Consider the following 57671-nt stretch of genomic DNA (forward strand, 5'->3'; position numbering starts at 1 on the left):
GCGGAGGGGGCGACGTCCCCGGGACGCTGCTCGGCGGCACCGGCAAGCTGGGCAAGGTCGTCCCCACCGGAAAGCTCGGTCAGGGTCTGCCCACCGGCAAGCTCCTGTCCACCGGCAAGCTCGGCCGCCGTGAGGCGGCACGGCCCGCCGTGCCGAACGGCCGTGCCGCCGAGACGCCCATCAGCCTGGCCGGGCCGGGGCCGAACTCCGGGCTGCCGAACCTCGGGTCCCTGCTCGGCGGCGCGACTCCCGGCGGCCTGCCCCTCGGCTCGGTGCTCTTCCCGCCGGCCGCCCGGTACGCCGGACCGGGCCCGGCCGGCGACCTGGTCGGGCAGGCCGACGGCACCGTGAACAAGGCCGGGAGCGGCCTCGGCAAGACCGAGGGCGACGTCGGCAACGTGGTGGACGTGCTGAAGGCGCGTGACGGCTCCCGCAGGACGGCGGACGGGCCGGCGGGCGGAGGGCCGGCGGGCGGCCCGCTGTCCATGCCGGACGCGTCCGCGCTCAGCGTGCCGAAGGTGCCGGCGCTGCCCGCGGTTCCGAGCGTCCCGGTCGTCCAGGAGCGCGGCTGACACACGACCGGTCCTCCCAGCTCACGGGGCGGTCCAGCGGAAGTGATCTTCCGCCGGACCGCCCCGTTCCGTTGTGCCGGATCCTTTGTTATCCGTCCGAGATCAGCGGTATGCGCGCAGTAAAGACGATCTTGAAATGTGGTCACCGAATGAAGTTGATCAGCTTCATGGGGCAAAAGCTGAGGTGACAAATCCCACAAACAACGGCTCCAGGGCTTGATCTATGGAGGACACAACGTACGGTCAGGGACTTGTGCGGCGCTTCAGTTATTTCGAAAAGTGAAGATGCCTTTCCAGCCGCACCTGCCGGACGCCGATCCGCGATCAAGCGGGCGCGCCTGAAAGAGCGGCGCGGGGCGGGCTGAGGAGCCCGCGGGCGGCGGGGGATCCGGGGGACGGAAGACGTCGCCTGGCCACGTCGCGAGAGAACGGCGGTGAGATCCGCCGGGCGTCCGGGGTCCTGTCCCCTAACAAAGGACTCCTCTGTGGGTAGCCCTGTCAGGCGTCTTCTTCGAGCGCGCCTACGTACCATCCTGATCGTCTCCGGCGCCGCCGTCGCCGTCCTGGCCGCGGGCGCGTTCGCCCTGGCCGGGCGCGACGGCCCCGCCGACTCGGCACAGGCGGCGCAGACCGCGCCCGAGGCCGTCGACCCGCTGGCGGACCGTCCGCACGGCGAGCCGACCCGGGCCGACCGAGGCCGGCCCCGCTCTCCGGAGCCGTCGCCTTCGAAGACTCCCAAGAAGAGCAGGAAGAAGAAGTCGTCGAAGGCCGACGACCAGGCCGCGAACCTGGCGAAGCCCAAGAAGAAGAAGCAGTACAAGGTTGTGAGGTCGGGGTCCTGCGAGGCCTCCTACTACTGGGAGGGCCAGATGACCGCCAGTGGCGAGCCCTTCGACCCGAGCGAGCTGACGGCCGCGCACAAGACGCTGCCGCTGGGCTCGAAGGTCCGGGTGACCAACAAGAACAACGACCGTTCGGTCATCGTCCGCATCAACGACCGCGGTCCGTACGCGGGCGGACGCTGCCTGGACCTGTCCAAGGCCGCCATGAAGAAGGTCGGCGGCACCGGATCGGGCGTCATCCCCGTCCGCTACGAGGTTCTGTCCAAGGGCTGATCCCGTCGGCTCTCACCCGTCCGGCGGGCGCCGCAGCGTGCCCGCCGGACGGTCAGACCCCGTGGCCCAGCCCGGCACCCGTCCGCGCGCCCGGGATGTTCCCGGCGCCGGACGACCACGAACCGTGCCGCCGCTCCATCGGCTGCGTGTCACCGGTCGCCTCGGCCGACCCGCCATCGGGCCCGGCCTGCGCGGCCTGCGCGGCCACCCCGGGTGCCGGCGTGGCGAGACGGTCGCGGAACCAGTCGGTGAGGGCGCCGTCGACCCGGACGGCCTCGGTGATCGGCGGGCGCGGCTCGGTGCCGGGCTCGGCGGCCAGCGCGTGTCCCATCCGGAACGTGGTGGACTCCGCCCGGCCGCCGTGCCTGCGCAGTTCGTCGCGGAGCGCCGTGATCTCCCGAGCGGGGACGACGCGGTCCTTGGCGCCGCCGACCAGCAGGACCGGCACGTCCCGTCCGGCGATGTCGGCGGCGAGGGTCCCGAGGTCGAGCCGGTCGGCGAGCGCGGCGGCGTGCTCGCTCCAGAGGCGTTCCGAACCGGATCGCTTCTCCACCGCCCGCGCGGCCCGCGCCGGAGCGACGACGGGCGCGACGAGCGCGGCGATGCTCACCGGCACCGCACTGTGGGCCAGGGCGAGCAGGGCGGCCGCGCCGCCCGCGCTGAAGCCCGCGAGACCGACCGGACCATCCGGGATGTCGAGGTCGCGGCGGATCTGCGCGAGCGCGTCCGGCAGCCGCCGGGCGGCGTTCTCCACGGCCGCGCAGTACGCCTCGATGCTCTCGGTCTCCAGGATCGCGCCGGAGCCGAGGCCGCCGGGCGAGCGCCCGGGCAGGTCCAGGTAGACGCGCCACACGGGCACACCCGTCATCGGGATCGCCGTCGCGAGCGCACTCGCCGTCCGGGGCGGGTCGAAGCCGGGCCAGACCACGATCAGCCGGGTCGGGCCGGACGCTGTCGCGTCGACGGCCGTCGGGGGCAGCGCGACGTAGACGTCGCCTGCCGCGGTGCCGTGGACGGGGCGGTTCGTATGGTCGCCGCTCATATCGGTACGTCAGCTCCTGCGATGCTCGACGGGCCATGCCGGTCGTGCCGGGCGGAGGCGGCGCTCCCCCCGGATCCCTCATGCTCGCAGCGGACGCCAGCCGACACGCCGTGAACCGCCGCACGTCGACCACGAGAGTGATGAACACCTCACCTTTGGTCACCCTGATCAATCGACACCGTCGGATCCGTCCGGCGATCACCCTGGCGGCGGCCGGGACGGTCCGGCTGTGACCCCCGCCTCATGATCGATCGAAGGGAACAAACCCGGCACTCGTCGCGTCCTAGTCGTACGTGGGCGTTGCGGGGGCGCGCCCTCACAGATGTCCCGGATACAAGGAGTGCTGGTGGACAGGAAGCGCAGTGCGGCCGCCGCCGGGCAGGCCTGGCATATCTACCGCGAGACGCTCGAACCCGAGGCGCCGGGATTCTGGGAGCGCGTCCGCGCCGTCCCCAGGATGCTGAAGTCGGTCCTGCGCGGGCAGTACAAGGGGATGTCCTTCGGGACGCTCGGACTGCTCGCCCTCGGGCTCGTCTACATCATCTCCCCGATCGACGCCGTTCCCGACGTCATCCCCGTCGTCGGCATCGCGGACGACACCGGCCTGGCCCTCTGGCTGGCCTCCGTCCTGGTGAAGTCCGCGGGCGACTTCGTCGCCTGGGAGCGCGGCGGGCGTCCCACCGTCATCGTCGGCGAGCCCGTCGACTGAGAACGGCAGGACGTCAGGAAGCGGTCGGGCCGAGTTCCTTGGCGAAACGGTCGGCGGCGTCGCGCATGATGGGCACGACGTTCGGGACGGTCTCGTGCGTCATGCGCCCTGAAGGCCCCGACACCGAGATGGCCGTCAGCGTCGGCGCGCCTTGCAGCGCCACCGCGACGCAGCGGACACCGACCTCCTGCTCCTCGTCGTCGAGCGCGTAGCCCTGCCGGCGGATCCGTTCGAGCTCCGTCAGCAGGGCTTCCGCGTCCGTGAAGGTGTTGGGCGTGTGCGCGTCCATGCCCGTCCTGGCGAGGATCTCGCGGACCCGCTGGTCGGGCAGCTGCGCCAGGAGCGCTTTCCCCACGCCCGTGCAGTGCGGCTGGACACGCCGTCCCACCTCGGTGAACATCCGCATCGAGTGCTTGGACGGCACCTGCGCGACGTACACGGCCTCGTCGCCCTCCAGGACCGCCATGTTGGCCGTCTCGCCGACCTCCTCCACCAGGCGGGACAGCACCGGGCGCGCCCACGTGCCGAGCAGGCGGCTCGCGCCCTCGCCGAGCCGGATGAGGCGCGGACCCAGGGCATAGCGCTTGGACGGCTCCTGCCGGACATAGCCCTGGTTGACCAGCGTCCGCATCAGCCGGTAGATCGTCGGCATCGGCAGGCCGGAGGCCTCCGTCAGCTCCGACAGCGCCATCTCGCCCCCCGCGTCCGCCAGATGCTCCAGCAGATCGAACGCGCGGACCAGCGACCGAACGCCCTCCGTCACCCGTGACTCCTCTCCCTCGCGATCACCCGATTCTACGGAGAGGCGATTTCGCTGTGCGAAAGAGGGTGGGTTGCCGGGGTGAGGCGCGTTACTCCCGCGAGTGATGTGGCAATAACTCTTTGTGTCCGACGTTGTGGGCACCGCCCCCGGGTGGCCATGAGCAGACCGCTAGGGGGAGCGTGTGCGAGGGGAGCGTCGAAGGGCCCGCTGGGGCGCGATCACCGTGAGCGGTGCGCTGGCCGCGCCGCTCACCCTGATGAGCCCCGCCGCCCAGGCGATACCGGAGGCGGCCCCGTCGAACGTCCGGTTGCATGTGGTCACGACACCCGACGTGGTCACGTCCCATGGATCCGAGTACACGTTGGCATTCACCGTCCGGGTCCGCGCCCGAGGCGGTGTCGCCCGCCAGGTCGGCCTGCGCCTCACTGCCGGCCACCCGTTGTCCTGGACCAGCCGCACGCCGGACTGCTCGCCGCTCGGCTCCGGCCAGGGCCTGCACTGCACTCTGGGTACTGTGGGTTCGGAGGGTCGTGAACGTAGGGGAACAGTCCGATTCCCGGCCTCGATGGTGAAGGGACCGTCCGCGAGACCGCTGAGCATCCTCGCCGTTGTGGACGCCTCCAACGCCCCACGCCGCTCGACCCGTACGGTCTTCGACTTCTCCAGGACCGCCCGGAACGTGCTGAACGGCGCTTCCCGTAGCCCGTCCAGCACCGGCCCGGTGCCGAGCCCCCAACTCGGGGACGAACTCACGCCCTGCACGAGCGACAAGGCGAGCTCCGGCGGGAAGTGGTGCCCGACTCCAGCCACCAGGCCCGACCCGACCAAGCCAACGAACTGCAAGAAGGCCAACACGAGCGCGGGCGCCCGCCCATGCCCGCCTAGCGGCGACCCCACGCCCGGTGCCAAGTCGAACCCGAACACGCCCCCCGGCGCAGGCGCAGCGCCGACGCACTGCGCACCGGGCAACTCCAACAGAGACGGCCGGCCGTGCACGTCGCCTTCCGGTGGCGAGCCGACGCATGGCACCAAGCCGCGGCCCAGTGCGCAGCTTGGTGCGACTGGCGCGCCGACGCATTGTGCGAGTGGCGGTCCCAACAGGGGCCGGCGGCCATGCGCGTCGTCATCTGGGGGCAAGCCGACGCACGGTGTTAAGCCGGGTCCCAGTCGGGCGCCGAGCCCGGGCAGCGCGCCGACGCATGGTGCGACGCATGGCGCTAAGCCCCACTCTGGGGCTCATCCTCGTCCGGTGGGGCCCGGGGGCCCGCCTACGCCGTGCGTAGGTAGCAGCACGACGGTGGGTGGGTGGCCGTGTCCGACGACGGTTGATGGGAAGCCGCCTCACGTCGCCGTGCCGTCCCACAGCGACAAGCCAAGACAGAGCGCCAACCCGCCTCCTGGCGGCCCGCCGACTCACAGCACCAAGCCGAGCCACAGCGCCGGGCCGAGCCACAGCGCGAAGCCGAGCCACAGCGTCAAGCCGAGCCACAGTGCCGGGGCGCACAGTGCCGGGCCGAGCCACAGCGCGAAGCCGAGCCAGAGCGCGAAGCCGTCCGAGAGTCCGAAGCCGAGCCTTGGCGCCGAGCCTTCGCACGGTGTGGAGCCTTCGCACGATGTGGAGCCGGGGGGCAGTGCCGAGCCGGGGGAGAGCGGGAAGCCGGGTCAGGACGGTAAGCCGAAGGCGGGTGCCCAGCCGGGCGGGGGCGGGCTGCCGCCCGGGGGCGGGCCTTTCGTGAGCGGGCCGGAAGCGCCGGGCGGGGTCGGGCAGCCGGGTGCCGGGGGCCCGGTCGCTCCGAATCTGCCCGGTCCCGCGGTGCCGACGCCGTCGGCACCGGTCGTCCTGCCGCCGGTGAAGCCTCCGAACCTCCCGCCGGTGGCCGAGGAGAACCACACGACCCTGATGTCCCCGGCCGGCATGGAGGAAGGGGACGGGACGGACTGGGCGGTCGTGCTCGCCGTGGCCCTGGTGGCCGAGATCGGCCTCCTGTGGGGCGCGGCCTGCATCGTGCTGACGCGGCGCCGGGCGGCGCTCAGCCGCGCCGAGTCCAGGGCAGAGCGGGACAGAACGGGCTGATGCCAACGAAGGGGGTAGGGCGACGCGAACGGATGCGTACCCCGCTCCTGCCTCCGAATCGGCGGACGAGTGTCCTGGTATCGACCCGAAAAGGATCCGGTGTCAGTAAGCTGACCGGCGACGGTAAACGCGGTCGTGACGGACAGGGGATCCGGTATGTCAGACGCGACGCTGCAGTGCCCGAAGTGCGACTCCAAGCTCGACACTCACGAACGCCACGGGGTCGTGATCGAGGAATGCCCGGGATGCAAGGGCGTCTTTCTCGACCGCGGTGAGCTGGAGCAGCTCATCGACGCGGAGAGCCGCTACCTTGCCGAGCTCCCGGACGGGGTGAACCCGGCGACGACGTACCAGGGGCGGCACCGCCGGGGCATCATGGAGCAGATCTTCTCCGCTGAACAGTAGCCCCGGGCACGGTCGGTGACCGGTCGGAAGCCCTGGTGTGAAAGGGGATTTCCTCTTGTCACGGGGATGACAAACCGCGCTTCGGCGAATGTGACCGGGAGCTAATATCGCCCGCTGACTACCATCCGGTAGCTTTGTGATCATCGCCGGTCACCGGGGCGTCCAGACAGAGTCGTCCGGCGGGCGCGGCGCACCTTGGCCGGCGGAGTGCAACCCCCTCACGGCACCGTCCACGGCCCCGTCCGGCCCGTCCCCTCGGGAGATGATCAATGGCATTGGGCTCGTTGCTTCCCGAACTCCTGCCCGGCGGCTCCGGCCGCACCCCGCTGATCGAGCGGGTCGCGCGGTGGGCGAGGGAGAAGCCGGACGCCCCGGCCTACACCTTCGTCGACTACTCGGCCGACCCGTCCGGCGCGCACCTCACGCTGAGCTGGGCCGAGACCGACCGGCGGGCGCGCGCCATGGCGGTGACGCTCCGGCAGGTCACCGGGCCCGGGGAGCGCGCCGCGCTGCTGCTGCCGCAGACGCTCGAATACATGATGACCATGCTCGGCGCCCTGTACTCGCACGTCATCGCGGTCCCGCTGTTCTCGCCCGACCTGCCGGGCCACGCCGACCGGCTGATCGGCGCCTATGCCGACGCCGAGCCCGCGGTGATCGTCACGACGCGGAACGCGCTGCCGCACGTGGAGAAGTTCCTCGCCGACCACGACGTCCCGCAGCCGAAGGAGATCGTGTTCGCCGAGGAGGTCGACCTGGCCCTGGCGGACCGCTGGCGGGACGAGACGATCGCGTTCGACGACGTCGCCTACCTGCAGTACACGTCGGGATCGACGCGCCGTCCGGCCGGAGTGGAGATCACCCACGGGAACGTGACGGCGAACGCCGCGCAGCTGTGGGCGGGGTGGGCGCCCGAGAAGCCGGACCCCGAGCTGGTGAGCTGGCTGCCGCTGTTCCACGACATGGGGTTGATCGCGACGATGGCACTGCCGCTGGTGCGCGGCGACCACGCCATCTACACCGACCCCGTCTCGTTCATCATGAACCCGATGCGGTGGCTGCAGCTCATCGCGGAGCGGCCCGGCAAGAACGTCTACACCGCCGGGCCGAACTTCGCCTACGAGTACGTCGCGTCCATGGCCGCGCCGGAGAAGATCGCCCACCTGGACCTGTCCGGGCTGACGACCTGCCTGAACGGCGCTGAGCCGATCCGCACCTCGACGCTGTCGACGTTCGCCGACGCGCTGGCGCCGGCCGGGCTGCGTCCGGGCGCGCAGGCGCCGGGGTACGGGCTGGCCGAGGCCACCGTGTTCGTCACGGCCGCCGCCGAGGACGTCCCGCCGAAGATCATCTCGGTGGACCGGGAGGCACTCACCCAGGGCGACCTGCGGCTCCGCGAGGACGACGCGGACGGGACGAGCGCGCTCGTGTCGTGCGGGCGCCCGTGCGGGCAGATCGTCGCGATCGTCGACCCCGAGGCCCGCGTCGAGCAGCCGGACGGGCGGGTCGGCGAGATCTGGGTGCACGGCCCCAACACGGCGCCCGGCTACTGGCGCAACTCCGAGCGGAGCCAGGAGACGTTCGGCGGCGAGCTGTCCGAACCCGGGGACCTGCCCTCCGGTCCGTGGATGAAGACCGGTGACTACGGAGTCGTCCACGAGGGTGAGCTTTATGTGACCGGACGTATCAAGGACCTCATCATCGTGGACGGCCGCAACCACTACCCGCAGGACATCGAGGTCACGGCGCAGGAGGCGCACCCGGCGGTCCGCCCCGACCACGTGGCAGCGTTCGCGCTCACCGGGGAGGAGACCGAGCGGCTGGTGGTCGTCGCCGAGCGCAACCGCCGGGTCCCCCTCGGGCGGCTCGACGTGGACGAGGTGGAGTCCGCGGTCCGCGCGGCCGTCAACGTCGAGCACGAGATGAGCGTCCACGCGTTCGTGTTGATAGAACCGGGTGGCGTGTCGCGCACCTCCAGCGGGAAGATCGCACGGGCCGCGACACGGCAGCGCTTCCTCGACGGCGACCTCGCGACGACTGCGGACCGCCTGGCGTCTCGCAGGTAACGACGGAAACCGGCCGCGCGGAGGCAAGGGAGCCTCCGGGTGGCCGTGGCGAAACAGGAGGATCATGCTTTCGGGGCTGGGGCGTCTCATCCACCGGCGACGCTGGACCAGCCTCGTCCTGATCCTGATCATGACCGGGGTGGCGGGCGCCTGGGGACTCGGCGTGTTCGCCAAGTTCAAGGAGGGCGGCTTCGAGGACCCCGACGCGTCCTCGACGCTCGTCGCCAAGCTGGGCGCGACCTACTTCGGCAGCACCAACCCCGACGTCCTCGTCCTGTACTCGAGCGACACGATGACGGTGGACGACCCGCGCTTCGAGGCGAGCGTCGTCACCACCATCGCGCGGCTGCCCAAGGCCCAGGTCGACGAGATCATCTCCTACTGGTCGTTCAACGGCGAGGCCGCGCGCACGTTCGCCTCCCACGACCGGCACTCGACCTTCGTCGCGGTGAAGCTGAAGGGCAAGGAGGGCGCGGACAAGACGGAGAACTACCACGCCGTCAAGGACCGCATGGCCGCGCCAGGGCTCGACGTCCGGTACGGCGGCAGCGTCCCGCTGGGCGAGGAGTTCGGCAAGCAGGTCGTGGCCGACATCGTCCGCGCGGAGACCATCACCGCACTGCCCCTGCTCATCCTGCTCGTCATCCTGTTCGGCGCCGTGATGGCCTCGGTCCTGCCCATCGTCGTGGCCGTCTTCTCGACGGTCGGCGGACTGGCCGTCCTGCACGTGGTGACGTACACGGCGGACGTGACGTCCTTCGCTCTGGAAGTCGTCACGATGATGGGCGTCGGCCTGGCGATCGACTACTCGCTGTTCATCATCAGCCGTTTCCGTGAGGAACTTCAGCGCGGCATGGCCGCGCAAGGTCTGCCACCCGGAAAACCCTGGAAGCGGGAACGCGACAAGGCAGCGCGCAAGGCCGCGAAGAAGGCGTACAGGACGGCGCTCAAACCCATCCGCGAGGCCGCCCTGGCCGCCACCATGGCGACCGCCGGCCGCACCATCATGGTCAGCGGCATCACCGTCTCGGCGGCTCTCGCGGGCCTCCTGCTCTTCCCGCAGATGTTCCTCCGGACGATCGGGCTCGCCGGCATAGCCACCGTCATGGTCGCGGTGTTCGGAGCCACCGTCCTGCTGCCGACGCTCTTGGCCCTCCTAGGCCCGCGTGTCGAAGGCGGGCAGATGTGGTGGCGGCGCCCCACGGCCAAGCGCGCGCGGCGAGACCCCGAGAGCGGCTTCTGGTACCGGCTCGGTCACAGCGTGATGAAGCACCCGCTCCCGTACTTCGCGGTCGTGCTCGTCATCCTGGGCGTGATGTTCGTGCCGTTCCTGAACGTCCAGTTCGGCAGCGTGGACGCCCGCGTCCTGCCCAAGGGCAGCCCCACCCGCGCCGTGGTCGAGACCATCAAGAAGGACTTCCCCAACGGATCCGTCGAGCCGATCGACGTGGTGGTGTCCGGAGACCTCATCCCGCGCGACTGGACGCCGTCCGGCAAGGGCGACCCCATCCCGCCCTACCTGGAGCAGTTCAGGAAGCAGCTCGCGTCCCTCCCCGGTGTCACCGAGGCCCAGTTCACCGGCTACTCCGGCTCGTACGGGGGCGTGCGCATCTCCGTCACGCACAAGTACGAGCCGATGGACCAGCACGCCCAGGACCTCGTCACCAAGATCCGCGGGTTGAGCCTGTCCAAGGACGGCTACCCGATGCACATCGACGTCGGCGGCAGCACCGCCGCCCAGATGGACCTGATGTCGAGCCTGATGAGATCCCTGCCGAAGATGGCGCTCGTCGTCGGGATCGCCACGTTCGTCCTGCTCTTCATGTTCTTCGGCTCGATCGTCCTGCCGCTGAAGGCCATCGTCATGAACGTCCTGTCGATCGGCGCCTCGTTCGGCGCGATCGTCTGGGGCTTCCAGTACGGGCACCTCGCCGGGCTGCTGGACTTCACCCCCACCGGCGGCGTCGAGGCCACCAGCATGATCCTCATCCTCGCGGTCGTGTTCGGCCTGTCCATGGACTACGAGGTCTTCCTGCTGAGCCGCATCCGCGAGGAATGGGACCTCACGCACGACAACCGCGTCGCCGTCGCGTCCGGGATGCAGCACACGGGCGGCATCATCACCAGCGCCGCGCTGCTCTTCCTCCTCGTCATCGCCGCGTTCAGCATGGCCGGGATCACCGTCGTGAAGCTGATCGGCGTCGGCATGTTCGTGGCCGTCGTCGTGGACGCCGCTCTCGTCCGCTCCCTCCTCGTCCCCGCCACGATGCGCTTCATGGGCGCGGCCAACTGGTGGCTGCCGGGCTTCCTCGCCGGCCTGCACGCCCGCATGGACCTGCGCGAGCGCAACGCCCTCGTCCCGGCCGGCGCCACCGTGGCCCCGCCCCGCCTCCCGGACGAGCAGCCCTTCCCCTACGCCATCAACTGGGCGGACGCGACCCCGCCTCCCGCGGGCGCCGCGCCGCCGAACGGGCACGCCCGCCCGGACATCGCCGACCCGACCGGGATGCGGCCCGCCATGCCGGAGCCACCTCTCGCCCGCCAAGACCCCGAACCGCCCGGCCCGAATGCTCCTTCGGCCAAGGCCCCCGTGGACGTGCCGCGCGCCCGTCGGCGACCGGCCACGAACGCCGCGTTCCAGCCCGCCCCGCAGCCGGGCGCGGGCGAGTCGCCGAAAATGGTCTTCCGGACGGCTCCGGCTGACGCGGAGTCCGGCCGGCCGCCGCAGCCCGAGGGAGCACCCTGGGCGCCGTGGGCGAACGGCCCGCCGCAACCGGCGCCGCGCACCGCCCCCCGCAGCAGACGCGTGATCGTCCCCAACCCGGACGGCTCAGGCTGGCACTGGGGCGAAGAACAGGACGCCCCAAACCCCTGAATAGGCAGGGACGCGTTTGATGCGGCCCAGTCCGTGCACCGACCGGGGGACGAGGTGTGACGACCTGGGCATGCACGGACTGGAAGCAGGTGGCAGGACGAACCTGGTGAAGCGGTCGAGTCCTGACCAGACGACTTGTCCGCCGACCGCTCCGCAAGACACGCCTTGCCTGGCCGTAAGGCATGCCGCACCCCGTCGCCCCGTCGGAGGAGGGGCCGCTCGCGCGATGTGACGATGACGTCCATCAAAGGAGCGAGTCGATGATCTCCTGTGCCCGTCCGATGCCGTCCTCGTCCCGGATGCGGCGGCCGAGCTCACTCGCCCGGTCGGCCATCCCCTGATCCCGGACCGCGCGCCGGATCTTCGAGGCGAGCCGCGGCACGGTCATCGCGCGGAACGGCAGCGGGGCGGGCCCCGCCCCCAGCGCCGCGACGCGTTCGCCCCAGTACGGCTGGTCGCCGAAGAACGGGCACACCACGGTGGGCACACCCGCCCGCAGCCCCGCCGCCGTCGTGCCGGCGCCCCCGTGGTGCACGACCGCCGCCATGCGCGGGAACAGCCACGAGTGCGGTACGTCCCGGACGGCGAACACGTCCTCGTCCGACGTCGCCGGGTCGCCCTGCACGATGCCCCGGACCCCGGCGAGCTTCAGGGCCGCCCGCACGGCCATGCCGGTCATCTCGGCGTCCTTCGGCACCATGCTCCCGAACCCGACGTACACCGGCGCGGGCCCCGCCGCCAGGAACTCTGCGAGTTCCCCGGGAGGCTCCCACTCCGGCTCGTCGAGGAACCAGTAGCCCGTCAGGTTCACGTTGGAGGCCCAGTCCCCGGGGCGCGGAACCACCACCGGACTGAAGCACGCCAGCACCGGGGCACCGTCGGTCCGCCGGCCCCGCAACGGCAGCCGCGGCAACCCGAGCGACCTGTCCCGCCACGGGTTGATGAACGGGCGCGAGAGCTGCCACGCGATCTGGTCGACCGCGAGGAAGCTCGCCCGATTCGCCCAAGGCCCGAGCACGCGCGCCTGCGGGACGAACGGGTGCGGGAACGCCCCGGTCGGCTCGCTCGGCTGGAAATGAATCAACGCCCACGGAACACCGAGATGTTCGCCCAGATGCCGAGGAAGGAATCCCAGTGTGGGGCCCAGGATCAGATCCGCGCCCTTACAGGCGTCCGAACACTCCGCCAGCAGCCGCTCGGCCATCGGCCCGAGGATCCGCCGGAAGCCGCCGAGGAACTTCACCGGATTCCGCCCCCCGGCCAGCAACTCCTGCCCGGCGTCCGATTCGAGGATCTCCGTCGGATCCGCCGTCAGCGGCGCGAGCTCCAGCCCCGCCGCGACGACCATCGGCGAGTACCGCGCACTCGCCACCAGCCGCACGTCGTCTCCCCGCGCCCGCAGCGCCCGCCCCAGCGCCACGCAGGGCTGGATGTCCCCCCGCGACCCCGCCGCAAAGATCACAATCCGGCTCACGCTACCTCCTACCAGGCATCACTGCGCGGGACGATGTGAGGGCCCTCTGCCGGCTCCTCCTCGGGCACATAAGGCTCGTACCACCCCTCCGGCGGCGCCGGCCGCCCCCCGTCCTCGGCTTCGTCGCCCCCCATCGAACCCCCGTCCGCCGGACCGGCACCCGCCCCCTCCGCCGCCGAAGCGGCGCCGCCCCCGGCGCCGCCCTCCGAGCCGTCCGCAAGCCCCTCGCCACTCTCCGCAGGTTCCCCGGCGTCCACCGGACGCCCGTGCAGCGCCGCTGCGCCCTCGGAAGACGGCGTCCCGGCCTCGCGGACGATGGCCGCCGGACCGTGGACCCGCCCCCCGCCACTCTCGCCGAGTTCGGTGTGCGCATCGGGTTTCATCGGGTGTTCGTACGGCAGAGTGGTCGCGCTCTCGGCCGGGAGTTCCCCAGGGCCCTCGGCGGCGGCTCCCAGGTCGTCTCCCCAGCGGCCCTCAGCACCTTCGCCAAGCTCGACATGCTCCCGAAGGCCTGTTGGATTTTCGTACGGCGGTGCGCTCGTGTTCTTTGCCTTTTCGGTATCCCTGGGGGCGGCTCCCGAGATGGCTGCGGGCGGAATCTCGACCGGCTCTTCGGGGTCGGCGTGTTCTGCGAAGGGCATCGGACTTTCGTGCGGTGGCGCGCTGATCGCCGGCGGGTCATCGGCGACCTCGGCGTCAGCTCCCGAGCGGCTCTCCAATGGGAGCTCGGCCCCCAGTTCAGGACGCTCTCGGGAGTCTGCCGCAGGTCCGCGCGGTGGCTCGCTCATGGCCTCGGGCGTCCCGGCGGGCTCCAGGCCGCCGCCGGGTGGGGCCTCTTCGCCCTCGACGGTCTCCCCGTGGTCGACCTCCACGAGGGCGGGCGCCTCCTCCGAGGCAGCACGCAGGCCCGCCTCGTCCCACTGGGAGTCGGGCGCTCCGGCGATATCGCGTTCGTCCTGTGAGCCTGGGCTCCGCAGGGCTTTCGCGTCTTGGGACGGTGCCGTGTCCCGGTGCGGGGGGCTCCCCGGGGTGGCGGAGTGAGGGAGCGTTCCGGGGGGCTCGGGCAATGGTCCGGTCGGTGAGGGGCCGGAGGTGCCGGAGGGGCCGGGGGGCGGCTCAGGGGTGGGCCAGTCTTTCCAAGGGTTGGGGGTGGGCGGAGGCGGGGGCCAGGGGGTTTCGGTGGTCCAGGTGTGGGTGTCGTCTTGGGGCTTCGGGTCGGAGTCGGTCCACCAGTGGGGGCCCGGAGTGGGGTCGGGCATGGGGTCTTCCTCCCAGGTGAGGGGGAGTGGGAGGGGCTCGCCCGGCGGGGTGGCGACGGCGATGGGGGCGGTCAGGGCGGGGACGGGGTCGCGGGGTGGCGAGGCGGGGCGGCGGGGTGCGGGTTCGACGAGGGGGGAGGACTTGCCGTGCTTGGGGCCCAGCCAGCCGCGGCGGCTCGGGAGGGTGAGGCCGCTGATCAGGCCGCCGATGAGGACGAGAGCGGCGCCGAGGATGAGGCCGGAGGCGGTGCCGCTGCGGAACGTCTCCAGCTCGGCGGCGCTCGCGCCCTCCTCCGGGACGTGGTGGATGAGCAGGCCGACGATGGCGATGCCGAAGGCGCCCGAGGCCTCGCGGATGACGTTGATGATGCCGCTCGCGACGCCCGCCTGCTGCTCCGGGACGGCCTTCAGGACGTACATGACGAGCGGCATGCCCATCGCGGCGCCGACGCCGACGATCATGACGCCGGGCATGAGGTCGGCGTAGCCGTCGCCCTGCTGGATGGTGGAGAACAGGAACATGCCGAAGGCCATGAGGGCGAGGCCGCCGCCGATGGCGGGGCGGGGGCCGAGCTTGGCGGCCAGCCAGAACGCGACGGGCGTCATGACCATGATGGCGATGGACGGCGGCAGCATCACCAGGCCCGCCTGGGGCGGGGAGAAGCCGAGGAAGCGCTGCAGGAACGTCGCCGAATAGAAGATCATCCCGTTGAAGCCGATGCCGTAGAGCATCTGGGAGAGCAGGCCGCCGGCGAAGACCCGGTTGCGGAAGAACCGCAGATTGATCATCGGGTCGGGAGCCCAGCTCTCCACCAGGACGAAGCAGGCCAGGGCGATGAACGCGAGCGCGAACACGCTGAGGACGGACGGGTCGGCCCAGCCGTGCTTGTTCCCGGACTCCAGCCCGTAGGTGAAGGCGAACAGCATCGTGGCGGAGATGAGCACGCCGGGCAGGTCGACGCGGGCGTCGCGGTTCTCGCCCTTGCCGGTGAGGACGACCAGGCCGAGCAGGATGACCAGGATGCCGGGGACGATGTTGATCAGGAAGATCCAGCCCCAGCTCCACTGCTGGACGATGAGGCCGCCGATGGTGGGGCCGAGGGCGGTGGCGCTGGAGCCGGCGCCGACCCAGACGATCGTGCCGAGGGAGCGCTGCTTGTCGGTGCGTCCGACGGTGACCATGACCTGCGTGGCGGGGAGGGCCAGGGCGGCGCCGGCGCCCTGCGCGACGCGGGCGAGGATGAGGGTCGCCGAGTCGGGGGCGAGGCCGCAGACGGCGGACGCGGCGGTGAAGACGACCATCCCGGACACGAAGGTGACGCGGCAGCCGAAGACGTCGGTGAGGCGCCCGCCCGCCACCATCAGGCACGAGAACATCAGGATGTAGCCGGTGGCGACCCAGTCCTTGGCCGAGTTGGACATGTCGAGGTCGCTCATGATGGTGGGCAGCGCGTTCGCGACCACCGTGTTGTCCATGGTGATCATGAATGCGCTGACGGCCACCACCGCCAGCGCCCATCGATATCGGCCGCGGGTCAACAGTCCGTACGGCGTGAACTCCCGCACCGGCCGCGGAAATCCGCCGCTTCCCCCTAAAAACAGTCGTCGCTATTGTTACTATTGGTTTGCACTTCGTTACTCAGCCCTGACTCCAGGCCGTGGTACCACAACTATCCCATCAGGCCACATTGGTTACTGCCGAGTCTTGTCATCGCCGTGACAAGACATGGGGGAGAAAAGTGGTCTGGGTGCGCATCGTGAGTCGGTCATCGTAAGACAAAGTGGTCCCTCCGCTTCGCCGAACGATCCCGGTTTCATGGGGGGAACCCACCGCATGCAGAGCAACGATCGTTCCGGAGCCGCGCGGGAGAACGCGCAGGACGAGACACGGATCAGCGAGGATTCGGTCCGCCGGCACCTGATCGAGCAGATCGCGCGCCGCTCCAGGACCACCGCCGCCGAAGTCGACCCCGACCGGCCGCTGGAGGAGTTCGGTCTGGCCTCCAGGGACGCGGTCGCGATCGCCGGCGAGCTTGAGCAGATGCTCGGGCGGGCCCTCCCCGCCACCCTCGTCTGGGAACATCCGACGATCAACAAGCTCTCCGTCGCGCTGGCCGGCGGGACCCCTGAGGAGACCCCGGCGCCGGAGCCGGCCGTGAGGCGGGCCGCGAGCGACGAGCCGATCGCCGTCGTCGGCGCCGGGCTGCGCTTCCCCGGCGGCGGCCGCGACCTGACCGGCCCGGACGACTACTGGCGCTTCCTGACCGGGCGCGGCGACGCGATCCGCGAGGTGCCGGACGGCCGGTGGGACGCGTTCGACGACGGCTCCCCCGAGGTCGGCGACCTGCTCGCCAGTACGACGCGGCTCGGCGGCTTCCTCCGGGACGTCGCCGAGTTCGACGCGCAGTTCTTCGGCATCACCCCGCGCGAGGCCGCGGTCATGGACCCGCAGCAGCGGCTCGTCCTCGAGGTCGCGTGGGAGGCGTTCGAGCACGCCGGCATCGGCCCGGCGTCGCTGCGCGGCAGCCGCACGGGCGTCTTCGTCGGCGTGTCCGCGCCGGAGTACGCCGCGTTCACGGCGTCCGACCTGGCGTCCCTCGAACCGTTCACGGCGACGGGCGCGGCGCTCAGCATCATCGCGGGCCGGCTGTCGTACCTGCTCGACCTGCGCGGCCCCAGCATGATCGTCGACACGGCGTGCTCGTCGTCGCTGGTCTCGGCGCATCTCGCCGTGCAGGCGCTGCGCAGCGGCGAGGCCGACGTGGCGCTGGCCGGGGGCGTGAACCTGCTGCTGTCGCCGACCGTCACGATGACGTTCGACCTCGCCGGCGGGACGGCGGCGGACGGGCACTGCAAGGCGTTCGACGCGTCCGCCGACGGCATGGTCCGCGCGGAGGGCTGCGGCGCCGTCGTCCTGAAGCGGCTGTCGGACGCGGAACGGGACGGCGACCGCGTCCTCGCCGTGATCCGCGGCTCCGGCGTCAACTCCGACGGGCGCTCGAACGGCCTCGTCGCCCCGAACTCCGACGCGCAGCGCGCCCTGCTGCGGGACGTGTACGCGAGCGCGGGCATCGACACGCGAGAGGTCGACTACGTCGAGGCCCACGGGACGGGGACGTTCCTCGGCGACCCCATCGAGGCCAAGGCCGTCGGCGACGTCCTGGGCGCGGGCCGCGACCCCGAGGAGCCGCTGCTGCTCGGCTCCGCGAAGTCCAATCTCGGGCACATGGAGTCCGCGGCGGGCATCGCGGGCCTCATCAAGACGGTCCTCGCGCTGCACCACCGGGTCATTCCGCCGAGCGCGCACTACAAGGAGCCCAACCCGCACATCCCGTTCGACGAGCTGCGCCTCGCGGTCGTCGCGGAGGAGACGCCGTGGCCTGACCGGGGGCGTCCCGCACGGGCCGGCGTGTCCGGATTCGGCTTCGGCGGGACGAACGCGCACGTCGTCCTGGAAGAGGCGCCCGCGCAGGAGACGACCGTCCATCCGGCCGTGGTCAGGACGTTCCCGCTGTCCGACACCAGCGACGACCGTGTCCGCGACCATGCGGCCCTCCTGGCCGAGTGGCTCCCGAACCAGGACGTGAGTCTCGCCGACGTCGCCCGCACCCTGCACCGCCGTGCCGGCCGTGGACGGGCCCGCGCCGCCGTCGCCGCCAGAGACCGCGCAGGGCTCGTCGAAGGGCTGACCGCCCTCGCCGAAGGCCGTCCCCACCCGGGATCGGTGACGGGCACGGCGCTGGGCGCGCCCGGCCGTCCCGTGTGGGTGTTCTCCGGCTACGGGGCGCAGCGCGCGGGCATGGCGCAGCGGCTCCTGGAGGAGGAGCCCGCGTTCGCCGAGGCCATCGACGACCTGGACGGCCTGTTCGCCGAGGAGGGCGGCCCGGACCTGTGGACGCTCCTCGAAGAGGGCCGCAGACCGGACGGCCCGGCCGACACGATGCCGGTGCTGTTCGCGATCCAGGTCGCCCTCGCCCGCATGTGGCGGGCGTACGGCGTCACGCCCGGCGCGGTGGTCGGCCACTCGATGGGCGAGGTCGCGGCGGCCGTCGTCGCGGGCGCGCTCACCGTGGAGGACGGCGTCCGCGTCATCTGCCGCCGGTCCCGCCTGCTGACGCGGCTCGTCGGCGGCGGTGCGATGGCGGTCCTCGGCGCGTCCGCCGCGGAGGTCGCACGGCTCGGCGCGGGCCTGCCCGAGGTCTACGCGGCCGTGCACTCCTCGCCGAGGCAGACCGTGGTGACCGGAGACGCCGACCAGATCGCGGAGATCGTCAAGCGGGCCGAGGCCGAGGGCCGGCTCGCCCGGCTGGTGCAGGCCGAGGGCGCAGGCCACTCGCCCCAGGTCGACCCTCTCCTTCCCGAGCTGCGCGAACTCCTCGCCGACGTGGGCGCCGAGCGGGGCGCCCCGCTCGCCGAAGGCATCAGGCTCTACACCACCGCCCTGGACGACCCCCGCGCCTACCTCGACTCCGCGTCCGCCCTCGGCGTCGACCACTGGGCGGCGAACCTGCGGAACGCGGTGCGGCTCACGGACGCCGTCGCGGCCGCCGCGGACGACGGGTTCCGGACGTTCGTCGAGGTCAACGCGCACCCGATCCTGGCGCACGCGGTCGGCGAGACCCTGGAGGGGACGGGCGCGCTCGTCACCCACACGCTCAAGCGGGCGCCGAAGGGCCAGGAGACCGACGACACGCTGACGTTCCACGCGCAGCTCGCCACCCTGGCCGCGCACGGCCACGCGACCGGCAGGCCCGTGGACGGAGGGATCGTCGACGTCCCGCAGTCGCCGTGGCGGCACGAGCGGCACTGGGTCGACCTGTCGGCGCGCACGCCCGGCAAGAACGACGAACATCCTCTCCTCGGCGCGTATGTGGAGCTTCCCGGCGAAGACCGGCACGCCTGGCGCGCCGACGTGGGGCTCGCGGCCCGGCCGTGGCCGGCCGCGGCGGCCGTCCACGGGCTGCACGCCCTGCCGGTCGCGGCGTTCGCGGAGATGGCGCTCGCCGCCGGGGCGGCCGCGCTCGGCGGCGAGGACGTCCGTGTCAACAGCCTGTGGATGGAGCGGCCGCTCGCGCTCGCCGACCACACGACCGTGACGACGACGTTCACCGAGGCCGAGCAGCGGGTGGAGATCCACGCGCTGACCCCGGCGGGCACGTGGGCGCGGCTGGCCAGCGCGGACGTCGGCGAGGACCACCGTCCCCCCGCCGCGACCGGACCGGGCGCGGCCACCGAGGTCGCCGCCGCCGAGCGCGGCAGCCGCCACTACCGGCTGCACCCCGAGGTCTTCGACCGCTGCCTGTCCGTCCTGTCGGACGAGGCGGCGGGGGGCGACGGCGGCGTGTGGCGGGCCGAGACGATCGGCAGCCTCCGCGTGTTCGGCCCGACGCATCGCGGCGGGCACGTGCGGGCGAAGGTCGTCCGGAACGAGGAGGACGTGACGGGCTCGGTCGCGCTTCTGGCGGCGGACGGCCAGGTCCTCGCCGAGGCGACCGGCATCGTGCTCCGACGGGTCGAGCGCCACGACGTCCCCGTCCCGCTCGCCGACAAGCTGGTCGAACTCGTCTGGGACGAGACGCCCCTTCCGGAGGGCGCCGAGCCCTCCGAAGGCGGCACCTGGCTGGTGCTGGCCGAGGAGGACGACGCGCTGGGCAACGCGACGGCCGCCGGCCTGGAGGAACGCGGGAAGCGCGTCGTCCGGCACCGCCCGACGAACCGGCCGCCGGACGACCACCCGGCCATGGACGAGCCGGTCGAGGGCGTCGTGCTCGTCCCGTCGGCCGATCTCGTGGACGAGGAGCTCGTCCTCGCCGTCGCCGGGGTGAGCCGCTCGCTGCCCGACGGCCCCCGCCTCTATGTCGCGACCCGCTCCGCCTTGCCCCTGGCAGGCGAGGGCGTGCCCGGCCACGGGTTCGTCAGCGCGCTCACCAGGGTTCTGGCATTCGAACGCACCGTCCAGCGCGCCACCCATGTGGACGTCGACCGACCCGCGGATCTCGTCGCGGAACTCCTGGCGGGCGACGACGCGCGGGAGGTCGCCTGGCGCGCCGGCACCCGGCATGTGGCGCGCCTCGCGCAAGCCGTCCTGCCCGAGGCGCCGGCCAAGAAGAAGCGCGTCGTCCGGCGCGGCGGTGCCTACGTCATCACCGGCGGGTACGGCGGGATCGGCCTGGTCACCGCACGGCTGCTGGCCGAGCGGGGTGCCGGGCGCATCGTCCTGTCCGGACGCGGCGGCCCCGACGCCGACGCCGAGAAGGTGATCGCCCGCCTGCGCGAGGACGGCGTGGACGTGGGCATCGTGCTCGGCGACATCGCCCTGCCCGGCACGGCCGAGCGCCTCGTCAGGGTCGCCCAGGAGGGCGGAACCAGGCTGTGCGGCGTGGTCCACGGCGCCGGAGCGATCGACGACCGGCTGATCGCCGAACTCGGCCCGGAAGATCTCCACAGGGTGTGGACGGCGAAGGTCGAGGGCGCGCGGCGGCTCAGCGAGGCCACCTGGGACCTCGACCTCGACTGGCTCGTCATGCACTCCTCGGCGGCCGCGCTGCTCGGCTCGCCGGGGCAGGCCGCCTACGCCGCCGCGAATGCCGCGATCGACGCGCTCATGGCGTACCGGCGCGCGAACGGGCGCCCCGGGACGACCATCAACTGGGGCACGTGGTCGCAGGTCGGCGGGGCCGCCGAGACGTCGGTCACCGTGATCGACCCGATCAGCCCGGCGGAGGGCGCGGAGGCGCTGGAGGCGCTCCTCGTGCACGGCAGGGCGGCGACGGGCGTGCTGCGCTTCGATCCCGCCACCGCGGTCGGGCTGTTCCCCGAGATCCGGAACATGCCGTACTTCGCCGCGCTCACCGAGGCGGCCGACGAACTGGGCGCCGACGACGTCGGCGACTGGCCCGGCGTGGAGGCGCTCAGGGAGCTCGACCCGGCCACCGCCCGCAGGATGATCGCCGCGCAGGTCAGGCACCGGATCGCGGCCGTGCTCGGCTTCGATCCGCAGCGCCTGGACCCGTCCGTCCCGCTCACCGACCTCGGCCTGGACTCCCTCGTCGCGGTCCGGATCAAGAGCGGCGTCGAGCACGATCTCGGGCTGACCGTCCCGGCGTCGGTGCTGCTCCAGGGCGCCAGCGTGAACGTGTTCGAGGAGTGGGCGGCCGGCGAGCTCGGTCTGGCCGACGCCCCCGCTCCCGCGGCGGTCTCGAACGCCGAGTCCGGGTACGTGATGCCGCGCGACGCCGCCGAGCGCCTCGCCGTCCGCATCTTCGAGGACGTCCTCGGCCTCGACCGCGTCGGCGTCACCGCCGACTTCTTCTCCGACCTCGGCGGGCGGGACGACCAGGCCGACCGGGTCGTCGCGCTCGTCGCCCAGGAGCTCGGCGCCGAGGTCAGCCGCGCGGAGCTGTTCGAGCCGCCGACGGCGCAGAACGTCGCCGAGTACCTCAGGGCGGCCGACGAGGAGGCGGCGCGGCAGACCGTCCGCCCGCTGAACCGGAGCCGTTCCGGGGGGCGTGGGGGGCCGTCCCCCCACGACGACAAGTCCGGCGACCGGCGGCCGATCTTCATCGCGCACCCGGCCGGCGGCACCACCGCCTGCTACCGCCAGCTCATCGACCTGCTCGGCGACGACCAGCCGGTGTACGGGCTGGAGCGGTTCGAGGACGCGCCGCCGGTCGAGGAGCGCGCCGCCCGCTACGTCCGGCACCTGCTGGAGGCGCAGCCCGAGGGCGCGTTCCGGCTCGGCGGCTGGTCGTTCGGCGGCGTCCTCGCCTACGAGACGGCCCGGCAGCTGACGGCGGCGGGGCGCGAGGTCGAGTTCGTCGCGCTGTTCGACGCGGGCCTACCGCTGGCCGTGGACGACGAGTCCGACACGCTCGCCCGCCGCTTCTCCGCGTTCGCCGACTACATCAACGAGACCTACGGCCTGGAGGTCGCCCTCACCTACGAGGAGCTGTCCGGGCTGGACGAGGAGTCACAGTTCGCGCTGGTCATGGAGCGTGCGGCGCCGCTGGTGGACCACATCCCCCCGGCGGCGCTCACCCACCAGCTCACGTCCCACCAGGACACCCGTTCCCTGGAGGCGTACAAGCCGGAGCCCTACGACGGGCACGTCGTCCTCTACTACGCGCCCGAGGAGACCCCCTGGGCGGTGCGGGACGCACGCTACGTGCTCGACGGGACCAACGGGTTCGGCGGGCTCTGCGCCGACCTGGAGATCGTCACGATCCCCGGTGCGCACCATCTCAACCTGCTCGATCCGCCCGGTGTGGGCGTTCTCGCCGCGCACCTGGAGGCCCGGCTCGCGGGACGGCGGGAGAGCGACGCCGTCCCCACGCCGATCACGGCCCGCTGAGGGCCGCCCCCCGAACCCCGTTCCACGGAGGACACCCCCATGGCCCACTCCGGCCCGTCCCACGCCCTGCTCGACGCCGTCCGGTCCGGCGCGAGCGGTCCCGAGCTGCAGGAGATCGACCTGCCGACCCGCTTCCGCGCGGCGTTCACCCGCAAGGACGAGGTCGGGATCTTCGAGGGCCAGACCGACAAGGACGTGCGCCGCTCCCTGCACGTCGGCGAGGTCGAGATGCCCGAGCTCGCGCCCGACGAGTGCGTCGTGGCGGTGATGTCCGCCGCGATCAACTTCAACACCGTCTGGTCGGCGATCTTCGAGCCGGTCCCGACGTTCGCGTTCCTGGAGAAGTTCGGCCGGCAGGGCTGGCACGGCGCCCGGCACGACCTGCCGTACCACATCCTCGGCTCGGACGGCTCGGGCGTCGTCGTGCGCACCGGCAGCGGCGTGAAGAGCTGGAAGGTCGGCGACAAGGTCGTGCTGTCCCCGTCCTACGTGGACGAGGAGGACCACGGCTCCTACGACGACGGCATGATGTCGGAGAGCCAGCTCGCGTGGGGCTTCGAGACGAACTTCGGGTCGCTCGGCGAGTACTGCATCGTCAAGGCGAACCAGCTGATCCGCAAGCCCGCCCACCTGACGTGGGAGGAGGCCGGCTCGAACACGCTGTGCGCCGCGACCGCCTACCGGATGCTCGTCGGGTCGCACGGCGCCCGCATGAAGCAGGGCGACGTCGTGCTGATCTGGGGCGCGACCGGCGGGCTCGGCTCGTACGCGACGCAGCTCGTCAAGAACGGCGGCGGCATCCCGGTCGGGGTGGTCTCCTCCGACGAGAAGGCGGACATCGTCCGGTCGCAGGGCTGCGAGCACGTCATCAACCGCAACGACCTGGAACTCGGCGAGCAGGGCCTGCGGCACCCCAAGGCGGGCCGGATGCTGGGCGAGGCGATCCGCCGGCTCGTCGGCGAGGACCCCGGCATCGTGTTCGAGTACCTCGGCCGCGAGACGTTCGGCGCGTCCGTCTACGTCGCCAAGCGCGGCGGCAAGATCGTCACCTGCGGCTCCTCCACCGGATACCGGCACGAGTACGACAACCGGTTCCTGTGGATGCGGCTGAAGAGCATCATCGGCTCGCACGGCTTCAACTACCACGAGGCCGTCGAGATCAACCGGCTGATCGGGCTCGGCATGATCCACCCGACGCTGTCGAAGGTCTTCCCGCTGGACGAGGCCGGCGACGCGACCCGGGCCGTCCAGACGAACCAGCACATCGGCAAGGTCGCGGTCCTGTGCGGCGCCACCGGCGAGGGCCAGGGCGTGGACGACCCGGCGCTGCGCGAGCGCATCGGCGAGGAGAAGCTCAACCTCTACCGCCGCTGACACGCGCCGGCGGGACGGGCCCGGAGCGCGGGGCCCGTCCCTTTGTCTCCACGCTCTCTGAGGGCGCGTCGAAGAACGTTTCGTCGACAGCACGACGCACGGATAGCGATTCTTCGGAACGGCATGAGCGTCCCCGCAAGGACGCGGCTACCCACTCACGTGAGCGCCGACGCAGTGCTCGCGACGCGGCGGCGCCGATGGGCGCGCTGGCGGCAGGCCGGACCGCAGTAGCGAGGCGGCCGCCCGGTGGCGCGGACACGTAGCCGCGAGCCGCATTCCACGCAATGTTTCGGGGCTGTGGTTTCGTGACGCGGCACGGACGAAATGTCACGGAACGTTTCATCTTTCGTGACGGCCGGGATCCGCAATCCGTCCAGCAGCAGCCGCACCAGTCGTGTGCCGCGTGCCCGGTTCCGGTGTGCCGAACGCAGCGCGATACCGCCGACGGCCAGCGCGGACAGATCGTCGGCCTGTACGTCGGCGCGTATCGCGCCGGACTGTTTCGCGTCGTACAGCAAGCGCTCCAGCGCCTCGCGGAACCGCCGCGCCGCAGCGGTCAGCACGGCGCGCGGCCAGCCCTGGTCGGCGGTGAGCGCAGCGCAGACGTGCTGGCGGCCCGCCGACTTCTCGATCACTTCGAGCAGGAACCCGAACAGCGCGTCACCGGGCGCGGCGCGGGCGGCCCACCGATCGGCGGCGGCCACCAAACCCTCGATGTGCTCGGCGAACACCGCCTCGACCAGGACATCTTTGCTCGGGAAGTGCCGGTAGACGGTCGCGGGGCCGACCCCGGCGCGCTGCGCGATCCGGCCGAGCGGCACCCCCAGCCCCTCTGCGGCGAACATGCGCATCGCCGTGCGTAGCACGAGCTCTCGGTTGCGACGGGCGTCGGCGCGCCCGGCAGGCCCCGCACTCGGTGCTGCTGTCATGTCACGAAATCCTTGTCTGCGGTGTGGAAACGGGTGGAGCATTCCGGATCATGTCATCCTCCAGCACCGCCGGAAAGGGCACCATGACCACCGCAACACCGGCCGACCCCGACTCCCCGATCCTCATCTCCGGCGCCACCGGCAAGCAAGGCGGCGCCACCGCCCGGCGGTTGCTCGCCGAAGGGCGGCCGGTGCGCGCCCTGGTGCGCGACCTGACCGCACCCGCCGCCGCCGCGCTGGCCGCCGCAGGCGCCCAGCTCGTGCGCGGCGACTTCGATGATGCGGCGAGTCTGCCGCCCGCGCTCGACGGCGTCGCCGCCGTGTTCGGCATACCGCCCGTGGCCTTCGGAGCGGCCGGACCCGACACAGATCTCGAAGTGGCCCGCGGCCGGGTGCTGATCGACGCTGCGGCCGCGGCGGGAATCGAGCAGGTCGTGTTCAGCACCGTCGCCTCGGCCTCGGCCGCATCGCGGGGCTCGGAGGGGAAGGCGCTGATCGAGGAGTACCTGCGCGACCACATCGCGCTGCCCACCGTGCTGCGCCCGGTCCGGTTCATGACCAACTACCTCGGCGTCGCCGGGGCGATCGGCATCGACGGCATCTCCCACGGCCTGCACCGGCACCTCTTCCCTCCACACGAGCCCATGCAGATCATCACGCTGGAGGACATCGCCGACTTCGCCGCGCTCGCGTTCGCCGACCCCGCCCGGTTCGCCGGACGAACCCTGGAACTGGCCGGCGACGAACCGACCCCGGTGGAGGCCGCCGCCGCGATCGCCGAGGCCACCGGCATTCCGCTCCGGTACGAGCAGCTCACCGACGCCGAGGTCGCCGCGCTCGGCCCGGAGATCGCCGAGATCAAGAAGCACTGGGAGGCCGGCCACCGCTGGCACGCCGACATCGAGGCACTGCGCGTCATCCACCCGGGACTGCGCACCCTCGCCGACTGGCTCACCGAATCCGGCGCCGCCGCCATCCGCGCCCGTCTCACCACCCCCTGACCCCGAGTGCCGTCGCAGGACTGACCCGCCAGTTCCACCAGAACGGCGCATGGAGCGCGGCGACCACTTCGGGATCGCCCTGGCAGCCGATCGCGAACCCGAACCCCCGGCGCCCATCTGTGCTCGTCGCTGCAATTCTGCGCCGGCGAGGACGACGACTAAATCGTTGAGCAGTAGCTCAGGTGGGCAGCGGCCGATCGTTCACGACGTGTTTCATCACGAGCGTGGAGTTCAGCCGCTGCACGCCCGGCAACGCCGCGAGGACGTCGTCCTCCAGTTCCTGATACGCCTTCAGATCCGCGGTGACGATGCGCAGCAGGTAGTCGGGATCGCCGAAGAGTCGCTGGGCCTGCACCACCTCCGGCACCTGCGCGACGGCGGCCTCGAAGCCGAGCAGCGTGTCGCGGTCCTCCTGCCGCATGGTGACGAACACCAGCGCCTGGAAGGTCAGGCCGAGCGCGGCGGCGTCCACGACCGCGCGGTATCCGCGGATCGTGCCGCTGCGCTCCAGTTCCCGCAGCCGCCGGTGGCACGGCGAGACGCTCAACCCCACCCGCGCCGCGAGTTCGGTGACGGTCAGCCGGCCGTCCTCCTGGAGCACGGCAAGGATCTTCCGATCGATGGCGTCCACGCAGCAGATCCTTCCACGAAGGAGCCTTTTTCCGGCAATATTTGGAACCACTTTCTGCCAATTCAATCGTATTCTCCCCGTAAATGGCGCCAGGCGGGGAGGAAGACGATGGCAACGGGATCGGTGCTCGCGTTCTGGGCGGTGTCGCTGCTGCTCATCGCCGTCCCGGGCGCGGACTGGGCCTTCACCATCGGCGCCGGGCTGCGCAGCGGTTCGGTCGTCCCCGCCGTGGGCGGTCTGGTCGTCGGCTACGCCGCGGTGACCGTGATCGTCGCGGCGGGCGTCGGCGCACTCGTCGCCGGTTCCCCGTCCGTCCTGACGGGCCTCACCGCCGTCGGCGGCCTCTACCTCGTCTGGCACGGCGCGACGACCTTCGCCCGCCCCTCCGCCCTCGACGTCCGGGCCGGCGTCGGCACCGACTGGAGCACCTTCCTGCGCGGCATCGGCGTGAGCGGCCTCAATCCCAAGGGCCTGCTGATCTTCCTCGCGCTCCTGCCCCAGTTCACCGATCCGCACTACGCCTGGCCCGTCCCCGTGCAGCTCGCCGTCCTGGGCCTGACCTTCATGGCCACCTGCGCCGCGTTCTACCTCTGCCTCGGCACCCTGACCCGCACCGTCCTGGACCCCCGCCCCGCAGCCGCCCGCACCGTCACCCGCCTGTCCGGAGCCGCCATGACCGCCCTGGGCACCTGGCTCCTCCTGGACCACCTCCTGCCCTGACCTACCGGGAGGACGCGGGCCCGTCCTGGCAGAGCGCCGTCTGGACGGCGGCCTTCATGTCGTCGCTCTGCGCGTCCGTACCGCCTGGGTCGACGTTCACCATGACGGTCGCCTGCCTGCCGCCGACCGTGGCGCCGCCCGTGGTCTCGTAGCCGAAGATGTCACCGCCGTGTCCCCAGTAGAGGCCGCGGCAGGGCAGCGTGTTGCTCTCCAGGCCCAGGCCGTAGGCCCGGTCGCCGGAGTCGCCGGTCGGGCGGGTCCCCATCATGGCCCGCAGCTGGGCCGGGCGCAGCAGCCTGCCGCGTACGAGGGCGCCGAGGAACCGGTTGAGATCGGCCCCGCTGGAGATCATCGATCCGGAGGCGCCCGCGACCGAGGGATTGATCGCGGTGACGTCGAGGAGCGGCGCGTTCGGGCCCGGTCGCGCGTATCCCCGCGGATGCGGTCCGGGGATCGCCGAAGTGTCACTCGGGACGAAGGTGTGACTCAGGCCGAGCGGCCGGATGACGCGCCGGCGGATCTCTTGGCCGTAGGTGTGGCCGGTCACCTTCTCGATGAGCATGCCGGCCAGCAGGTAGTTGGTGTTGGAGTAGCGCCAGCCGTCGCCGGGCTTGAAGGTGCGCGGTCGGGTGAGCGCGAGGTCCACCAGGTCGCGGGTGTCGTGGTGGGCGAGCGGATCCTTGAGGATCTCCTGCGGGTCGAGGAGGGCGAGGTAGTCGGGGATGCCGCTGGTGTGCTGGAGCAGCTGGCGGACGGTGACGATGCGCCCGTCGTTGTCGTTTCCGCGCACGACGCCGGGCAGATAGCGCTCGACCGGTGCGTCCAGGGCGACGCGGTGCTCTCCCACCAGCTGGAGTACGACCGTGGCCACGAACGGCTTGGTCATGCTGCCGATCCGGAACAGGCTGTCGCCGCGCATCGGCGTGAGGCTCTCCACGTCCGCGACGCCACTGGTCAGCCCCGTGCTGCCGTCACGGTCCCGCACCTGGACGAGTGCTCCGGGCCCGCCGTCGACCGTGGTCAGCCGGTTCAGGAGCCGCCGCAGCTCGGCCTGGCCGGCGCCGCCCGCTCCGGCGGGGGTGGTTCCGGCCCGCGATGTGCCGGTGCCGGTCAGTGCGCTCACCGCGACACCGGCCGCCACGGCAAGGGTGAGCGCGCCGCGCAGTGCACGCCTTTGCTTGATCATGTTCGATTCCCTGCTTGTCCGGTGGTGATGGATGGTCGATCGAATGAGTGGTGGACTAGGCGGTCGCGGTGGCCTCGGTCCTGCGGTGCGCGGGAGCGGGCTGGATCTGCTCGCGGGTGTGCGGGAAGAGGGCGAGCCAGATCAGCGCAGCACCCGCCGGCAGGAGGTCCAGGTCGGCCGTGATGCCCGCGAAGGCCAGGACGAGGAGGACGGCGCTGGCGGCGGCGGTGCCGCGCCGGGGGCCGACGACCGCGTACTGGACGAGCAGGGCGGTCAGGCCCAGCATGAAGAGCACCGGCCCGATGTCGTAGAGCGGCTGAGGGAGGACGGCCGGGACGTCCGCGTACCGGTCGGCGAGCGCGCTCTTCTCGGCGGCGTCCGCCGCCCGCAGGCCGACGACGATGTCGATGATCGCGACGCGGATGAAGGTGACCAGCCCGACGGCGGCCACCGCGGTGAGGGCGCCGGCGGTGATCCGGCGTGCCCTGCCGCGCTCCGCGACCGGCATGCGCCGCCGCAGTCCCGCGATCACCAACCCGTACAGGAGCAGCGAACCGAGGAAGAGCAGGTGGCCCACCGTCCAGGCGGGTCCGGGCCCGTGCTGCCCGTCGCGGCCGTCGATGAGCCGGACGACGCCGTAGGCGAGCATGAGGGCGGGGGCGAGATGGAAGGCGATCCTGGTCATGGGCGGTTCCCCTGAGGTTCGTGAGCTGCGTGCTTACGCTCTCGATCCTCTGGGAGACCGGTGTCCCGGCGGATCGCCGCCGCAGGCGATCTTCGGGCATCGGTGGCGCGGGGGAGAAGCGGGGCGCGGCTCCCCCGCGCGAGGGAGTCCCCTCTCAGGAGGGTTCGATCAGCCGGGTCTCGTACGCGGCGATCACCGCCTGGACGCGGTCGCGGATGCCGAGCTTGGCCAGGACGTTGCTGACGTGGGTCTTCACGGTGTGCTCGCTGACGACCATGACCGCGGCGATCTCCGCGTTGGACAGGCCGCGGCCCAGCAGGCGCAGCGTCTCGCGCTCCCGTTCGGTCAGGCCCGACAGGCGGTCGGAGACGGTCGCGCCGGCGCGCGGGCGGTTGCGCGTGATGTCGGAGATCAGGCGGCGGGTGACGGCGGGCGCGAGCAGCGACTCCCCCGCCGCCACCACCCGGACCGCGTGCACGAGGTCGTCGCGGCGCACGTCCTTGAGCAGGAACCCGCTCGCACCGGCGTAGAGCGCGTCGTAGACGTAGTCGTCCTGGTCGAACGTGGTGAGCATGATCGCGCGGGTTCGGGTCTCGGCGCAGACGGCCTTCGCGGCCTCGATGCCGTTCAGGCCCGGCATGCGGATGTCGAGCAGCACGATGTCGGGGTCGTGCTCGCCGACGGCGGCGATCGCGGCGGCGCCGTCGCCCGCCTCGGCCACCACCTCGATGTCGGGCTGCGCGTTGAGGATCATCGCGAAGCCGCTGCGAACGAGTTCCTGGTCGTCGGCGAGAACCACCCGGATCACGCGGTCACCGCCGCGGCGCAGGGGAGGCGTGCCACGACCTGGAACCCGCGGCCCGGCAGCGGACCGGCCTCGGCCGCGCCGCCGCAGGCCACGGCGCGTTCGCGGATGCCGATGAGACCGTCACCGCCCCGCCGCCAGCCCGGATCCTTCTCGCCGTGGCCCTGCCCGTCGTCGGTCACCCTGATCTCCAGTTCGTGCTCGGTCCAGCGGAGCCGGACCTCGGCGGTCCGCGCGCCGGCGTGCTTCACCGTGTTGGTGAGCGCCTCCTGCACGATGCGGTACGCCGCGAGGTCGACGTCGGAGGAAAGGCCGCGGCTCGCGCCCTCGACCGTGAGCCGCACGCGGACCTGGGTGCGGTCGACGTGCTCGACCAGGGCGGGCAGCGCCCCGACGGTCGGCTGCGGCGCGCGTACGCCGTGGTCCTGCTCCTCCTTCAGCACGCCCAGCGTCCGGCGCAGCTGGGCCATCGCGTCCCGGCCCGCTTCGGCGATCGCGTCGAAGACCCGTTCGGCCTGGTCGGGATCGGTGTGGACCACCACCGGGCCGGCCTCGGCCTGAACGACCATGATGCTGACGGCGTGCGCGAGCACGTCGTGCATGTCGCGCGCGATGCGGGACCGTTCCTCCGCCGCCGCCCGCGCCGCCTCGGCCTCGCGTTCGCGCTCCAGCGCCTCGCGTTCACGTTCGAGCTGCGCGGACCGTTCGGCCAGCGCGTCCGACCGCTCCCGCGCGGTCCGGGTCAGGGTGCCGAGCAGGAACGCCGTCATGGGCAGCAGCAGCGTGAACATGAACTCGCCCGCGTCGTTGCCCTTGACGAGCAGCGCACCGGGCGGGATCGTCGCCACGATCGCGGCGATGAAGCCCCAGCGCTGCCAGCGATGGCGGCCCAGGTCGGCGAGGGTGTAGATGGCCACCAGCGCGCCGTACTGCAGCGCCTGGCCCGGCTGGTGGTGCAGCGACACCGCCATGGCGAAGGACGCCACGACCAGCGCGACCGCGAACGGCGCCCGCCGCCGCCAGATGAGCGGCACGACCGTGCCCAGGTTGAACACCACGCCGAACGGCGACACCTCCGGCGCCGTCCCGAACGGGACGAACACCGGAACAGCGACCGCCGCGGCGACCAGCACGTCCACGAACCGGCCGGCCCCCGGACGGGAACGCGGGCGCGCGAAGAATTGACCGAACCGCTCCGACATTCCCCCAGTATTGCGGCCAAAGCGGGCCCGACGCCTCGCTCGCGCGAGGGATTCGCCCCCTCTTGGTTTGCATCTGTGCCCACCAACGAACACGAGCTGCCGCTGGAGATGGTCCGCAACAGGCCGCAGCTCGTCCCCGAACTCTTGCGGAGCGTCTTCGGACTCGACGTGTCCGAGCACGCCCGAGCCACGCTCGCGTCGGAGTCCTACGCCGACACCAGCCCGGCGGAACTGCGCTGCGACGCCACCGTCCTGCTCGGCGACCCGAAGTCTCCGGTCCTGGGCGTCGTGGTGGAGAGCCAGTTACGGCCCCTGAAGCAGAAGTCCTACAGCCGGCCCGCCTACCTGGCGTCATTACGCCTGCGGCGCCGCTGCCCCGTCATGCTCCTCGTGCTCTGCCCGGACCAGTCCACCGCGAGAGGATGCGCCCTCCCGATCGACATGGGCCACCCCGGATGGGTGCTCGAACCTCTGACCGTCCACCCCGGGATGCCGCCCCCGATCACCGACCCGGAGCAGGCCAGTCGCCTCCCCGAACCGGCGGTCCTCAGCGCCCCCGCCCACGCGGACGGCCCGCACTCGGAAGCCGTGCTCCGGAGCGTGGCCACCGCCATCGGCTCCCCGACCGGCGACGTGGGCGCGCTCTATCATGACTACGTACTGTCGCGGTTCTCTGACGCCGCCCGCAAACTCATGGAGGACATCGTGAAGGGCGGCATGCGGTCGGTGCGGGGTGGCCGCTGTTCCGCTGTGGCTCCAATGTCGGGGCGAGGTTCGGTGCTCAGGGGCATGGGTGCGATGCGGGCAGGGCGAGGTGGTGGAGGCCTGCTCGGATGCGGTCCGTGTTCATGTCCTGGGCTGTGACGAGGTAGTCGATCACGTCGGCGCGGAGGGCGGTGAACACGGCGTGGGCCAGGTAGTCGGCGTCCTCGCCGGGACGGGCGGCGCGGAGGCGGCGGCCTAGTTCCGCGATCCAGAACCGGCTGGCCTCGTTGGCGTAGTAGGCGTGGGGGCCGCGGTGCTCCAGCGCGCGGATGAGGCCGCGGTTCGCCCAGACGAAGTCGAAGAGGCCGTCAATGTAGGAGTGCAGCGCCTCGCCCGGTCCTCCACCCGGCCCGAGTGGTGGCGGGCCGGACCGCACGGCTTCCCGCAGCGCCGAGACCCGCGGGTGCAGCACCGCCTGGATGAGCGCGGTCCGGTCACCGAAGCGCCGGAACACGGTTCCCTTTCCCACCCCGGCCGCGTCGGCGATGTCGCCCATCGAGACGTCCTGCACGCTGCCCCGGTCGAACAGTTCGGCCGCCGCCGCCAGGATCGCCTCGCGATTGCGTGCGGCGTCCGCACGTTCCGTTCCGCCCACCCGTCCTCCTTGCTTATCCGGACCGCTGGTCCGTATGGTAGCTCGGGCGATATCCGGACCGCCGGTCCGGATCCGAGGAGAACGGAAGTGGTGCCGCATGACTTCACAGGCCGACTGGCGGGAGACCGCCGCGCGGGCGATCGAGGCCATCCGCGCCGCGCCCGTCGAGCCTTATCGCGAGGGTGCGCCCGCACGCCGAGTGGTCAGGGCGGAGGGACGGCGCACCGGGCGGACCCGCCCGTTCGGGATCAACGTGACCAGGGTCGGCGGCAGGCTCTATCTGTGCTCGTCCCATCGGCGGCGCGACTGGGTGCGCAACCTCGTGGCGGCCGGCCGCTGCACCGTCGAGCGGGACGGCCCCGGCGGAACGGACGCCGACTACTCTGCCGTCCTGGTCGAGGGCCGGGAAGCGGCCGAGGTCCTCGCGACGTACCTGCCGCAGGCCGGATTCCAGGATCCCGAGCTGCCGTTCGCCGTCGACGCGTCCGTCGCCGAGATCATTGCGCACGCCGCGACCACGGCGGTCCTCCGTCTCGATTCCCTCGGCGTCCCGGCGGGGGCCGGTCGGTGAGCGGGTCGGTGTCGTGGGCGGCGTCGGATCGTGGAGGCGGACGCGTGTCCGTGGTTTCGTCTGGCCGGGTGCGGGTGGGGCTTCGCTTGTGACGGTGAGTAGGGATTTCCTCTGTTTTGGGCGTGTGAGGCCGGACGGTGTCCTTGCGCTGGAGCGGGGTCTCGGGGGCGGGAAAAAGTGTGAACTTTTCTCACGTCACCGGCCGAACCTGGTCGTTCGCCGACCTAGACTTTGCGCCTTGGGCGCTCACGGGTCATGATTTGCCCCACACAGGTCCCATAAGTAAGTAATTACCCCGTGTGAACGGCGCGCAACGCAGGGGGACGGAGCTGGGAGGTTCTGTGGCGAACGACGGTTCGACCACCAGCGGGCGCCCGTGGGCGGATCTGCCGAGGGAACTGGCGGATCACATGCGACCTCACCTCGACGAGGTGGCGGACGACATGATCCAGGAGATTCAGACGCGCGTCAGGGAGTACGACCGGCCGGGGGACGGCTCCTACTCGGGGACCCTCCGGCTCGCCGTCGAGCGCGTGCTCCACTTCTTCGTCGAGCGGGTGGCCGATCCCGGCCATGATCCCGCTCCGGTGACCGACTTCTTTCGCGCCATCGGCCGCGGCGAGGCGGGCGAGGGGCGCAGCCTCGACGCGATGCAGACGGCGATGCGGGTCGGCGGCATGGTGGCGTGGCGGCGGATGACCGAGGGCGCGGAGGCCCTGCAGGTGCCGCCGCGCACCCTCGGCGCCGTCGGCGAGGTCCTGATGCAGTTCCAGGACGAACTGGCGCATGCCGCCGCGGAGGGTTTCTCGCAGGCCAAGGCGGCGGTCGCGGGCGAGATGCAGCGCCGCCGCAAGCGCCTGCTCGACCTGCTGTTCGCCGACCCGCCCGCCGCGCAGGAGGCGATCGCCGACCTCGCCGCCGCCGCGCACTGGCCCGTCCCGCGCACGGTCGCCGCGGTCGCGCTCGGACGGCACCACGCCGACACCCGCCAGCCCGCGTTCCCGCCGGACGTGCTGGCCGACCTGACCCGGCGCACCCCCAGCCTGATCATCCCCGACCCGGACGGCCCCGGCCGGGCCAAGCTCGTGGACCGCGCCCTGTCGGGGACGCTCGCCGTCGTCGGCCCGACCGTCCCGCTGATGGAGGCGGCGCGCTCGATCCAGTGGGCGCGCAAGACGCTGTGCCTGGTCCAGCGCGGCGTGATCGAGGCCGACAGCGGCGTGATCCGCAGCGTGGAGCACATGTCCACGCTGATCCTGTTCCAGGACGAGGGGCTCATCACCTCGCTGGCCGACCTGAGGCTCGCGCCGCTGGCGCACCTGCGGGCCAGCCAGCAGGACCGGCTCGCCGAGACGCTGCTGGCGTGGCTGCAGTCGGGACGCAACGCCAACGAGGTCGCGATGCGGCTGCACGTCCACCCGCAGACCGTCCGGTACCGGCTGCGCCAGCTGGAGGAGCTGTTCGGCGACCAGCTCCTGGACCCGGACCTGCGCTTCGACCTGGAGATCGTGCTGCGCGCCCGGGCGCTGCTGGCCGACAACGCGGGGGAGCGGATCATGCCGCCGGCCCGTGCGGCGGTCGGGGACTCGGGCGAGGTCGTCACCCTGCGGCGCGGCTGATCAGAGCCGGTGGGAGGCCCGCAGCCGCTCGGCGGTGGCGACGCGCTCGGCCAGCCGGGTCTGCGCGTCGCAGAGCAGCCACAGCTCGCCCTCGTCGGTGGCGACGATCTCCTCAAGGCAGCCGTTGAGGAGCTGGTAGTCCGACAGGGGGGTGACGCGGGTGGCGCGCAGGCCGGTGTCCGAGCGCTCGCTGTGCCAGCCCGGCATGCACATGGTCGCCGACATGAAGCGGGGCTCCCTCGGTCGGTTCATGGTAGGTCTACCATAGAACCACCAAACACTGACCACAATGAGTTCGCCGCAACCCCAAGAGGGTGCGGGAGCAAGTGGGATCTGTACGGTATGAGGTCAATGCACCGACCTGGAGCAGGATCTGGTATGCCGCGACCCCCCGCGAAGGCACAGGCGATCAGCAACGCGCTCGCCGCTCGTATCGTCGAGGGCGAGCTGGACCCGGCCGCCTGGCTGCCGTCCGAGCGGGAACTGGCGCGCGTGTACGAGGCCGACCGCTCCACCGTCCGGCGGGCGCTGCGGCTGCTGGCCGAGCAGGGCCTCGTCCATCTGCGGCACGGCGCGGGCGCGCAGGTGCGGGCGGCTCCGCGGGTGCGGCGCGCGGCGTCCGACATCACGCGCCAGGTCGGGGACTGGCGCGGGTTCCACGTGTCGGCGCGGCGGGACGGGCGCACCCCGTTCACCCGGACCGCCGTCGCCGAGGTGGAGGCCGACGACCGGCTCGCGTTCCGCCTGGACGTCCCGGTCGGGGCGCGGGTGCTGGAGCGGGCGCGCGTCCAGGGCGTCGAGGGGGAGCCGCCCGTCCAGACGGCGACGACCTGGGTGGTCCTTGAGATCGTGGAGCAGATCCCGGTCCTGCGCGAGGTCGACACGGGGCCGGGCGGCATCTACTCCCGGCTGGAGGAGGCGGGCTACCGGATCACGTTCGAGGAGTCGGTGACGTGCCGGCTGCCCCGCCCGGACGAGCAGGAGACGCTGGAGATCAAGCCCGACCAGCCCGTCCTGACGCTGTGGCGCCGTGCCCACGACCAGAACGAGCGGGTCGTCGAGGCCACGCACCGGGTGGTGGTCGGCGACCGGCACGAACTCGTCTACCGCTACGGGGCGGGCGTATGAGCGGCGAGGAGCGGCCCGCGGTGCGCCAGGTCGCGTCGCGCGTCGTCTACGAGAACCCGTGGATGGTCGTCCGGGAGGACGAGGTCGAGCGGCTGGACGGTTCGCGCGGCATGTACGGGGTGGTCGACAAGCCCGACTTCGTGCTGGTCATCCCGGAAGAGGGGGACGGGTTCCACCTCGTCGAGGAGTACCGGTACCCGATCGGCAGGCGCACGTGGAGCTTCCCGCAGGGCTCGGCCCCCGGCCGGCGCGAGGCCGACCCGGAGGAGCTGGCCCGGCGGGAGCTCGCCGAGGAGACCGGGCTGCGCGCCGGGACGCTGCGGCGCCTCGGGTACCTGCACTGCGCGCACGGGACGAGCGGTCAGGGTTTCACGATCTTCGTCGCGTCCGACCTGGAGGCCGGGGAGGCCGACCGGGAGCCCGAGGAGCAGGACATGCGGCAGAAGTGGGTGTCGCGGGAGGAGTTCAAGGCGCTCGTCCGGGACGGCCGCATCACCGACGACTCGACTCTCGCCGCGTTCGCCCTGCTCACCATGGATCTGACCGGGTAGCGAGGTCCGGAGGGATCACGACGCGGATGCGGCAGCCGGTGGGGGTGTCCATGACGGTGATGTCGCCGCCGTGCAGCTCGGTGGCCCAGTTCGCGATGGCCAGGCCCAGCCCCGTGCCGCCGCCGGGCGTACCGGCGCCGGACGCGGACCCGCGGGAGAAGCGCTCGAACACGCGGGCGCGCTCCTCGGGCGGGATGCCGGGCCCCTCGTCGGCCACCTCGATGACCAGTCCGCCGGGCGGGTTCGCAGGCCGGGCCGTGACCGTGACGGGGCGGCCGTCCGGGCTGTGCCGGGCGGCGTTGTCGAGCAGGTTGGCGACGACCTGGTGGAGGCGGTCGCGGTCGGCGGCGGCGCGCAGGCCGGGCGTGACGTCCGGCTCGAACACCGCCTCCGGGCGGCCCGCCCGCGCCTCCGCGACGACGTCGGCGACGAAGCCGGCGATGTCGAGGTCGGTCACGTCGAGCGCCGCCGCGCCCGACTCGACCCGCGACAGGTCCAGCAGCTGGGTGACGAGGCGTCCGAGCCGCTCGGTCTGGTCGAGGGCCGTCTCCAGGACGTCGGGCGTCGCGGGCGTGACGCCGTCCGCGACGTTCTCCAGGACGGCCCGCAGCGCGCTGATGGGGGTGCGCAGCTCGTGCGAGACGTTCGCGACGAACTCGCGGCGCTGCCGGTCGACCTCGGCGAGGTCGGCGGCCATCCGGTTGAACGCCTGCGCCAGCTCCCCGACCTCGTCGCGCGAGGTGGCGCGCACCCGGCGGCTGTAGTCGCCGCGCGCCATCGCCCGCGCCGCCGCGGTCATCTCGCGCAGCGGCGCGGTCATGCCGTGGGCGAGCAGCTGGATGACGACCAGCGAGATGAGCACGCCGAGCGGCATCGTCTGCCGGGCGCGGAACCCCAGCGGGTACCCCCACAGCACGATCAGGACGGCGACGCACGCGGTCACGACGACCACGACGCCGAACTTCACCTTGATCGACCGGAGCGGGTCCAGCGGCCGGGGCAGCCGCGCCCACAGCCTGCGGGCGAGACCGGCGCCCTCGGCGGTCACGGCGCGGCCTCCAGGCTGTAGCCGACGCCGTGCACGGTACGGATCAGCTCCTGGCCGAGCTTGCGCCGCAGGGCCTTGACGTGGCTGTCGACGACCCGAGTGCCGGACGCGTCCGCCCAGTCCCACACCCGTTCCAGCAGGACGGCGCGGGTGAGCACCGTCCCCCGGTTGCGCAGCAGGCACGCGAGCAGGTCGAACTCGGTCGGCGTGAGGTGCACCTCGCGGCCGTCCCGGCGCACCCGGCGGGCCCGCTGGTCGACCTCCAGGTCTCCGACGCGCACCCGCCCGCCCCCGGTGTCCATCGCGGGCCGCTCGACGCGGCGCAGCACGGCGCGTATGCGCGCCACCAGCTCGCGCATGCTGAACGGCTTGGTCACGTAGTCGTCGGCGCCGACGCCGAGGCCGACGAGCAGGTCGGTCTCGTCGTCGCGCGCCGTCAGCATCAGCACGGGCACGGGACGTTCCGCCTGGACCCGGCGGCAGACCTCAAGGCCGTCGAACCCGGGCAGCATCACGTCCAGCACGATGAGGTGCGGCTCGTACGCGCGGGCGCGCTCGACCGCCGAGGGCCCGTCCCCGGCCGTCTCGACGCCGAAGCCCTCGGCCGCCAGCCGGTCGGCCACCGCCCGCGCGATCGTCGGCTCGTCCTCGACGACGAGGACGCGCGTCTCGTGTCCACTCACGCCACCGACTCTAGAAGGCCGATTCGTGGAGGCGGGGTGTGGTCTGTGCGGGAGCTGTGAAGATCCTCGGACTACCAGGTGTGGACGGGCTCGTTGTCGCGCCCGTGCTCGACGTAGGCGCGGGTCATCATGCGCAGGGCGTCGTGGCGGCCGACGCCGTGCTCCTCCTCCAGGGCCCGGACGGTGTTGATCTGCCAGGCGGCGCCGGTCTGGCCGGTGACGCAGCGGCGCTCGATGATGCCGAGGAGGCGGTCGCGGCGGGCGGGGTCGACGCCCCAGCGGTCGAGCCCCTCGTGGGCGAGGGGGAGCAGCTTGCGCAGGACGAGCTCGGCGGCGGGCACCTCGCCCATGCCGGGCCAGTAGAGGGTCGATTCGAGGCCGCCGCGTGCGGCGCGGTGCAGGTTCTCCTCGGCGGTGGCGAAGGACATGCGGGACCAGACGGGGCGGTCCTCCTCGGCCAGCATCCGGACGACGCCGTAGTAGAAGGCGCCGTTGGCGACGACGTCGGCGACGGACGGCCCGGCCGGCAGGACGCGGTTCTCCACGCGCAGGTGGGGGCGGCCCTTCACGACGGCGTAGATGGGGCGGTTCCAGCGGTAGATCGTTCCGTTGTGGAGGGTGAGCTCGCCGAGCTCGGGGATGCCGCCCTGGTCCAGCACCTCGCGGGGGTCCTCGTCGTCGCACAGCGGCAGCAGGGACGGGAAGTACCGGGCGTTCTCCTCGAAGAGGTCGAACACGGAGGTGATCCAGCGTTCGCCGAACCACACGCGGGGCCGGACGCCCTGCGTCTTCAGCTCGTCCGGGCGGGTGTCGGTGGCCTGCTCGAACAGGGTGATGCGGGTCTCGTGCCAGAGCTGATGGCCGAACAGGAACGGCGAGTTGGCGCCCATCGCGACCTGCGCGCCCGCGACGGCCTGGGCCGCGTTCCAGTACGCGCCGAACTCGTCGGGGCTGACCTGCAGGTGGAACTGGACGCTGGTGCAGGCGGCCTCGGGGATGATCGTGTCGGTGTGCATGCGCAGCGGCTCGGGACCGTCGATGTCGATGCGCATCTCCTCCCCCCGCGCGGCGAAGATCTGGTCGTTCAGCATCTTGTAGCGGGCGTTGGAGGACAGGGTCTCCTCGCCGATGTCGGTGCGCCGCAGGGTCGGCAGGATGCCGATCATCACGAGCCGGCCGCCCACCTCGCGGGCCCGGTCGTCGGCGTGCGCGAGGTGGTCGCGGACCTCCGTCTCCAGGGCTCCCGTGCCCTCGCCGCCGAGCTCCCGGGGCGGGATGTTGATCTCCAGGTTGAACTGGCCCAGCTCGGTGGCCCACGCCGGGTCCGCGATCGCCTTGAGCACGTCCGCGTTGCGCATCAGCGGGTCGCCGAGCGAGTCGATCAGGTTGAGCTCGATCTCCAGGCCGATGTGCGGGCGCTCGAAGTCGAACTGGGATTCGCCCAGCATCCGGGCCAGCACGTCGAGGCACCTGCGCACCTTGTCGCGATACCGTCGCCGGTCCTCGCCGCTGATGGAGACCGAAGCCACGTCCCTGCCCATGTGTGTCCGTCCCTGTACTCCGGAGGGAATCGTCATAAAACGGGATGTCCCAGTAAGCGATGGTGAAAACACGGCGCGCAGTTTCGGGCTCCCCGTTTCATGACCGGCCGGTAGCGTGTGTCGTCACGCCCGGAGACCGGTACGTCCTCGTGGAGGGCCCATGCGCATGCGCCCCCGGTCCATCCGGGCCAGGGACACGCTCGTCGCCGCCGTGATCGCCGCACTGGTGCTCGGCGTCACCGCGATCGGCGTGGACGTCGCCGTGCGCAGCGCCGTCAAGGCCGAACTGCTCCGCCGGACGCAGGTGGACGCCCGGCGCGTCAGCGGCGGCGTCCGCGACGGGACGCTGGAGGGCCGGATCCGCGACGAGTCCCGCGGCCTCGTGCTGATCCAGGTCGTCGAGCCCGGCGGGCGGGTGACGAACGCCACACCCGCCGCAACGGACAGACCACCGGTGAGCAGACTCTGGCCGCCGAGCAACATGCGGGTCCAGGACTTCACCGAGTGCCGCGGCCGATGGCCGGACCGGGAGTGCTTCGTGGCCGAGGCCATCCGGGTCAGCACCGCGCGCGACTCCGTCGTGGTGTACGCGGCCGCGCGGCAGCCGTCCTATCTGGTGGACGGTCTCCTGGAGGGGGCGCTCGGCTCGGGCGTGCTGCTGCTGGCCGCCGTCGCCGCGGGGGTCACCTGGCGCGTCGTCGGGCGCACGCTCGGCCCCGTCGAGGCGATCCGCACCCAGCTCGCGGAGATCAGCGCCACGGACCTCAGTCGCCGGGTGCCGCAGCCCCCGGGCCAGGACGAGATCGCGCAGCTCGCCCGAACCGCCAACGAGACGCTCGACCGGCTGGAGCGGGCCGTCGCACGGCAGCGGCAGTTCGCCTCGGACGCCTCACACGAGCTGCGCACCCCGATCGCGGGGCTCCGGGCCAACCTGGAGGACGCCTCCATGCACCCGGAGGACAACGACCTGCGGGGCGTCATCGCGTCGGCGCTGCGTGACACCGACCGGTTGGAGTCGATCGTCACCGACCTGCTGCTGCTCGCCCGCATCGGGACCGGCGGGAGCGCGGCGCAGGAACCGATCGACCTGGCGGCGCTCGCCGGCGCCGAGGTCCGCCGGCGCTCGTCCGATCTGAAGATCGTCACCGAGCTGTCCCGCGGCGTCGAGGTGCGCGGGGTGCGGATGCAGCTCGTCCGGCTGCTGGGCAACCTGCTCGACAACGCCGAGCGCTACGCCGGATCGTGCGTGACGGTGGAGGTGGGCAGGGACGGCGGCCGGGCGCTGCTCGTCGTCGCCGACGACGGCATCGGCGTCCCGCCCGCCGACAGGGAACGCGTCTTCGAGCGCTTCACCCGCCTGGACTCCGCGCGCAGCCGCGGCACCGGCGGCGCCGGCCTCGGCCTCGCGATCGCCCGCGAGATCGCCCGGGCGCACGGCGGGACGCTGCGGATCGAGGACCACCCGTCCGGCGCCCGCTTCGCCCTGCGCCTGCCCCTGGAATAACACCCCGGGGAACAGCGGAAAGGCCGCCCGGGACGGGCGGCCCTTCCGGCAGTCGTGGGACCCTCAGGCGCGGACCGCCTGGATCTCCAGCTGGATGTCGACCTTGTCGCCGAGCAGGGCCTTGTCGCCCTTCAGCGGCACGTTGAACTCGATGCCCCAGTCCTTGCGGTTGATCGTGGTCGTGGCGGAGAAGCCTGCGCGGGTGCCGCCCCACGGGTCCTCGCCGACGCCGTTGTACTCGACCGTGAGGGTGATCGGACGGGTGACGCCCTTGATCGTCAGCTCGCCGTCCAGGAGGTACTCGCCGTCCTGCGCGCGGACGCCCTTGGTCGCGAAGGTCATGGTCGGGTGGTTCTCCACGTCGAGGACGTCCGAGGTCCGCACGTGGGCGTCCCGGTCGGCGTGGCGGGTGTCGATCGAGGTGACCTGGATCTCCGCCGTGGCGGTGGACTCCGACAGCTCCTCGGCGATCTGCACGGACCCGGTGAAGTCGGTGAACGTGCCGCGCACCTTGGTCATCAGGTGCCGGATGACGAAGGTGACCTCGGAGTGGGCGGGGTCGATGTTCCAGGTTCCGGCGGTCAGCTCGGGGGCGACGGCGGCGATGCTCATGGGAACTCCTGTCGCAATGCTTGAAACTTCAACGAACTCGTCGAAGGTTAGTTGAGGGTTCAAACAGATGTCAATCCCGGCTTGTTCCCGCAACGCGGCACCGGCCTGAAAAGGCGGTGGAGAAGGCGGCGGAGCACGGATCGCGACTTCTTCCGCACACCGTGCAACCTCCCCGGGCCCTCGCGCGTAGAGACCGGGCACAGAGGCGAGCCGGAGCCCCTTTCCGGCGGGATCACTTGGAGTCTTCGTGAGCGACGAACCACCGCGCGCCGCCGGGCGGACGGCCCGGACGGCGGCACCGGCCCTGCTGGTGACGGCCCTGATCGTGACCGGTTGCGGCGGAGGGCACAAGGGGGCGGCCGCCGGCGCGTCCCCCGCCGGCGGCCTGGAGAGGCTGCCCGAGGCCACCACGTACACGACGCTGGACGACCTGCCGCGGGACGAGGCCCCGTCCGCCAGGAGCGACGGGACCGTGGTGCACCCGAACGACACGGTTCCCGTGTCGGCGAAGCCGGGCGCGCCCGCCGTCGCGGAGCTGCCGAGCACCCAGCTCAAGGGCCCCACCTGGGTGCCCGTCGTGGAGAGCCGCCCCGGCTGGCGGCGCGTGCTGCTGCCGAGCCGCCCGAACGGCGTGACCGGCTGGATCCCCGACTCCGGCCTGAAGGCCGCGCGCAGTTCCAGTGCCGTCAAGGTGGACCTCGGCGACAGGAGGCTGACCCTGCTCCGGGGCGGCCGCCAGGTGGGCGCGTGGTCGGTGGCGGTCGGCGCGCCGAAGACGCCGACGCCCACCGGACGGACGTTCCTGCTCGCCTCCCTCGCCCCCGAGAAGCCCACCTACAGCCCGCTGGTCCTGCCGGTGGGCGCGCACTCGGCCACCCTCGACACCTTCGGCGGCGGCCCCGGGACGGTCGCGTTCCACGGCTGGCCGACGAAGTCGGTGTTCGGCAAGGCCGTCACGCACGGTTGCGTACGCGTGCCCGCCGACGCGCTGAAGCAGCTCGCCAAGGTCCCGCTCGGTACGTCCGTCCAGATCACGGACTGACGCTCCCGCGATCCACCCGGCCGTACGGCCGGGCCGCCGAACCCCACCCCATCCCCACGATCACGAACCCCTGAGGAGAGAACCGTGCGTTTGAAGGCACTCAGCAAGTGCGCGGCCGTCGCCGGCGCGCTGGCCCTGCCCTTCGCCCTGTCCGCCGCCCCCGCCTCCGCCGCCCCGTCCGCCGCCCCCGGCGGCGCCGGTTCGGCGGTCGCCATCTCCGCCACCGGCTCCGTCGTCGTCCCGCCGACCTCCTCGGTGGCGTCCGCGGCGCAGCGGCCCACCAGCAAGAGCGCGGCGGAGCTGCCCGCCAACCCGCTCGTCGAGGCGCGGCTGCTGAACGGCTCCGCCTGGGCCGGGCACGGCCGCGCGTCCGTCGCCGACCTGCGGGTGGCCAAGCTCGGCCTGTCCGCGCACGCGGTCTCCGCCAAGTGCGAGAACGGCACCGGGGTCTCCCACGTGGTGGGCGCGACGCTGGGCACCCGGGCGCTGAAGCTCGGCGCGACGCCCAACACCACCGTCACCACCGACCTGAAGGGCCTCGGCGCGGTCACGGTCACGCTGAACAAGCAGGTCCGCGGCTACGACGGGAACCTCACGGTCACCGCCATCGAGGTGTCGGCGACCCTGGCGGGCAAGACGCAGACGATCAGCATCGCGTCCGCCAGCTGCGGCAAGAGCGGGCCCGGCCAGCCTGGCCAGCCCGGTCAGCCCGGCAAGCCGTCCCAGCCGTCGCAGCCGGGCGAGCCCTCGACGCCCTCGGCCCCGCCCGGCGAGGCCCCCGCCCCGACCCCGGTCCCCGGCGACCTCCCGGTCACCGGCTGAGGCCCCCGTGAGGCCGGGGTCCGCGCCACCCGTCGCGCGGACCCCGGCCTTCTCACGTCCGGGCGGTCAGCGGACGGGACGCCGGAAGGTCGCGCGGTAGTCCTTCGGGCGCCGCCCGGTGTGCTTGGCGAAGAGGGCGGCGAAGGTCCCGGGGTCCCGGTACCCGACCGCGGCGGCGATGGCGGCGACCGTCCGGTCCGTGGTCTCCAGGAGGTGGCGTGCGCGCCGGACGCGGGCCGACTGGAGGTACTCCAGCGGGCTTCGGCCCGTCTCCTGCGCGAAGCGCCGCAGCAGCGTCCGGGTGCTGACGTTGAACGCCTCGGCCAGCGCGGCGAGGTCGTACCGGGCGGCGAGGGCCTGGTCCAGGTGCCGCATGACCCGGCGGGAGAACTCGTGCCCGGGCTGCGGAAGGAGCCGGGCGTCGACGTACGGGGCCTGGGACGAGCGCGCGTCGTCCACGAGCGCCATCCGCGCGGTCGCCCGCGCCACGCCGGCGCCGCTGTGCCGGCGCACCAGCTCCAGGGCGAAGTCGTACATGGCGCTGAACGCCGCCGTGGTGGTCACGCCCGCGTCGGTGACGACCAGGAGGTCGGGCCGGACGTCGGAGGACGGGCAGCGCCGGGCCAGCTCGTCCGCGAACAGCCACGCCGTCGTGGCCCGGCGCCGGTCGAGCAGCCCGGCTGCGGCGAGCAGGAACGCGCCGACGCAGATCGAGACCACCGCGCCGCCCGCGGCGGCGTGCGAGCGGACGGCCGCGACCTCCGGGGCCAGCCCCGCGAGCTTCGCGTCCACGTCGAGACCCGGATGGAGCTCGAAACCCGGCACGACGAGGACGTCGGCCTCGCGGAGCGGGGAGGCGGCCAGCGCCACGCCTCCGGAGGCGACCACGCGGCGGCGCGGCGACACCACCGACACCTCGTAACCGGCGCGATCCGGACCGGCGACGTGCCCGGCCATCGTCAGCAGATCGGGCACGCCGAACACCTCCGAGGCGAAGCAGCCCGGATAAGCCAGCACCGCCACCCGCAACGCGCCCACGCCCGCCTCCCGCCCTTCATCCTGTGGCGAGATTACCCCCGCACATGGCGATCCGGCCTCTCCCGGGGCGGCCCGCCGTCCGGCCACGCTGTCTCCATGAACACTCTCGACGAGCACCTTGACGACCCGATCTCGGATTTCTCCCGTCGGCTCGTGGACGTGGACGGGGTGGTGAAGACGGTGTACGTCGCGGGCACCGGCCCGGCCGTCGTGGTGATGCCCGAGATGCCCGGCATCAGTCCAGACGTCCTGCGGTTGGCGCGGTGGGTGCGGGACGCGGGCCTCACCGTCCACGTTCCCTCGCTCTTCGGCCGCGACGGCGCCCACCCCACGACCGAGGACGGCGAGCGGATCGTCCGCCGGACGTGTGTGAGTGCCGAGTTCCGGGCGTTCGCCGGGGGCGGCACCAGTCCCGTCACGGCATGGCTGCGCGGGCTCGCCCGCCAGGCCCACGCCGAGTGCGGCGGGCCGGGGGTCGGAGCGATCGGGCTCTGCTTCACCGGGAACTTCGCCCTCACCATGGCGCTCGAACCGGCCGTCATAGCGCCGGTCGTCAACCACCCGTCACTGCCGCTGGACGACCCCGCCGGCCTGGAACTCGGCGACGAGGACGCCCGCGCGGTGAAGGAGCGCGTCGCGCGCGACGGCCTGACCGTTCTCGCCTACCGCTTCGACAACGACCGGTGGTGCACCGGCCAGCGGTTCGCCGCCTACCGGGCCCTGCTCGGGGACGCCTTCGACGGGCGCGTGCTCCCCGGCGGCGTCGCGAACACCGACCCGCCGCCGTTCTTCCGCGACGTGGTCGCGAGCCCCCACAGCGTCGTCACCGCCCACCTCGTGGACGAGGAAGGGCACCCCACGCTCCGGGCCAGGGACGAGATCCTCGCCTACCTGACCGAGCGACTGAAGCCCCAGGGCGACTGAAGCCCCAGGGAGCCTGGGGCCTAGGACGCGGCGGCCTCGGGACGGGCGGCGCGGAGCGGGTGCGCGCTGCCCTCCAGCAGGACCTTCGCCACGAGGGCTGGGTCGTCGGCCATGGGGACGTGGCCGCAGCCCTCCAGCCAGACGAAGCGGGCGTGGGGAAGGCGGCGCTGGGCGCGGATGGCCTGGCTGCGCAGGAGCAGGCGGTCCTTCGTGCCCCAGGCGATGGTCACGGGGACGTCGGCGCAGGAGCCGAGGAACCGGGTGGTGCGGCCCGCGCGGAGGGTGGGCTCGAAGCCCGGGGCGTCGCGCATGGCTCGGGCGTCGCCCGCGAGGGTCTCGATGTCCATCAGGTCGGGACGGCCGTAGATCATGCCGAACATGAGCGTGCGGCGGCGCGGGGAGCGGGCCAGCCGGGTGAGGAAGGTCTCGGGGACGCGGGCGCCGAGCCGTGACGCGCGCAGCACCGACATGCCGTAGCGGAACTCCAGGTTGGTGAAGAAACCGGCCGGGGACAGGGCGGTCGCCGAGCTGGCGAGGCCGCGGTCGGCGGCTTCGAGGGCGAACAGGCCGCCGAGGGAGTTGCCCGCGATGTGCGGGCGGTCCAGGCCGAGGGCGGCGAAGGCGTCCGTGAGGGCGGAGACGGCCGTGTCCAGCGTGTAGGGGGCGCCGTCGGGCAGCGGCGGGGAGTCGCCGAAGCCGGGCAGGTCGACCGCGAAGACCTCGCGTTCGGCGGCGAGCAGGTCCATGACCGGGGCCCACCCCTGGCGGCGGTGGCCGATGCCGTGCAGCAGGACGAGGGGCGGCCCCTCGCCGCGGCGCTCGAAAGCGATGTTCACCCGCGCTTTGTCCACGGGCGAAGGGTAGGCCGGAAGTTACTCAGCGGTCACTAGTGATGCTCGTCACGGTGCACTCGGCGGGGCGGCGGTGCTCCAGGGCGGTGCGCAGTTGCGCGCGGCCCCGGTGGATGCGGGAGCGGACCGTGCCGAGCTTGACGTTCAGCGACGCGGCGATCTCCTCGTACGACAGGCCCTCGATGTCGCACAGGACGACCGCGGCGCGGTACTCGGGGGCGAGCCCGTCCAGCGCCTTCTGGATGTCGTGGTCGAGGTGCCGCTCGTCGTAGGCCTGCGCGGGACCCGGCTCGCGGCCCTGCAGGCGCTCGGCGGCGTCGTCGGCGAGGAGGTCGAACCGGATGCGCTGCTTGCGGCGGGCGCGGTCGAGGAACAGGTTCGTCGTGATCCGGTGCAGCCAGCCCTCGAACGTGCCGGGACTGTAGGAGGACAGGGAGCGGAAGACCCGGATGAAGACGTCCTGGGTGAGGTCCTCGGCGTCGTGGCGGTTGCCCGTCAGCCGGTACGCCAGCCGGAACACCCGGGTCGAGTGCTCGCTGACGATCTCCTCCCACGTCGGCGGGGTCCACGCCATCGCACCTGCGCTCACCACTACCCCCGTCTGATACTCAATCGTTACGGCCAAGCATGCCGGTACCCAGATAAGAGCCGTGTAAGAACCTTGGGCGTGGCCGGATCAGGCACGTGATATGTGACTCATCTCATTGGACCGAATGTCGACAAGGATTGAGTCGGCGCCGGTCCCCATGGAGGATCGGGGTCAGTCCCCACCCCGACACGCGAGGACGTGGCATGGCGCGAAGCTACAACCTGGCCGACCTGCTCGAGATCCTGGCCGCGGCGGGGCCGGACCGCCCCGCCCTGGTGGCCGGCGGGGAGCGGCGGACGTACCGGCAGCTCAGCGAGCGGGCGAGCCGGGTCGGGCACCATCTCGCCGAGGCCGGGGTGCGGCCGGGCGAGCACGTGGCGATCCTCGCCCACAACCGGGCCGAGTGGATCGAGGCGATGCTCGGCACGTTCAAGATCCGTGCGGTGCCGATCCCGGTGAACTTCCGCTACGTCGCCGCCGAGCTGCGCCACGTCCTGGCCGACTCCGACTCGGTGGCGCTCATCGGGGAGCGTTCGCTGCTGGCCAGGGTGGAGGAGATCCGCGGCGAGCTGCCGGAGCTGCGGCACGTCGTCGTGCTGGAGGACGGCTCCGCGGCCGAGATCCCCGGCGCGGTCGAGTACGAGAAGGCGCTGGCGGGCGCCGCCACCGGCGACGACTTCCCCGAACGCTCCGGCGACGACCGCTACATCATGTACACGGGCGGCACGACCGGCTATCCGAAGGGCGTCGAGTGGCGCTGCGAGGACATCTTCTTCGGCGCGCTCGGCGGCGGGAACGTCCTCGGCGACCCCATCGGCAGCCCCGACGAGCTGGCCGCCAACGCCGACCAGCCCGCGATGGCCGTGCTCGACTGCGCGCCCGTCATGCACGGCGCCGGCCAGTGGGTCGCGTTCATGGGGTTGTTCAGCGGCGCCAAGGTCGTCCTCTACACGGACCACGCGTTCGACGCGGACCAGGCCCTGCGGCTGCTCGCCGAGGAGCAGGCGAACGTGATGATGCTGGTCGGCGACGTCATGGCGCGCCCGGTCGCGAAGGCGCTCGCCTCCGGCGACCACGACACCTCCTCGCTGATGGCGATCGCGTCCGGCGGCGCGCCGCTGACCGAGGGGGCGAAGGCCGCGCTGCAGAGGCACCTGCCGAACGTCATGTTCCTCGACAACTACGGCGCGTCGGAGACCGGTGCGTGCGGCCCGTCCGTCGGAGGCAGGGAGGGGACGGCCCGGTTCCTGATGAAGCCCGGCATCACCGTCCTCGACGACGACCTGAACGTCGTCCGGCCCGGCGAGATCGGCAGGCTGGCCCGAAGCGGCCACATCCCGCTCGGCTACTACAACGATCCCGCGAAGACGGCGTCGACGTTCTTCACCGCCGCCGACGGGACGCGCTGGTCGGTCCCCGGCGACTTCGCGAGCCTGGAGGAGGACGGGACGATCACGCTGCTCGGCCGCGGCTCCCTGGTGATCAACACGGGCGGCGAGAAGGTGTACCCGGAGGAGGTCGAGGTCGCGCTCAAGGACCACCCCGCCGTGGAGGACGCGGTCGTCGTGGGCCTGCCGGACGAGCGGTTCGGGCAGCGCGTCGCCGCCGTCGTCTCCGCGCGTCCCGGCGCGACCGTGACCCTTGAGGATTTGACCGAGTACTGCCGCGAACGGCTCGCGGGCTACAAGCTTCCGCGGCAGATGACCCTGGTCGACGAGGTACAGCGAACCGCCGTCGGGAAGTCCGATTACAAGTGGGCCAGGAGCGTGCTCGCGTAGAGCCTTGGTAAAGTCACCGCGCGTGGGTTATACCACGCCCGGGCGCTTTTTCCTCGGCGGCGGCCAGTCAAGAATCAATTGATGCCGAGGGAGCGTGCCTTGAGCGCGTTCCGGCGATTAACCGCCGCATGAGTGGGGATCGACTGATACCGCTCGCGCGCCGGTATCGCCTGCTCTCTGTCGTCGGCAGAGGCGGCATGGGCACCGTCTGGCGGGCGTACGACGAGATGCTCGATCGGGACGTCGCGGTCAAGGAGGTCCATCTCCCCCCGCGCATCACCGAGAGCGAGCGCAGGGTGATGTGCAGGCGCCTGTTCTCCGAGGCCCGCGCGACCGCCGCCCTGCGCCATCCCGGCGTCGTCGCCGTGCACGACCTCATCATCGAGGACGGCCGCCCCTGGATCGTCATGGAGTTCCTGGAGTCGTGCTCCCTGCACAGGCTGGTCACGGAGGACGGCCCGCTCGGCGTGCGCCGGGCGGCGGAGATCGGCGCGGCGGTCCTGTCGGTGCTCCGCGCGTCGCACGCGGCGGGCATCCTGCACCGCGACGTCAAGCCCAGCAACGTCCTGCTGTGCGACGACGGGCGCGTCCTGCTCAGCGACTTCGGCCTGGCCGTCCACACCGGCAAGGGCCCGCAGCCGGCCGACACCCTGCTCGCCGGCATCGAGGGCTCTCCCGCGTACCTCCCGCCGGAACGGGTGGACGGCCTGCCGAGCGTTGAGGCGTCCGACCTCTGGTCGCTCGGCGCGACGCTTTACACGGCGGTCGAGGGTTTTTCGCCTTTCCTGCGTTGCCACGCCCTCGCGTCGATGGTGGCGGTTCTTCTGGGCGACTATGCGCGCCCCGTACGGGCCGGGCCGCTGGGTCCGGTCATCGAAGGGCTGCTGCGGCAGCGGCCGGAGGACCGATTGACGGCCGAGGCCACCGCGGAAATGCTGCAAAAGGTTATCGGAACGGTCCCGGAACCTGGTTTCACCCGTGCGCCGGTGCCGCATCCCCGCCGTTTCTCCGCGCACCGCACCGTCCTCGGGCGCCGCGTCCCGTGGGCGCTCAGCGGCGCCTGGGTGTCGCGGGACGCGCCGAGGGCGCCGGTCCCGCGCGGGCCGCGGGTCCCGTGGACGCTGCGCGGCGGCAGGCCGCCCGGGGACCGGTCCGGCAAGCCGCCGTGCGGTTCGCGGCGGGCGGGATGGCGCGTCCCGGCGCTTCCGTCGCAGCGGATGCGGCCCGGGACGGTGGTCAGCGTGGCGCTGCTCGCGGCGCTCGCGGCCGGGGCGGGCACATGGACGGCCCGGTGGACGTCGATCGGCAAGGGCGACGCGGTCGCGCTGCGTCCGGCGGCGGGCGTGTCGGTGAAGACGGCGAAGTACCACGAGGCGGGCGCCTACTCGGTGCGGGTGCCCGCGGGCTGGCAGGCGGAACGGCGTGGCGGCGTGATGACCTGGAAGGACGCCGGCACCGGACGGGGGCTGCGCATCGCCCCGGTCCCCGGCGACTCGCTGGCCGGGCTGCGCGCGGAGGAGCGCGAAGCCGTGGTGGAGCACCGCTATCCCGGCTACGAGCGGCTGCGGCTGGAACCGGTGCCCGAGGTCGTCGACGGCGCCGCCGAATGGGAGTTCACCTGGCGGGACGGTGTCCACGACGCCGTCCGGCACGTGCTGTGCGGCCGTGCGGCCGGGTACGAGTTCTGCTTCCACGCGCCCGACCCGGAGTGGACGCCGGGCCAGCGCCTCTACGACAGGATCCTCAAGTCGTTCAGGCCGGAGAACGGCGGCTGAGCCCCGGCCGGATCGCGGGGCCGGTCAGGTCGTCTGCTGGAGGCGCAGGAGGAACTCGGCGTTGGAGGAGGTGCCCTTCATCTTCTCCAGGAGCTGCTCGACCGCCGCCTGCTTGTCCAGGCCCTGGAGGGCGCGGCGCAGGCGCCAGGAGAGGGCGAGCTCCTCGGGGGACATCAGCAGCTCGTCGCGGCGGGTCCCGGACGCCTCGATGTCGACGGCGGGGAAGACGCGGCGGTCGGCGAGGCTCCGGTCGAGCTTCAGCTCCATGTTGCCGGTGCCCTTGTACTCCTCGAAGAAGACGTCGTCCATGCGGGACCCCGTCTCCACCAGCGCGGTGGCGAGGATGGTGAGCGAGCCGCCGTTCTCGATGTTGCGGGCGGCGCCGAAGAACTTCTTCGGCGGGTAGATCGCGGTCGTCGCGACGCCGCCGGCGAGGATGCGGCTGCTGGAGGGCGCCGCGAGGTTGTAGGCGCGGCCGAGCCGGGTGATCGAGTCGAGCAGCATCACGACGTCGTGGCCCTGCTCGACGAGGCGCTTGGCCCGCTCCACGGCGAGCTCGGCGAGCGCGGTGTGGTCGCGAGCGGGACGGTCGAAGGTCGAGTGGATCACTTCACCGCGCACGGTCCGCTGCAGGTCGGTGACCTCCTCGGGCCGCTCGTCGATGAGCAGGACCATCAGGTGCACTTCGGGGTTGTTCTCCGCGATGGCGTTCGCGACGGCCTGCAGCACCATCGTCTTGCCGACCTTCGGGGGCGACACGATGAGGCCGCGCTGCCCCTTGCCGATCGGCGCGACCAGGTCGATGACGCGGGTCGCGAGCGGGCCGGTGTCCAGGCGGAGCCGCTCGTCGGGGAACAGCGGGGTCAGCGCGCCGAACTCGGGCCGGTTCGCCGCCTCCGCCACCGGGAGGCCGTTCACGGTCTCGACGCGGGCGAGGGAGGGGGCGTCGCCCCGGCCCTGCTTGGGCGCCCTGGCGAAGCCGGCGACGACGTCGCCGGGACGCAGGTGGTGCGCCTTGACCTGGGCGAGGGAGACGTGCACGTCGTCCGGGCCGGCGAGGTAGCCGGACGTGCGGACGAACGCGTGCTTGTCCTGGAGGGAGAGGAGGCCGTGGAAGGGGACGGTCGGCGCGTCGTCGGCCGGGCGCCGCTGCTGCTGCCGCCCGTCCTTGCGGGCGCTCTGCGCGGACATGGCGTGCGCGCCGCGTGCGGGGGCCTTGCGGCCTGCTGCCGGTTCTGATTCGAGGGTGGGGGCGGACATACGGGTCCCTTCTCAGGCGGGCGCACGGTGGGCGGCGCCGCCCGGGGTCGAAGTCCGCGTACGGCGGCGGAACCCGCGGCGCGTACGCGAGAGGAATGCGAAGGATGCAGCTCGGTCCACCGGGCTGACGTCGGCTCCCTTGTGCGGTGGCCCCGCACGCCGTGTGCGTACCGGACCGAAACTCACCGGGCGCTCAGATGGCCCGGGCGGGGAAGAGACGTCCTCGACGCGAGTCGTGATAGTCCAAGGACGTTGCCTTGACAGTACAGCAATCGAGGGCTCTTTCGCATTCCCCCAGGTCGGAGACGGCTTTCACGCGGTTGTCCCCCTGCGTCGGTCCGGGCCGCGGCGTCCCCCGACCCGCGTGCCCGGTGTTCCATGCTGACGGTGTTCACGCTGACGATGAATATGACTACCGGAGCGGCCTCCAGGTTCCGGCGGCCGGTCCGGTGGCGGGGCGCCGGGCCGCGGGCGAATACGATGAGCCGCGCTGCGCGGGCGAGGGAGGACGATGGGCGAGGGGCTGCGGTTCGAGGCGGCCGGGGGCGTCGGGACGGTCACGATCGACCGGCCGGCCAAGCGGAACGCCATGTCGGCGGACATGTGGCGGGCGCTGCCCGGCATCCTGGACGGGTTCGCCGCCGATCCGGACGTCCGGGTCGTGGTGCTGACGGGGGCGGGCGGGAACTTCTGCGCGGGCGCCGACATCTCCGAGCTGGACGACATCCACCGCGACGACGACTCGCACCTGTCGACGGTCGCCGAGCGGGCGCTCGCCGCGTTCGGCAAGCCGACGCTCGCCGCGATCGAGGGGTACTGCGTGGGCGGCGGCTGCCAGCTCGCGGCCGCCTGCGACCTGCGGTTCGCGGCGGAGGGCGCGCGGTTCGGGATCACGCCGGCCAGGCTCGGCATCGTCTACCCGGCCGCCGCGACGGCGCGGCTCGTCCGGCTGGTGGGGCCGTCGGCCGCGAAGTACCTGCTCTACTCCGCCGACCTGGTCGACGCCCCGCACGCGCTGCGCATCGGGCTGCTGGACGAGGTCGTCCCCGAGGGCGGCCTGCACGACCGCGTCGCCGCGTTCACCGAGACCCTCGCGTCCCGTTCCCTGCTCACCCAGCAGGCGACCAAGGACATCGTGGACGCCATCGTCGCCGCGGGCCCGGTCGAGGAGAAGACGCAGCGGTGGCTCGCGGAGGTCGCCGCCAGCGGGGAGGTCGCGGAGGGCATCGCCGCGTTCCTCGAACGCCGCGCGCCCGAGTTCCCCTGGAGATCCCCTCTGCGGTGAGAGACCCGTGGTGAAAGCCCGTGGTGAAAGCCCGTGGTGCGAGTCAGGCGTTGAGGGCGGGCCAGGCGGACACGTCGCAGAACCGGCCTTCGGGGAGGCGGTGGAGGCGCCGGGCGGCGGCGTCGGGGTCGCCGAGCAGCCCGGCGGCGTCGGGGCGGCGCAGCTCGGCGAGCGGCAGCACCCCGCACACCAGCGACTCCGGCGTCCGCGCCATGAGGAGCGGCCCGATCCGCGCGCCGCCCCGGTCGACGTCGCGCAGCGCGCCGAGCAGGGACCGCGCCGGGCCGGTGGACTCCACGCAGTGCTCGCGCAGCGCGGCCACGAGGTCGATGAAGTCGAGTTCCAGGCCGCGCGGGCTGCGTCCGGACAGGTAGTAGCGGTCCCCGTCGGTCAGCTCGACGCGCAGCCCGTGGTGCTCGGCGAACCGCTCGAAGGGGCCGGACAGCGCCGGGCGCGCCTCGCCCGGCACGACGGCGAGGGACCCGGTGACCAGGTCGGCGGGGTCGGCGCCGAGGGACGCGGCGGCGGCCTGGTCGAGCCGCCCGACGAGGTGCCCGCGGAGCACGGCCATCTCGGCGGCCAGCCGCTCCACGGCCGCGCGCTGCTCCTCGGCCGCCTCCCGCTGCTCCTTCAGCCGGCCGCTCACGTCCGGTACCAGCCGGTCGTTGATCTGCGTGACGAGGGACCGGATCCGGGCGTCGGCCTCGCCGAACGCCGCGCGGTCGCTCTCCTGGTCGGCGGTGAGCCGGTCGAGCCGCTCGCGCTGGGACGCGCGGAACTCCTCCAGCTCGTCCCGGGTCCCCTTGAGGGCGCGCAGCTGCGTGCGGATGTCGGCGATCTCGGGCGCGCCCGGCGTCCGCCCTCGCTCGAACGCCAGCCACAGCTCCCGCCCGGCGATCGCCAGGCACAGCAGAACCAGAATCACCGTCATCGCGCCCTCCCCGGGCCTGCTCGCGGGGCAGACTACGCCACCGCCGCGCCCGTCGGCGGACGACTCAGCGGTTGAGGTAGGCCAGGACGGCGAGGACGCGGCGGTTGTCGTCGCCGGTCACGGACAGGTCGAGCTTGGCGAAGATGTTCGCGGTGTGCTTGGTCACCGCGCGCTCGGTGACCACGAGCCTCTCCGCGATCGCCGCGTTGGAGCGTCCCTGCGCCATCAGCTCCAGGACCTCGGTCTCGCGCGGGGTGAGGCGGCCGAGCGGGGTGTCGCGGGTGTTGCGGGCCACGAGCCGGGAGATGACCTCGGGGTCCATCGCGGTGCCGCCCGCGGCGACCCGGCGGACCGCGTCCACGAACTGCGCCGCGTCGAACACCCGGTCCTTGAGCAGGTAGCCGATCGCGCCGGTGCCGTCGGCGAGCAGTTCGCGGGCGTAGAGCTGCTCGACGTACTGCGACAGCACCAGGACGGGCAGCCCGGGGACCTGCCGCCGCGCCTCCAGCGCCGCCTGGAGCCCCTCGTCGGTGAAGGACGGGGGCAGGCGCACGTCGACCACCGCCACGTCCGGGCGGTGGTCGAGCAGTGCCTTCAGCAGGGACGGGCCGTTGTCGACGGCCGCCGCGATCTCGAAGTCGTGCGACTCCAGGAGGCTGACGAGGCCCTCCCTCAGGAGGGCGAGATCTTCGGCGAGGACAACGCGCACGGCAGCTCCATGGTCACGATCGTCGGGCCGCCCAGGGGCGAGCTGAGGGCGAGGACGCCGTCGAATGTACCGATCCGCCGCTCGATCCCGCGCAGCCCCGAGCCGCCCTCCAGCGTCGCGCCGCCGCGGCCGTCGTCGGTGACGGTGATCCGCAGCATGTGGTTCTCGTACCGCATGTCGACCCAGACGCGGGACGCGCCGGAGTGCTTGGCCGCGTTGGTGAGGATCTCCGACACCGCGAAGTAGGCGGCGGACTCGACCGGCGGCTCGGGCCGCGCCGGCAGTTCGGCGGACACCTCGACGTCCAGCGGGTGGTCCAGCGCGAGGGCCCGGACCGCGTCCCCGACGCCGCGGTCGGCGAGCACCGGCGGGTGGATGCCGCGGACGAGGTCGCGCAGCTCGTGCAGCGCCTTCGCCGACGACGCGCGGGTCTCGGCGAGCAGGAGACGGGCCTTCTCCGGGTCCCGGTCGAGCAGGTGCTCGATCGCGCCGAGGCTCATCCCCATCGCCACGAGCCGGGCCTGCGCGCCGTCGTGCAGGTCGCGCTCGATGCGGCGCAGCTCGGCGGCGGAGGCGTCCACCGCGTCCGACCGGGTCTCGGTGAGGTGCTGGACGCGCAGCGCCAGCTCCGACTTCCTCGTCGGGCCGAGGAGGGCACGGCCCCAGTACCCGTAGGCGGTCAGCATCTTCGGGCCGATGACGTATCCGAGGGCGATGCAGGCGGTGGCGACGGCCACCGTGGAGACGACCCGTCCGGTGTCGCGGCCGAACCCCTCGGTGACGTGGATGTAGGCGTACCAGTCGCTGCCGCCGTAGTGCCCGATCATGTCGCCGGCGAAGGCGGCGAGCACGTATCCCCACACCCCGTAAAGGATCAGCAGGGCGGGCAGCGCCGCGGTGAACACCGAGACGACCGGGTCGGTGAGGACCCACAGGTAGTCCCGCCAGGTGGCCGGGTCGCTGATCAGCGCGATGAACCGCTTGAACATGCCGTTCAGACCGGGCTCCTGCTCCGGTTCCGGCAGGTAGGGCCGCGCGATCCGGACGTCGGTCCACCTGTTGATGCGGACCCGGTACGCGTCGAGCTGGTTGCGCAGCAGCATCGCCGAGGACGGGAACAGCAGCACCCCGACGAAGCTCGTGATCATCGAGACGACCGTGATGAACCACAGGCCGACGAGCGTCGCGGGGATGCCGAGCAGCCAGAGGGTCAGCCCGCGCCAGGGCGCCCTCACATGCCGTTGCAGCCGTGTCTCTTCCACCAGTCCACCGTTCACCGGATCCTCCGCGGGTCGCTTGCCGTCTGGAGTCCAGTCTTCTGGCGGCGCCCTCGCAGCACAGTGTGCCCGCAACCCGAGCGTGGGGTGTACCTGAGTACACCCCGGGATCCGCGCCTCCAAAGTTAGAACGAACATAAAAATAGTCTTGACCATGTGAGTGTGTTGAGTCTAATTTTAGGCTCGTTCCACTTATCTGGAGGATGTTCCATGACCGCACCCCTGCGCGCCCCCGCGGCGCGGCGACCGGCCGAGAGACTGGACCCGGCGCTGCTGAAGGCGTCGTTCGTCCTGGTCCTCGGCCCGGTACTCGCCCTGATCGACACGACGATCGTGGCGGTCGGCCTGGACGCGGTCGCCCGCGACTTCCACAGCCCGCCCGCCACGCTGCAGTGGGTGTCGGCCGGGTACCTCCTCGCGATCTCGATGGTGATGCCGCTGGCGGGCTGGGCGAGCGACCGGTTCGGCGCCCGCAGGACGTGGATGCTCTCCGTCGCCCTGTTCGCGGCCGGGTCCGCCCTCTGCGGCCTCGCGTGGTCGGCCGGGAGCCTGATCCTGTTCCGGGTGCTCCAGGGCGTCGGCGGCGGCCTGATCCAGCCGATCGGGCAGTCGATCGTCGTCCGGGCCGCGGGGCCCGCCCGCCTCGGCCGCGTCTTCGGCATCACCGTCCTGCCGCTGACGTTCGCGCCGGTCCTCGGCCCGGTCCTCGGCGGGCTGATCGTCGACCGGTTCGACTGGCGCTGGATGTTCCTGGTCAACGTCCCGCTCGGCCTGCTGACCCTGCTGCTGGCGGCCCGCCACCTCCCCTCCGACCCCCGGCGCGGGACGAGCGGCGATGACCGGCTGGACGTCCTCGGCCTGGCGCTCCTGTCACCCGGCCTGGCCGCACTCGTCTACGGCCTCTCCGAGGCCGGCGACCAAGGCTTCGGCGCCCCCCGCGTCACGGTGCCGCTGCTGGCCGGAGCCGTGCTCGTGCTCGGCTATGTCGCGCATGCCCTGCGCCGCCGCGCGGCGGCTCTGATCGACCTGCGCCTCTTCGCCCGGCGCGGCTTCGCGGTCGCGACCGCCAACTCGTTCCTGCAGGGCGCCGCGCTCTACGGTTCCATGCTCCTGCTGCCGCTCTACTACCAGCAGGTCGAGCACGCGTCCGCGCTGGAGGCGGGTCTCCTGCTCGCTCCGCAGGCCCTCGGGACGGCCGCCGCCACGTTCTTCGCGAGCCGTCTGGCCGACCGCACGGCACCCCGCCCGCTGATCCTCACCGGCATCCTGCTGACCCTCGCCGGCACGGTCGCCTTCACCCGGCTGGGCTCCTCACCGGCGGGCTGGCTCCTGGTGGCGTCGCTGGTCGTCCGGGGCGCGGGGCTCGGGGTCGTGATGGCGCCCGGCATGGCGACGATCTACGCCGCCGTCGGGCGCCACGAGGTCGCGCGCGCCGCCGGGGCGGTCAACACGCTCAACCGCGTCGGCGGGTCCCTGGGCACCGCGGTCCTCGCGGTCGTCCTGCAACGCTCCCTGGACGGCCGCGCTCCCGCCGCC

At 72.5% G+C, this 57671-nt stretch carries 46 protein-coding genes and 1 pseudogene (2 of these 47 only partly in view); 24 read left to right on the top strand and 23 right to left on the bottom strand.

What is annotated here, in order from left to right:
• A protein-coding gene (locus AB0H37_RS01805; protein WP_329097711.1) for a hypothetical protein crosses the window boundary here: on the top strand, positions 1 to 572 show its 3' portion. It extends 451 nt beyond the left edge of the window; only the last 572 of its 1023 coding nucleotides appear in the window; its start codon lies beyond the left edge, outside the window; the stop codon is at positions 570 to 572.
• A gap of 485 nt (positions 573 to 1057) precedes the next feature.
• Positions 1058 to 1687 carry a septal ring lytic transglycosylase RlpA family protein gene (locus AB0H37_RS01810; protein WP_329097713.1) on the top strand — a complete coding sequence of 210 codons (630 nt, stop codon included), beginning with the start codon at positions 1058 to 1060 and terminating at the stop codon, positions 1685 to 1687.
• Positions 1688 to 1739: 52 nt separating this feature from the next.
• Here AB0H37_RS01810 and AB0H37_RS01815 read toward each other — a convergent pair whose 3' ends face one another.
• Positions 1740 to 2729: a hypothetical protein gene (locus AB0H37_RS01815; protein WP_360610652.1), complete on the bottom strand. Its 990-nt coding sequence runs from the start codon at positions 2727 to 2729 to the stop codon at positions 1740 to 1742.
• A gap of 346 nt (positions 2730 to 3075) precedes the next feature.
• On the opposite strand from AB0H37_RS01815, the gene AB0H37_RS01820 reads away from it, so the two are divergent.
• Positions 3076 to 3438, top strand: coding sequence for a YkvA family protein (locus AB0H37_RS01820; RefSeq protein WP_329097717.1), 363 nt, complete (start codon positions 3076 to 3078; stop codon positions 3436 to 3438).
• 13 nt (positions 3439 to 3451) lie between these two features.
• On the opposite strand, the gene AB0H37_RS01825 is transcribed toward AB0H37_RS01820, so the two are convergent.
• Positions 3452 to 4201: an IclR family transcriptional regulator gene (locus AB0H37_RS01825; protein WP_360610654.1), complete on the bottom strand. Its 750-nt coding sequence runs from the start codon at positions 4199 to 4201 to the stop codon at positions 3452 to 3454.
• Positions 4202 to 6014: 1813 nt separating this feature from the next.
• On the opposite strand from AB0H37_RS01825, the gene AB0H37_RS01830 reads away from it, so the two are divergent.
• The 4 genes from AB0H37_RS01830 to AB0H37_RS01845 all read left to right on the top strand — a co-directional run bounded on the left by AB0H37_RS01830 (position 6015) and on the right by AB0H37_RS01845 (position 11621).
• Positions 6015 to 6275 (top strand): hypothetical protein, encoded by a 261-nt coding sequence (locus tag AB0H37_RS01830; RefSeq protein WP_360610656.1) that lies wholly within the window; start codon positions 6015 to 6017, stop codon positions 6273 to 6275.
• 156 nt (positions 6276 to 6431) lie between these two features.
• Positions 6432 to 6680, top strand: a complete 249-nt coding sequence (locus AB0H37_RS01835) for a zf-TFIIB domain-containing protein (RefSeq protein ID WP_360610658.1) — start codon at positions 6432 to 6434, stop codon at positions 6678 to 6680.
• Between the two features lie 269 nt (positions 6681 to 6949).
• Positions 6950 to 8746 (top strand): fatty acyl-AMP ligase, encoded by a 1797-nt coding sequence (locus AB0H37_RS01840; protein ID WP_179838131.1) that lies wholly within the window; start codon positions 6950 to 6952, stop codon positions 8744 to 8746.
• Between the two features lie 64 nt (positions 8747 to 8810).
• The gene (locus AB0H37_RS01845) at positions 8811 to 11621 is read left to right on the top strand and encodes an MMPL family transporter (protein WP_360610661.1); all 2811 of its coding nucleotides are present in this window, start codon (positions 8811 to 8813) and stop codon (positions 11619 to 11621) included.
• A gap of 244 nt (positions 11622 to 11865) precedes the next feature.
• On the opposite strand, the gene AB0H37_RS01850 is transcribed toward AB0H37_RS01845, so the two are convergent.
• Together AB0H37_RS01850 and AB0H37_RS01855 are read right to left on the bottom strand one after the other, a co-directional pair.
• On the bottom strand, positions 11866 to 13095 hold the full coding sequence (locus AB0H37_RS01850) for a glycosyltransferase (protein ID WP_360610663.1): 1230 nt from the start codon (positions 13093 to 13095) through the stop codon (positions 11866 to 11868).
• A gap of 8 nt (positions 13096 to 13103) precedes the next feature.
• The gene (locus AB0H37_RS01855; RefSeq protein WP_360610665.1) at positions 13104 to 15920 is read right to left on the bottom strand and encodes a DHA2 family efflux MFS transporter permease subunit; all 2817 of its coding nucleotides are present in this window, start codon (positions 15918 to 15920) and stop codon (positions 13104 to 13106) included.
• Between the two features lie 268 nt (positions 15921 to 16188).
• Here AB0H37_RS01855 and AB0H37_RS01860 point away from each other — a divergent pair, with 268 nt between their 5' ends.
• Together AB0H37_RS01860 and ccrA are read left to right on the top strand one after the other, a co-directional pair.
• Complete coding sequence (locus AB0H37_RS01860) at positions 16189 to 22704, top strand: SDR family NAD(P)-dependent oxidoreductase (protein WP_360610667.1); 6516 nt, start codon at positions 16189 to 16191, stop codon at positions 22702 to 22704.
• 39 nt (positions 22705 to 22743) lie between these two features.
• Positions 22744 to 24078: a crotonyl-CoA carboxylase/reductase gene (gene ccrA, locus AB0H37_RS01865; RefSeq protein WP_179838126.1), complete on the top strand. Its 1335-nt coding sequence runs from the start codon at positions 22744 to 22746 to the stop codon at positions 24076 to 24078.
• A gap of 155 nt (positions 24079 to 24233) precedes the next feature.
• Here the strand turns inward: ccrA and AB0H37_RS01870 are convergent, their stop codons facing one another.
• Positions 24234 to 25007, bottom strand: coding sequence for a TetR/AcrR family transcriptional regulator (locus AB0H37_RS01870; RefSeq protein ID WP_360610670.1), 774 nt, complete (start codon positions 25005 to 25007; stop codon positions 24234 to 24236).
• Positions 25008 to 25057: 50 nt separating this feature from the next.
• Between AB0H37_RS01870 and AB0H37_RS01875 the strand changes: the two genes are divergently transcribed.
• Positions 25058 to 26008 (top strand): NmrA family NAD(P)-binding protein, encoded by a 951-nt coding sequence (locus tag AB0H37_RS01875; protein ID WP_360610672.1) that lies wholly within the window; start codon positions 25058 to 25060, stop codon positions 26006 to 26008.
• Between the two features lie 178 nt (positions 26009 to 26186).
• On the opposite strand, the gene AB0H37_RS01880 is transcribed toward AB0H37_RS01875, so the two are convergent.
• Complete coding sequence (locus AB0H37_RS01880; RefSeq protein WP_179838124.1) at positions 26187 to 26639, bottom strand: Lrp/AsnC family transcriptional regulator; 453 nt, start codon at positions 26637 to 26639, stop codon at positions 26187 to 26189.
• 108 nt (positions 26640 to 26747) lie between these two features.
• Here AB0H37_RS01880 and AB0H37_RS01885 point away from each other — a divergent pair, with 108 nt between their 5' ends.
• On the top strand, positions 26748 to 27359 hold the full coding sequence (locus AB0H37_RS01885; RefSeq protein ID WP_329097736.1) for a LysE family translocator: 612 nt from the start codon (positions 26748 to 26750) through the stop codon (positions 27357 to 27359).
• Position 27360: 1 nt separating this feature from the next.
• Here AB0H37_RS01885 and AB0H37_RS01890 read toward each other — a convergent pair whose 3' ends face one another.
• The 4 genes from AB0H37_RS01890 to AB0H37_RS01905 all read right to left on the bottom strand — a co-directional run bounded on the left by AB0H37_RS01890 (position 27361) and on the right by AB0H37_RS01905 (position 31237).
• Complete coding sequence (locus tag AB0H37_RS01890; protein ID WP_360610674.1) at positions 27361 to 28545, bottom strand: serine hydrolase domain-containing protein; 1185 nt, start codon at positions 28543 to 28545, stop codon at positions 27361 to 27363.
• A gap of 55 nt (positions 28546 to 28600) precedes the next feature.
• Entirely contained in the window at positions 28601 to 29230 is a 630-nt protein-coding gene (locus tag AB0H37_RS01895) for a hypothetical protein (RefSeq protein ID WP_360610676.1), read from the bottom strand.
• Positions 29231 to 29384: 154 nt separating this feature from the next.
• A complete protein-coding gene (locus AB0H37_RS01900) occupies positions 29385 to 30038 on the bottom strand; it encodes a response regulator transcription factor (RefSeq protein ID WP_360610678.1) in 654 nt (217 codons plus the stop codon).
• Positions 30035 to 31237 carry a histidine kinase gene (locus AB0H37_RS01905; RefSeq protein ID WP_360610680.1) on the bottom strand — a complete coding sequence of 401 codons (1203 nt, stop codon included), beginning with the start codon at positions 31235 to 31237 and terminating at the stop codon, positions 30035 to 30037. Before AB0H37_RS01905 ends, AB0H37_RS01900 begins: the two co-directional genes overlap by 4 nt.
• 75 nt (positions 31238 to 31312) lie before the next feature.
• Here AB0H37_RS01905 and AB0H37_RS01910 point away from each other — a divergent pair, with 75 nt between their 5' ends.
• A complete protein-coding gene (locus AB0H37_RS01910; protein WP_360610681.1) occupies positions 31313 to 32101 on the top strand; it encodes a hypothetical protein in 789 nt (262 codons plus the stop codon).
• On the opposite strand, the gene AB0H37_RS01915 is transcribed toward AB0H37_RS01910, so the two are convergent.
• Positions 32019 to 32597: a TetR/AcrR family transcriptional regulator gene (locus AB0H37_RS01915; protein ID WP_360610683.1), complete on the bottom strand. Its 579-nt coding sequence runs from the start codon at positions 32595 to 32597 to the stop codon at positions 32019 to 32021. The two genes, AB0H37_RS01910 and AB0H37_RS01915, sit on opposite strands and share 83 nt — an antisense overlap.
• A 97-nt stretch (positions 32598 to 32694) precedes the next feature.
• Here AB0H37_RS01915 and AB0H37_RS01920 point away from each other — a divergent pair, with 97 nt between their 5' ends.
• Together AB0H37_RS01920 and AB0H37_RS01925 are read left to right on the top strand one after the other, a co-directional pair.
• Positions 32695 to 33168 (top strand): nitroreductase/quinone reductase family protein, encoded by a 474-nt coding sequence (locus AB0H37_RS01920; RefSeq protein WP_360610685.1) that lies wholly within the window; start codon positions 32695 to 32697, stop codon positions 33166 to 33168.
• 410 nt (positions 33169 to 33578) lie between these two features.
• Entirely contained in the window at positions 33579 to 34787 is a 1209-nt protein-coding gene (locus AB0H37_RS01925; protein WP_229810039.1) for a PucR family transcriptional regulator, read from the top strand.
• On the opposite strand, the gene AB0H37_RS01930 is transcribed toward AB0H37_RS01925, so the two are convergent.
• The gene (locus tag AB0H37_RS01930) at positions 34788 to 35039 is read right to left on the bottom strand and encodes a hypothetical protein (RefSeq protein WP_179838119.1); all 252 of its coding nucleotides are present in this window, start codon (positions 35037 to 35039) and stop codon (positions 34788 to 34790) included.
• Between the two features lie 126 nt (positions 35040 to 35165).
• Between AB0H37_RS01930 and AB0H37_RS01935 the strand changes: the two genes are divergently transcribed.
• Both AB0H37_RS01935 and AB0H37_RS01940 read left to right on the top strand, forming a co-directional pair.
• Positions 35166 to 35915: a GntR family transcriptional regulator gene (locus AB0H37_RS01935; protein ID WP_360610688.1), complete on the top strand. Its 750-nt coding sequence runs from the start codon at positions 35166 to 35168 to the stop codon at positions 35913 to 35915.
• Positions 35912 to 36466, top strand: coding sequence for an NUDIX hydrolase (locus tag AB0H37_RS01940; protein ID WP_329097745.1), 555 nt, complete (start codon positions 35912 to 35914; stop codon positions 36464 to 36466). Before AB0H37_RS01935 ends, AB0H37_RS01940 begins: the two co-directional genes overlap by 4 nt.
• Here AB0H37_RS01940 and AB0H37_RS01945 read toward each other — a convergent pair.
• From AB0H37_RS01945 to AB0H37_RS01955, 3 genes are all read right to left on the bottom strand, one after another.
• Positions 36444 to 37514, bottom strand: coding sequence for a HAMP domain-containing sensor histidine kinase (locus AB0H37_RS01945; protein ID WP_360610690.1), 1071 nt, complete (start codon positions 37512 to 37514; stop codon positions 36444 to 36446). The two genes, AB0H37_RS01940 and AB0H37_RS01945, sit on opposite strands and share 23 nt — an antisense overlap.
• A complete protein-coding gene (locus AB0H37_RS01950) occupies positions 37511 to 38197 on the bottom strand; it encodes a response regulator transcription factor (RefSeq protein WP_179838116.1) in 687 nt (228 codons plus the stop codon). The genes AB0H37_RS01945 and AB0H37_RS01950 overlap by 4 nt, the downstream gene beginning before the upstream one ends.
• A gap of 71 nt (positions 38198 to 38268) precedes the next feature.
• Positions 38269 to 39738: a glutamate--cysteine ligase gene (locus tag AB0H37_RS01955; RefSeq protein ID WP_179838115.1), complete on the bottom strand. Its 1470-nt coding sequence runs from the start codon at positions 39736 to 39738 to the stop codon at positions 38269 to 38271.
• Between the two features lie 160 nt (positions 39739 to 39898).
• Here AB0H37_RS01955 and AB0H37_RS01960 point away from each other — a divergent pair, with 160 nt between their 5' ends.
• On the top strand, positions 39899 to 41242 hold the full coding sequence (locus AB0H37_RS01960) for an ATP-binding protein (RefSeq protein WP_329097749.1): 1344 nt from the start codon (positions 39899 to 39901) through the stop codon (positions 41240 to 41242).
• A 63-nt stretch (positions 41243 to 41305) separates the two neighbouring features.
• Here AB0H37_RS01960 and AB0H37_RS01965 read toward each other — a convergent pair whose 3' ends face one another.
• Positions 41306 to 41854 (bottom strand): YceI family protein, encoded by a 549-nt coding sequence (locus tag AB0H37_RS01965; RefSeq protein WP_179838113.1) that lies wholly within the window; start codon positions 41852 to 41854, stop codon positions 41306 to 41308.
• A gap of 247 nt (positions 41855 to 42101) precedes the next feature.
• Between AB0H37_RS01965 and AB0H37_RS01970 the strand changes: the two genes are divergently transcribed.
• Together AB0H37_RS01970 and AB0H37_RS01975 are read left to right on the top strand one after the other, a co-directional pair.
• A complete protein-coding gene (locus AB0H37_RS01970; RefSeq protein ID WP_329097751.1) occupies positions 42102 to 42896 on the top strand; it encodes a L,D-transpeptidase in 795 nt (264 codons plus the stop codon).
• 84 nt (positions 42897 to 42980) lie between these two features.
• Positions 42981 to 43718, top strand: a complete 738-nt coding sequence (locus AB0H37_RS01975) for a hypothetical protein (RefSeq protein WP_360610692.1) — start codon at positions 42981 to 42983, stop codon at positions 43716 to 43718.
• 66 nt (positions 43719 to 43784) lie between these two features.
• Here AB0H37_RS01975 and AB0H37_RS01980 read toward each other — a convergent pair whose 3' ends face one another.
• Positions 43785 to 44756: a helix-turn-helix domain-containing protein gene (locus AB0H37_RS01980; RefSeq protein ID WP_360610694.1), complete on the bottom strand. Its 972-nt coding sequence runs from the start codon at positions 44754 to 44756 to the stop codon at positions 43785 to 43787.
• A 96-nt stretch (positions 44757 to 44852) separates the two neighbouring features.
• On the opposite strand from AB0H37_RS01980, the gene AB0H37_RS01985 reads away from it, so the two are divergent.
• Positions 44853 to 45680: a dienelactone hydrolase family protein gene (locus tag AB0H37_RS01985; RefSeq protein ID WP_360610696.1), complete on the top strand. Its 828-nt coding sequence runs from the start codon at positions 44853 to 44855 to the stop codon at positions 45678 to 45680.
• Between the two features lie 20 nt (positions 45681 to 45700).
• Here the strand turns inward: AB0H37_RS01985 and AB0H37_RS01990 are convergent, their stop codons facing one another.
• A complete protein-coding gene (locus AB0H37_RS01990; RefSeq protein ID WP_360610698.1) occupies positions 45701 to 46531 on the bottom strand; it encodes an alpha/beta fold hydrolase in 831 nt (276 codons plus the stop codon).
• Positions 46532 to 46556: 25 nt separating this feature from the next.
• Positions 46557 to 47105 (bottom strand): RNA polymerase sigma factor SigE, encoded by a 549-nt coding sequence (gene sigE / locus AB0H37_RS01995; RefSeq protein ID WP_329098486.1) that lies wholly within the window; start codon positions 47103 to 47105, stop codon positions 46557 to 46559.
• A 218-nt stretch (positions 47106 to 47323) separates the two neighbouring features.
• Here sigE and AB0H37_RS02000 point away from each other — a divergent pair, with 218 nt between their 5' ends.
• Positions 47324 to 48898: an acyl-CoA synthetase gene (locus tag AB0H37_RS02000; protein ID WP_360610700.1), complete on the top strand. Its 1575-nt coding sequence runs from the start codon at positions 47324 to 47326 to the stop codon at positions 48896 to 48898.
• A gap of 128 nt (positions 48899 to 49026) precedes the next feature.
• Complete coding sequence (locus AB0H37_RS02005; protein ID WP_360610702.1) at positions 49027 to 50673, top strand: serine/threonine-protein kinase; 1647 nt, start codon at positions 49027 to 49029, stop codon at positions 50671 to 50673.
• 24 nt (positions 50674 to 50697) lie between these two features.
• On the opposite strand, the pseudogene rho reads toward AB0H37_RS02005, so the two are convergent.
• Positions 50698 to 51795 (bottom strand): annotated as a pseudogene (gene rho, locus AB0H37_RS02010) (transcription termination factor Rho); the annotation flags it as partial.
• Between the two features lie 649 nt (positions 51796 to 52444).
• Between rho and AB0H37_RS02015 the strand changes: the two are divergent.
• Entirely contained in the window at positions 52445 to 53218 is a 774-nt protein-coding gene (locus AB0H37_RS02015) for an enoyl-CoA hydratase-related protein (RefSeq protein WP_179838105.1), read from the top strand.
• Positions 53219 to 53261: 43 nt separating this feature from the next.
• Here the strand turns inward: AB0H37_RS02015 and AB0H37_RS02020 are convergent, their stop codons facing one another.
• The 3 genes from AB0H37_RS02020 to AB0H37_RS02030 form a co-directional block, all read right to left on the bottom strand.
• Positions 53262 to 54149 carry a hypothetical protein gene (locus tag AB0H37_RS02020; RefSeq protein WP_360610704.1) on the bottom strand — a complete coding sequence of 296 codons (888 nt, stop codon included), beginning with the start codon at positions 54147 to 54149 and terminating at the stop codon, positions 53262 to 53264.
• A 64-nt stretch (positions 54150 to 54213) separates the two neighbouring features.
• Positions 54214 to 54858, bottom strand: a complete 645-nt coding sequence (locus AB0H37_RS02025; RefSeq protein WP_089310572.1) for a response regulator transcription factor — start codon at positions 54856 to 54858, stop codon at positions 54214 to 54216.
• A complete protein-coding gene (locus AB0H37_RS02030) occupies positions 54822 to 56120 on the bottom strand; it encodes a histidine kinase (protein ID WP_360610706.1) in 1299 nt (432 codons plus the stop codon). The genes AB0H37_RS02025 and AB0H37_RS02030 overlap by 37 nt, the downstream gene beginning before the upstream one ends.
• A 225-nt stretch (positions 56121 to 56345) precedes the next feature.
• On the opposite strand from AB0H37_RS02030, the gene AB0H37_RS02035 reads away from it, so the two are divergent.
• Positions 56346 to 57671: the 5' portion of a DHA2 family efflux MFS transporter permease subunit gene (locus AB0H37_RS02035; RefSeq protein ID WP_329097769.1), read on the top strand. It continues 93 nt past the right edge of the window; only the first 1326 of its 1419 coding nucleotides appear in the window; it begins with the start codon at positions 56346 to 56348; its stop codon lies off the right edge, out of view.

This window comes from Actinomadura sp. NPDC023710, from assembly GCF_040639875.1.
Classification (GTDB): Bacteria; Actinomycetota; Actinomycetes; order Streptosporangiales; family Streptosporangiaceae; genus Spirillospora; species Spirillospora citrea.

What these genes read in the sequence shown, in the direction of transcription:
- AB0H37_RS01960 (WP_329097749.1), top strand. Translation starts at nt 39,899, where the DNA reads ATGCGCATGCGCCCCCGGTCCATCCGGGCCAGGGACACGCTCGTCGCC.
- AB0H37_RS01845 (WP_360610661.1), top strand. Translation starts at nt 8,811, where the DNA reads ATGCTTTCGGGGCTGGGGCGTCTCATCCACCGGCGACGCTGGACCAGC.
- AB0H37_RS01965 (WP_179838113.1), bottom strand. Translation starts at nt 41,854, where the DNA reads ATGAGCATCGCCGCCGTCGCCCCCGAGCTGACCGCCGGAACCTGGAAC.
- AB0H37_RS01885 (WP_329097736.1), top strand. Translation starts at nt 26,748, where the DNA reads ATGGCAACGGGATCGGTGCTCGCGTTCTGGGCGGTGTCGCTGCTGCTC.
- AB0H37_RS01985 (WP_360610696.1), top strand. Translation starts at nt 44,853, where the DNA reads ATGAACACTCTCGACGAGCACCTTGACGACCCGATCTCGGATTTCTCC.
- ccrA (WP_179838126.1), top strand. Translation starts at nt 22,744, where the DNA reads ATGGCCCACTCCGGCCCGTCCCACGCCCTGCTCGACGCCGTCCGGTCC.
- AB0H37_RS01890 (WP_360610674.1), bottom strand. Translation starts at nt 28,545, where the DNA reads ATGATCAAGCAAAGGCGTGCACTGCGCGGCGCGCTCACCCTTGCCGTG.
- AB0H37_RS02015 (WP_179838105.1), top strand. Translation starts at nt 52,445, where the DNA reads ATGGGCGAGGGGCTGCGGTTCGAGGCGGCCGGGGGCGTCGGGACGGTC.
- AB0H37_RS01860 (WP_360610667.1), top strand. Translation starts at nt 16,189, where the DNA reads ATGCAGAGCAACGATCGTTCCGGAGCCGCGCGGGAGAACGCGCAGGAC.
- AB0H37_RS02000 (WP_360610700.1), top strand. Translation starts at nt 47,324, where the DNA reads ATGGCGCGAAGCTACAACCTGGCCGACCTGCTCGAGATCCTGGCCGCG.
- AB0H37_RS01930 (WP_179838119.1), bottom strand. Translation starts at nt 35,039, where the DNA reads ATGAACCGACCGAGGGAGCCCCGCTTCATGTCGGCGACCATGTGCATG.
- AB0H37_RS01875 (WP_360610672.1), top strand. Translation starts at nt 25,058, where the DNA reads ATGTCATCCTCCAGCACCGCCGGAAAGGGCACCATGACCACCGCAACA.
- AB0H37_RS01935 (WP_360610688.1), top strand. Translation starts at nt 35,166, where the DNA reads ATGCCGCGACCCCCCGCGAAGGCACAGGCGATCAGCAACGCGCTCGCC.
- AB0H37_RS01940 (WP_329097745.1), top strand. Translation starts at nt 35,912, where the DNA reads ATGAGCGGCGAGGAGCGGCCCGCGGTGCGCCAGGTCGCGTCGCGCGTC.
- AB0H37_RS01920 (WP_360610685.1), top strand. Translation starts at nt 32,695, where the DNA reads ATGACTTCACAGGCCGACTGGCGGGAGACCGCCGCGCGGGCGATCGAG.
- AB0H37_RS01955 (WP_179838115.1), bottom strand. Translation starts at nt 39,738, where the DNA reads ATGGGCAGGGACGTGGCTTCGGTCTCCATCAGCGGCGAGGACCGGCGA.
- AB0H37_RS01905 (WP_360610680.1), bottom strand. Translation starts at nt 31,237, where the DNA reads ATGTCGGAGCGGTTCGGTCAATTCTTCGCGCGCCCGCGTTCCCGTCCG.
- AB0H37_RS01870 (WP_360610670.1), bottom strand. Translation starts at nt 25,007, where the DNA reads ATGACAGCAGCACCGAGTGCGGGGCCTGCCGGGCGCGCCGACGCCCGT.
- AB0H37_RS01925 (WP_229810039.1), top strand. Translation starts at nt 33,579, where the DNA reads ATGCGACCTCACCTCGACGAGGTGGCGGACGACATGATCCAGGAGATT.
- AB0H37_RS01840 (WP_179838131.1), top strand. Translation starts at nt 6,950, where the DNA reads ATGGCATTGGGCTCGTTGCTTCCCGAACTCCTGCCCGGCGGCTCCGGC.
- AB0H37_RS01815 (WP_360610652.1), bottom strand. Translation starts at nt 2,729, where the DNA reads ATGAGCGGCGACCATACGAACCGCCCCGTCCACGGCACCGCGGCAGGC.
- AB0H37_RS02020 (WP_360610704.1), bottom strand. Translation starts at nt 54,149, where the DNA reads ATGACGGTGATTCTGGTTCTGCTGTGCCTGGCGATCGCCGGGCGGGAG.
- sigE (WP_329098486.1), bottom strand. Translation starts at nt 47,105, where the DNA reads ATGGCGTGGACCCCGCCGACGTGGGAGGAGATCGTCAGCGAGCACTCG.
- AB0H37_RS01835 (WP_360610658.1), top strand. Translation starts at nt 6,432, where the DNA reads ATGTCAGACGCGACGCTGCAGTGCCCGAAGTGCGACTCCAAGCTCGAC.
- AB0H37_RS02005 (WP_360610702.1), top strand. Translation starts at nt 49,027, where the DNA reads ATGAGTGGGGATCGACTGATACCGCTCGCGCGCCGGTATCGCCTGCTC.
- AB0H37_RS01895 (WP_360610676.1), bottom strand. Translation starts at nt 29,230, where the DNA reads ATGACCAGGATCGCCTTCCATCTCGCCCCCGCCCTCATGCTCGCCTAC.